The following is a 57,671-nucleotide window of genomic DNA, read 5'->3' as shown; positions in this document are numbered from 1 at the left end:
GGAAGAAACCGTTGATGGTGAGTACCAGAATTGTAAGGCTAAAGGTGGTGCTTATACTCGTGAACATTTCTTCGGCAAAGATCCTAAGCTAAAAGAAATGGTCGCGAATATGTCAGATGAAGATATCTGGCGTCTAAACCGTGGTGGCCATGATCCACACAAAGTCTATGCGGCTTACCACAGAGCTGTTAATACCGAAGGCCAGCCGACAGTTATTTTAGCGAAAACTGTTAAAGGCTACGGCATGGGTAGCTCTGGCGAAGGTAAGAACGCAGCGCACCAGGTTAAGAATATGAATCTGGAAGCGTTGAAACACTTCCGTGATCGTTTCAATGTACCGATTCCTGACGAAAAGTTAGAAGATGTACCGCTTTATCACCCAGGTGAAGATAGTGAAGAAATTAAGTATCTAAAGGAGCGTCGTGAAAAACTTAGTGGTTACCTACCGTCACGTCGTGTCGAGTGCGAAAGCCTTGATATTCCGTCATTAGATGCTTTTGAACCTTTATTGAAGTCGAGTGGCGATCGTGAGATCTCTACCACTATGGCGTTCGTACGCTTCTTGAACATCTTGTTGAAAAACAAAGCGTTGAAAGACCGAATCGTCCCTATCATCCCTGATGAAGCGCGTACTTTCGGTATGGAAGGCCTATTCCGCCAAATCGGAATTTATTCCTCAGTCGGTCAGCTATATGATCCGGTCGACTCCGATCAAATCATGTATTACCGCGAAGACAAGAAAGGTCAAATCTTAGAAGAAGGTATCAACGAAGCAGGCGCAATGTCTTCGTGGATGGCTGCGGCGACCAGTTATTCGAGCAATAACTTGCCGATGATTCCTTTCTACGTCTATTACTCGATGTTTGGTTTCCAACGTATTGGTGACCTAGCATGGGCCGCTGGCGATATGCAGGCGCGTGGTTTCATGATTGGTGCAACCTCAGGTCGTACAACATTAAATGGTGAAGGCTTGCAACACCAGGATGGCCATAACCACTTGATCTCAGCGACGATTCCAAACTGTATCAGCTATGATCCAACATACGCATACGAGTTGGCAGTTATTCTGCGTGAAGGTATGCGTCGTATGTATAAAGAACAAGAAAACGTGTTCTATTACATCTCTACCTTGAATGAAAACTACGTACACCCTGAAATGCCAGAAGGTGCTGAAGAAGGCATTCTTAAAGGTATGTATCAGCTCAAGGCCAACAAGTCGCGTAAGAAAGCACCTCGCGTACAATTGATGGGTTGTGGTTCTATCTTGCGTGAAGTTGAGCATGCTGCAGAATTACTCGAAGAAGACTTTGGTGTCTTGTCCGACATTTGGTCGGTACCGAGTTTCACAGAGCTGCGTCGCGAAGGTTTGGCGATTGAGCGTGAAAACATGGTTAATCCTGATAAGAAGCCTAAGAAATCTTACGTTGAGAAATGCTTAGAGAAGCAAAAAGGACCGGCTATTGCCGCAACTGATCATATGAAATCTTATGCTGATCAGATTCGTCCTTTCGTTCCAATGAATTACAAAGTTCTTGGTACTGATGGTTTCGGTCGCTCAGACAGCCGCGAAAACTTGCGTCGCTTCTTCGAAGTGGATCGTTATTACATCGTCGTAGCAGCGCTTAAAGCGCTAGCGGAAGATGGCGACATCGACGTTAAAGAAGTTACTAAAGCAATCAAGCGTTATAACATCGACGCTGATAAAGCTGACCCAGCAACCCTATAATTGGAGGAGGTTCCCTTGGCAAATTTAACTGAGGTAAAAGTCCCCGATATTGGCGATGCCAGTGGGGTTGATGTGATTGAAGTCCTAGTTAACGTTGGTGATGAAATCAGCGTTGATGATGGATTAATCGTCTTAGAGACTGACAAGGCCACGATGGAAGTTCCGTCGAGTGATGCTGGAATTGTAAAGTCGGTTGAAATAAAAGTTGGTGATAAGGTCTCTGAGGGTGACTTGATCTTAAAGATCGAAGCGGCCAGCGAGGATTCTTCTGAGTCTGAGCAAGAAGACAGCTCAACTGAAGCTAGCGACGACTCTAAAGAAGAGCAAGGTACTGAGACTGCGGAGTCGAAAGAGCAAAGCCAAGAAAAACCTAAGTCATCTGGGGCGTCACGTTCTGAGTCGATCACTATTCCCGATATTGGTGATTCCGAAGGCGTGGATGTCATCGAAATTAGCGTTAAGCCGGGTGATGAAGTAGAACAAGACGATAGTCTCATCGTCTTAGAAACTGAAAAAGCAACGATGGAAGTACCATCGCCATTTGCTGGTACTGTTGAGTCAATCAGCGTCAAAGTTGGTGATAAAGTCAGTCAAGGCGATGAAATCGGGACTATGAAAGTTGTTGATGAATCTTCTGATGCTGATAGCGACTCTAGTCAAGACAAAGCGCCAGAGCCACAGCCTGAGCAAGAGAAGAGCATCAAAGATGAACCGATGCCGAAGTCTGATTACAAGCAGGCTCCTGTTGCTGTTGCGCCATTTGAACGTCGCGAAGGTGAAGTGATTCATGCTAGCCCAGCAGTTCGTCGCTTAGCACGTGAGTTTGGTGCCGACTTATCAAAGGTTAAAGGATCTGGACGTAAGAACAGAATCCTGAAAGAAGATGTTCAGTCTTACATCAAGTTTGAACTGTCACGTCCAAAGGCTACAGCAAATACGGGCTCTGTAGCGGCGGCTGATTTACCTGAAATTGACTTCACAAAGTTTGGTGAAGTTGAGGAAAAATCACTGTCACGTATTCAGAAAATCAGTAGTGTAACTCTGCAGCGTAACTGGAATTTAATTCCTCACGTTACCCAGCATGATGAAGCTGATATTACTGAATTAGACAAATTCCGTAAGGCGATGAAGGACGAAGCGGCTAAAGAAGGTGTGCGTTTGACACCATTAGCCTTCATCATGAAAGCGTTGGTAGCGAGCTTGAAGGAATTTCCAACCTTCAACTCTTCGTTAGCACCGGACGGTGAAACTCTGATATTGAAGAAGTACTACAATATTGGTGTTGCGGTTGATACGCCGGATGGCTTAGTAGTTCCAGTGATTCGTGATGTTGATAGTAAATCCGTTTATCAGCTGGCGAATGAGCTAGGCGAAATGTCGGAAAAAGCACGCGATAAGAAGCTAACGGCCAAAGACATGCAGGGTAGTTCCATGACTATCTCATCGCTTGGTGGCATTGGTGGAACATCGTTCACACCAATCGTTAACTGGCCTGACGTAGCGATTCTTGGCTTATCTAGAAACCAAATGAAACCTGTTTGGAATGGTAAAGAGTTTGAGCCACGCATGATGCTACCAATGTCGTTATCTTATGACCACCGTGTTATTGATGGCGCGGTTGCGGCTAGGTTTATCGTACATCTTGGTAAGATGTTGGCGGATATTCGTCGCACGATTCTTTAACGCAAAATACGAACTGACGTCATTGCGAGGCCGTAAGAGCATAGCAATCTTTAAAGAGATTACTTTATCGCACAAGCTCCTCGTAATGACGAACGTAGGATATGGCGAATTGTTTGATGATTTTTCAGTCAAATTAGGTAAAATACGCGCCATCAGACCCTATATTTAAGAGTTAAAACTCTAAATTCAGATAGAAAAGAGGAACTCATGAGTAACTTACACGCTCAAGTTGTTGTTTTAGGTAGTGGCCCTGGCGGCTACAATGCCGCATTCCGTGCCGCAGATCTTGGCATGGACGTCATATTAATAGAGAAATACGCTACCTTAGGTGGTGTTTGTTTGAACGTGGGTTGTATTCCATCGAAAGCACTTTTGCACACAGCTAAAGTTATCGATGAAGCAGCCGAAATCTCTGCTCACGGTGTTGATTTTGGTAAACCAAAATTCGATATCGACAAGATTCGTGGCTATAAAGATGGTGTCATCAAGCAATTGACTGGCGGCTTAGCGGGTATGGCTAAAGGCCGTAAAGTTAAAGTTGTTCAAGGCTACGGTAAATTTACTGGTGCTAACGAAATTGAAGTTGAGCACGAGGGTGAGAAGCAAAAAGTCACTTTTGATAACGCTATTATCGCTGCTGGTTCGCGTGTTGTTGATCTACCGTTCTTACCAGAAGACGACCGTATCGTAGATTCAACAGGCGCTTTAGAGTTACGCGATGTGCCTGACCACATGCTAGTTATCGGTGGTGGTATCATCGGTCTAGAAATGGCAACGGTTTATCGTGCGTTAGGCGCTAAAATTACTGTGGTTGAGATGGCTGATCAGCTAATCCCAGCAGCAGACAAAGACGTGGTTAAAGTTCTTGAGAAGTTCATCAAAGGTAAATACGAAAATATCTTGATGGAAACTAGCGTGACTAAAGTTGAAGCTAAGAAAGATGGCTTATACGTTACTTTTGAAGGTAAAAACGCTCCAGAGAAACCACAAAAGTTCGACATGATTTTATCAGCAGTGGGTCGTCGTCCAAACGGTGACTTGATTGACGCTGAAAAAGCAGGCGTTGAAGTGACTGAGCGTGGCTTTATCAACACTGATAAGCAGATGCGTACTAATGTTCCGCACATTTATGCAATCGGCGACATCGTAGGCCAACCAATGCTAGCTCACAAAGCAACTGCCGAGTCGCACGTAGCTGCAGAAGTTATTGCTGGTAAGAAGCACTACTTCGATCCATTAACAATTCCTTCAGTAGCATACACAGACCCAGAAGTTTCATGGGTTGGTTTAACTGAAAAAGAAGCGAAAGAGCAAGGCATCGACTATGGCGTGGGTAAATTCCCATGGGCTGCTTCAGGCCGTGCTATCGGTGTAGACCGCAAAGAAGGTTTCACTAAGCTATTGTTTGATAAGAAAAACAATCGCGTAATCGGTGGCGCTATCGTTGGTGTTAATGCTGGTGAGTTGATTGCTGAAGTTGGTTTAGCAATTGAAATGGGTTGTGACGCGGAAGATATCGGTTTAACGATTCATGCGCACCCAACGCTTTCTGAGTCTGTCAGCTTTGCTGCAGAAGTTTATGAGGGTGTTTGTACTGATTTACCTCCTCAGCGTAAGAAGAAATAAGAAATTACCTTTTTTGCCCTAAGCTATATGCCACGCTCAGGACAAAAAATATTAATTTCGAGCTAGTTACGTCGAGATATTGACTGACTCTAAAAAGCCTCCTTCGGGAGGCTTTTTTGTTGCCGTTAAAGTTCGATGTAGAAAAATTATAAAAATCTGTATGTGATTCGAGTATAGTAACGTTTCCTTCGGGAAACATGATACTAATGAATAAGAAAAACACAGGGAGAAATTATGAAAAATATCGTTCTATCTTTATTAGTTATGGGTTTGCTTACGGCTTGTAATACCAGTCGTCCTTTAACCAACCTCAATAATCACAATATCGAGTATTTGGTTAGTGGTGAGAAAACCGTTGAGGATGTGAAGCTAAGTATTATCCAAGCAGGGCAAGTATTAGGCTGGCAAATGCAGCCAATAGCACCCGGCGTAATTCGTGGAACACTAAATATACGCGCGCACCAAGCTGTGGTTGATATTCCTTATAATACTAAAAGCTACAGCATTATTTATGTAAGCAGCGTTAACTTAGACTACGATGGGCAGACAATCCATCGCAGCTATCCGCGTTGGGTTAATAACCTTAAAGCAAAAATTGATGATTTTATCGTAACTAAGTAAGGCTTAGTTGGTAAGAAAAGGCTTCCATTTGGAAGCCTTTTTTGTAAAGAAAAAATAATGATTTATGGCGATGGTGACTGTTTGATGATTTTAGATTTTTTGTTGCCGGCGACAGCTGTGGTCGCTGAACCAAGAACAACCATCACGGAGCCAACAATACTTAAAGCATTCATTGGCTCATCCGGTAAATGATCAGGGAAGAAGTAAGCTACGATCTTCATCGACATAATAGTTACTAATGGCGTTAGGGCTAAAATAGCGCTGACCCGAGAAGCTTCCCAGTGTGCCAGGGCTTCTGCAAAGGCACCATAAGCAACAATGGTATTCAAACAGCAGAATATAAGCAGCAGACAGCCGATAGAGCTTAGAGAGGCCACTTGGGTCGGTTCGCTCCAAGGAATCAAAATCAGTGTGCTTGTGATGTAAATAATGAACATGATTTGATTGGAGGTGAATGTATTGAGCAACTGCTTTTGTGCTAACGCATAAGCTGCCCAAGTGACTGCTGCTAGTAGCATCCAAAACAAACCTACGGTATAAGCGCCTTGCCAGTTACTGAGAATTTCGCTGAAGCGCATATTGAAAAACAGCACCAAGCCAATGACAAAAGAACCGAAGCCCATCCATTGCCACTTATTAAAGCTTTCTTTAAACACTAACAATCCACCAAGCAACATAAACATTGGGGCTGTCTGAATCATAACTTGTGCGCTACTTGGCGTGATTTTTTCAACCCCAAATAAATAGAATACATAGTTAGCGCATAAGCCAAAGATAGCAATTAACATTAAAATGCCAATAATGCCTTTAAGCGCTTTAAAATTAGGGATTCTTTTTCGAACAGCCATATAAATAAACACAAAAATAGCTGCTACGGCGAAGCGGTACCAAGTGACGGTAACCGGGTCCATTTCTAGTAATACACCCTTTAACGCGATAGGTAATAACCCCCAAAGGATGACGGTGGTTAGAGATAGTGCAAGGCCTAATTGCCAGCGACCGGAAACAATATGCATAGGGACTCTCGAACTGACATGTTGCGTCACATTATCCATGAATTTAAAGACAGTGACTAGCCATTATTAACAGCCAAAGGGAGAAATTCTAAAGCGTCATCATTGATTGTTTAAGCCTTAGATTCTATGATGCTTTAACGAAAAATTACGGGGAAATATAGGTTATGAACTCGATTAAGTCCTTATTGGGTGGTGCGGCCCTAATTTTGACAGGAGCAGCTACTATGACAATGGCAAATGCAGCTGAAGACGAGGCGTCTGGTAAATTGACGGTTGAGCGTATCTACGCCGATCCTTCGCTTACTGGCCCTGCGCCACGTTCTGTGAAGTTATCGCCAGATGGCAAGCGTGTGACTTTCTTGAAAGGTAAAGAAGACGAACAAGAACGCTTGGATTTGTGGGAATATAACTTAGCCGATAAGCAGTCTCGGATGTTAGTCGACTCTGCTGACTTGATGCCAGGCGAAGAGAACCTTTCCGACGAAGAGAAAGCACGCCGTGAACGTATGCGCCTTTTCGCGAAAGGAATCATCAGCTACTACTGGGGGGATGATGGCGAAACTCTATTGTTCCCGCTCGGTGGCGATATTTTTGTTTATGACTTAACGAAGGATGCTGATGAAGCAACTAAGCAACTAACCAAAACCGATGCTTACGAAACCGACGTAAAACTTTCGCCAGACGGCAAAAGTGTCTCTTTTATTCGCGATCAAGATATCTTCATCGTTGATATCGAAAGTGGTAAAGAGCGTCAGCTAACGTTTGATGGCGAAGGCGCTATTAAAAACGGTATGGCGGAGTTTGTGGCTCAAGAAGAAATGAGTCGTCTGACTGGTTATTGGTGGTCACCGAATAGCAAGAAAATGGCGTACCTTAAAGTTGATGAGTCGCCGGTTAATATTGAAAAGCGTTATGAAATTAACGCCGAAGATTTTGAGGTATTCGAGCAACGCTACCCAAGTACTGGTACAAATAATGTATTAATTAAGCTTGGAGTTTTAGACCTTGAAAGCGGTAAAACTACGTGGGTTGACACTAAGACACAAGAAACTGCTGAAGAAAAGGATATTTATATTCCAAGGGTAAAGTGGCTCAGAGATTCAAGACGTTTATCGTACCAATGGCAAAGCCGCGATCAGCAAACGTTGAAGCTGATGTTCGCAGACGTGGAAACGGGCAAGTCGAACGTGATCCTCACTGAAAAGTCAGATACTTGGATTAATTTAACCAAAGATTTGTACTTCTTAAAGCGTCATAATGCATTCGTTTGGAGCTCTGAGCGCAGTGGTTATCGCCATTTGTATCTGTATGATTTAAAAGGCAATCTTATTAATCAGTTGACCAGCGGTGATTGGGTGGTTGATAAATTGTATGGCGTCGACGAAGACAAGGGCTTGGTTTATTTTGATGCCAACAAAGAAACGCCTTTAGAGCAACATTTATACTCGGTGCCAATGAATGGCCTGGGTGAAATTAAAAAGATTACGCAACAAGCGGGTGTTCACACAGCCAGTTTCGCAAAGAATATGGAACTGTTTGTCGATTACTTCTCATCAGTAAAACAGCCGCCACAGGTTAGTTTGCGTAAAGCTGACGGTAGTTTGGTGACCTGGCTAGAGAAAAATGAACTTAACGAAGATCACCCTTACTTTGAGTATTACCAAAAAGCAGCGAAGCCAGAGTTCGGTACGATCGAAGCCGAAGACGGCCAAGCCATGTACTACCGCCTATATAAACCAACCAATATGGAGAAGGGGAAGCAATACCCTGTCATTGTTGATGTTTATGGCGGTCCTCATGCACAACGTGTAACCAACACCTGGGGAGCACGTAATACGTATTGGCACCACATGATGGCAGATCGTGGTTTTGTTGTATTTTCTCTAGACAACCGTGGCTCGTGGAATCGTGGTAAGAAGTTTGAAGATCCGATTTATCGCAAGTTAGGTGATGTCGAAGTCAAAGATCAGGTTAAAGGCGTTGAGTTCCTAAAATCACTTCCATTTGTCGACCCAGAACGAATTGGGATGTTTGGCTGGTCTTACGGCGGTTACATGACCATCATGAGTATGTTCAAAGAACCAGACGTTTTTAAAGCCGGTGTTTCGGTCGCTCCAGTTACCGACTGGTACTTGTATGATACACATTACACAGAGCGTTATTTAGGGCATCCAACAACTAACAAAGCGGGTTATGAGCAGAGTAATGTTTTCCCTTATTTAGACGGTTTAAAGGGTGATTTAATGATTATCCACGGCATGGCAGATGATAATGTGTTATTCACTAACAGCACTAAGTTGTTTAAGGCATTACAAGACGCCAACAAGCCGTTCGATATGATGAACTATCCAGGTAGTAAACATTCGATTTGGGGCCAGAAAACACGTACACACGTCTTTAATACGATTACTGACTACTTTGAAGAGCACTTGAAGTAGAAAGTTCTAAAGAGTGTTTATGATTATAAAAGCGGCCTTCGGGTCGCTTTTTAGTTTTAACGCTAATGATTTTTGGAGAGCGCGATTTGCTATTTAGAGGTCTCAGCCTTTATTCTATATAAACTTTTTGATAGACGGAGTTGAGTCATGAAAATTGCTGTTGCTTTAAGCCTATTGTTTGCTAGTGCGCTGCAAGCTGCTGTGGTGCCAGAGAATTTTTCAATCGAGGTCTTCGCGCCAGAGGTTGAAGGAGCTCGTCAGATGGCTTTGTCAGATGCTGGAATTGTCTATGCTGGCTCGCGCAAAGCTGGGAAAGTTTACGCGGTGGTGGATAACGACGGCGACTTTAAAGCCGATGAAGTTCATGTCATTGCTGAAGACTTATACATGCCGAGTGGTGTGGCTTACCGTGAGGGTGACTTGTATGTGGCTGAGGTTGATAAGATCTTACGCTTTAGCGATATCGATAAACATTATAAAAAGCCACAAGAGCCAGAAGTAATTTATGACGATTTGCCCGACGACAGCCACCACGGTTGGAAGTACATAAAGTTTGGACCAGACGGTAAGCTTTATATCCCAATTGGTGTGCCTTGTAACGTTTGCGATGACGAAGGCTATGGCGTCATTATTCGAATTGACATCGAGACTAAGGAAAGAGAGCTAGTTGCCACCGGTGTGAGAAATAGTGTGGGTTTCGACTGGCATCCTGAAACTAAAGAGCTATGGTTTACTGATAATGGTCGTGACTGGTTAGGCGATGATGAGCCAGCTTGTGAGTTGAATCGCGTGACCGAGTTAGGTGAATTCTTCGGTTTCCCTTATGTGCATGGAGAAGACTTCTTAGATCCTGCCTTTGGTAAAAAGCTTGGTGATCGAGAGTTCACAAAGCCGGCATGGGAATTTCAGGCACATGTAGCACCATTAGGGATGCTCTACTACACTGGTGATATGTTCCCAAAAGAATACAAAAACACCATGCTAGTAACGCAGCACGGCTCTTGGAATAGAAGTAGCAGGGTAGGTTATAAGGTGGTGCATTTAACATTAGATGGGAATGAAGTTGAAGCGCAAAATGACTTTGTCAAAGGCTGGCTAGTTGATGAAGAAATTAAGGGAAGGCCTAATGATGTGATTCAGTTAGAGGATGGCTCGGTTCTGATTTCAGACGATGGCTTCGGTAAAATCTATCGAGTGAGTTATTCTAAGTAATTTATCCAAATTAGCTTTTCTCAAGTAGCTTATTTCAAGCGACCTTTTTCAAGTGGCTTTTTTTAAGTGCCCTCTATCAAAAGATTGTCTTGAACAATAAAAAAGCCAGAGCAGTAGCTCTGGCTTTTTCGTAACTATGTACTACTGATAGCAAATCCTTACCAGATTTTTACACGCTCTTCAGGTGCTAAGTACATTTCATCAGTTGGTTTTACGTTAAAGGCTTCGTAGAACTCTGGCATGTTACGAACGGTACCGTTCGCACGGAATTCGCTTGGCGAATGTGGATCCGTGTCGATACGTTTGCGTAATTCTGCATCACGATACTTACGACGCCATACTTGTGCCCAGCCGTAGAATACTCGTTGATCGCCAGTCATGCCGTCAATAACTGGAGCTTCTTTACCGTCTTTAGAGATTTGGTAAGCTTTATAAGCAATGGTTAATCCGCCTAAGTCACCAATGTTTTCGCCTTGAGTGAATTCACCGTTAATGTGAACACCGTCAAGCACTGTGAACTCGTTGTATTGAGCAACAAGTTTATCGGTGCGCTTACTGAATTCTTCAAGATCGCTTTCAGTCCACCAGTTACGTAATTTACCGTCACCGTCGTATTGAGCGCCCGAATCATCAAAGCCGTGGCCCATTTCATGACCAATTACAGCGCCAATACCGCCATAGTTGACTGCGTCGTCAGCTTCCATATTAAAGAACGGTGGCTGTAAGATTGCTGCTGGGAATACGATTTCGTTCATTACAGGGTTGTAATAAGCGTTAACCGTTTGTGGCGTCATAAACCATTCGGTGCGATCGATTGGCTGGCCTAGCTTCTCACGGTTCTTTTTAACCTGTGCTAAAGCCGCGCGTTTCATGTTGCCGAATAGATCGTCAGCTTTAATGACTAAGTCAGAATAATCTTTCCACTTATCTGGGTAACCAATTTTTGGAGTGAACTTGTGGAGCTTATCAAGCGCTTGTTTCTTGGTGTCTTCGCTCATCCACTCAAGTTCTTTAATCCCTTCGCCATAAGCTTGGCGTAGGTTCTCAACCAACTCGACCATGCGCTCTTTAGCTTCAGGTTTGAAGTGCTTTTCGACATAAATTTTGCCAACCACTTCGCCAAGAGTGCCGTTAATCACGCTAACGCCACGCTTCCAGCGAGGTTCTTGCTCTTCAACACCACTTAAAACACCTTGATAGAAGCGGAAGTTTTCTTGATCCATAGCGGCATTAAGGAAGCTTGCGCTGTTCGTAATCATGTGCCACTTGAAATAAGTCTTCCAGTCTTCCAGAGGAATCGTTTTCAACATATCGTTAAGAGCCGCGAAGTAATCCGGCTGACCAACGATAACGTTATCAACGCCTTCTAGCATGGAGTTCTTTTGCCAACGATCCCAGTCTAGGTTAGACATAGTCTTCTGCAAGTCTGCAAAAGTCATTTTGTTGTATCGCGCTACAGGGTTACGAAGTTTCTCTTTAGCCCAGTGCTTTTGGGCGATAGCAGTTTCTAAGCCCATCACAACTGCAGCTTTTTCTTCGCCATTTTCGATGCCCGCGAGTTCAAACATTTTAGCGATATGCTCAACGTATTGATCGCGAACTTTCTGACTCTTTTCGCCTTCTTTTAAGTAAGATTCACGACTTGGCAGGCCAAGACCACTTTGGTTCATCTGTGTGATGTAAGTGTCAGGCTCTTTGGCGTCAATGTAGACGTATGTGCTGAAAGGCGAGGTAGAGACCATTTGTGCATAAGCAATGTATTCTGATAAATCAGATAGGTTCTCTATTGAGTCGATTTTCTCAAGTTCAGGCTGAAGTGGCTTAGTGCCTAGCTCTTCAAGCTTGTCTGTGTTCATGTAGCTTTCAAACAGATCGCCCACTTGTTGCTCTTCAGTGCCTTCTTCGGCCTTAGTTTGCGCCGCTTCTTCGATGATATTGCGAACATCTTTGCGCGCTTGCTCTGCCAGTTTAGTGAAAGAGCCATAATTTGATTTGTCAGCTGGAATTTCAAACTCTTTCAGCCACTTACCGTTGACGTGGCGGAATAGGTCGTCTTGTGGACGGACTGAACGGTCGATATATTTGGTTTCTACCCCCGAAATCAGCTTTTCTTCTTGTGCTTTATCCGTTTGAGTTGTTTTTTGGTCATTCGACTGTGCTTTGACGGTTTCAGCTTGTGACTTTTTATCCTGAGCATCGTCAGAATTACAAGCCGCTAAAACAGCTAAACACACAGAGCTAATTAGTAGCTTTTTCATAGTGATACCTGTGTTGTTTTCATTGGATAGCTCAACATACTACCAGAAATCATTGTCAGTGGAAGTTATGAGTTACAGCTAAACGTTACAGAGTATTACGAAATATGAGGAGAGGTAACGACGGTTGAAAGGCTAGTAGCTTCCGGTGGTTGGAAGCTACTGATGATGCGTATGCGGTTTGAGGCTTACTTAAGCTCTGGTTGTAGCTTAAGGATTTTATCCAGCATCTCGCCTTCAACGGCTACTTTTTGGTTGGTGCGGTAGTCAATCATGACGATTTTACAGTGACCAAGTGTGGTTACAGTTTGTTGCTTCTCACTAAAAGCTTGGTATTCCATAATAAAGCCAAACTCATGTAACTCACTGATTTTTGTACCAACATGTAGCGTATCAGGGTAAGTCACCGGGCGGCGGTATCGGCAATATACATCGCCTAAAATCGGTCCCACGGGTGAAACTTTAATGTCGGCTTCCATCTTCATCGCTTCCATATAGGCAATACGCGCGCTTTCAAAATAACGGATATAACTCACGTTATTGACGTGTTGGAACGCATCCATTTCGCCCCAAGCGACACGAATAGGAAGGATGACAGGGAAGTCTTGTTTGAATTGTTCGAGAGTTGTTGCTGGATTTGCTTTCATAATCACTTGTTAAGATGGTTTGTTACTGATCCGACCATCTTAACAAGGATTTTATTAGAATTCTTCACTCAATCTTTTTTATATGACGAGTTTTGGATCTGCTTAGCCAATATTGACGAATTGAATCGATTTTGACTGTTGTGATTCATCGCTGTCGTCTTCGTCGTCGTCAGTATCAAATTCAGGAAGGTTAAACTGTGGCGTATCAAACAAAGTATCGCCACCAGCTTTGCTAGCCACATCTTGCGATAATCCTTTAAAGTCATAAATCTCGTTATCGGCAAGGTGCGATGGAGCGACGTTCGTCATGGCCTTGAAAATAGTCTCAATACGGCCAGGGTACTTACGATCCCAGTCTTGCAGCATCATTTTGATGTTTTGGCGCTGTAAATTTTCTTGCGAGCCACATAGGTTACAAGGAATGATTGGGTAGTTTTTCGCTTTAGCATACTTAGCAATGTCTCTTTCTTTGCAATAGGCCAGTGGGCGGATCACGATATGTTTACCGTCGTCGCTTTTCAGCTTAGGAGGCATGGATTTCATCGAGCCGCCAAAGAACATGTTTAAAAACAGAGTTTCAATCATGTCGTCTCGATGATGTCCTAATGCAATCTTAGTAATTCCGTGGCGCTCTGCCCAGCCATAAATGACCCCTCGACGTAAGCGTGAGCAGAGACCACAAGTGGTTTTACCCTCTGGAATCACACGCTTAACGACACTATAAGTATCTTCTTCAATGATTTCGAAAGGAATATCTAACGTTGAAAGATAGTTTGGAAGTACCGTCTCTGGAAACCCTGGCTGTTTCTGATCAAGGTTCACCGCGATAAGCTCAAATTTTACCGGCGCACTTTTTTGCAGGTTCATCAGAATGTCGAGCAGAGTATAGGAATCTTTGCCACCCGATAAACAAACCATAATCTTGTCGCCATCTTCAATCATGGAGAAATCCATAATTGCTTTGCCAACATTTCGACGAAGTCGCTTTTGCAGTTTGTTAAATTCAAGTTTTGATCGTTTATCGGTCATTTTAGACTGCCATTTCTTTCTCACCCACGTTAAGGCGGCGGATTATAGCTAAAAATATTTTCACTGTATATTTATTCACCAAACTTTCACGCATGAATATTTAACATTATATTACAATATAAATATTGTTTGTTGTGGACAAATCTCTAAAATAACGGACTAATGGCTTAGTATTGTTAATGATTTTACATTTGGTTAATGCAGGTTTGCATTGATGGCGTTTGTTTTTACTGCAAGCTTGAAGTTTCTTGAGATTAGATTTACTAATGAATGTTGCGTCGGGGGGAGAATGGTAAGACACAGAGGTTTAGTTAAGTTAGTGGCGGTATCGCTGCTACTTGTGGTGACAAGTTTTGCACAGGCAGCAACAGTAGAGTTGGTAGTTAATTGGCCTGCATGGGCACAGGACAATAAAGTAGAATTCTGGAATGTTGCTGTTGATGCGGCAGATAGGGATAGTGATGGAAATAATACTGAAATTATAAACAGTAATCTTGTTACCACTCGCTATGGTGGAGAAAATGCGATATGCGTACCTGGATTTTGTAATTTGCCAGCTGTGCTTGATAATTCACTCTCTCAAACCTACACCTTTAATAATGTACCACCAGGCGACTATCGTTTAGTTTTGTATGATTCGGTTTCTGATGGTTGGGATGGAAATGCTTCAGTGTTTATTGTAGTAAATGGAGCGACTATTGCAGGCTATACATTACCGGCAGGCATAGCTAGCGGTGTGACTCCTATATTTACAATAGATGATACTCTTGCAACTAACACCACTCAAACTTGTTCGGATGTTAACCTTACCAGTACATGGTCTAATTTGGGAACTTCACCTCAGTCAACTTCAGGCGCAATCCCTGTAACAATCAATACTACGACCACAGGTCCTGCTAACTGGATTTTTAGCTCAGAATCGATGAACACGATTAATGCTTGGAGCTCTCCAGCTGTTCAAGGTAGGCAGTCACTAGGTTTTGTATTCGAGTGGGACCCCACCCCCGGCCCGAATGGTTTCGAACCTGTTTATCAAGCGGTTAATACCGATGGCACAGCGAATGATGCAGACCCCGGTGGTAGCGGTACCTTAGAAATAAGTTTTGGTGGTCGTACGGTTGAAAACGCCATTATTCATGTCGACCGTGTTGGTGGTGTCGGAGCCGGTGTTTCAAACTCAGCTAGGTGGAACGTTAACACTCCAAGCGTAACGCTAGGAAGGTTAGCAGGAGTTGGTCATTTTGCGACTTACGCCAATAATACGGTTTTAAGAGATATGTTAGTAGTTTCGACAGGAGCGGAATCTTCAACCAATACCGCCACGGGTACAGCCGCAGGATCGGTGGTCTACCAGGGAAGCTATTCTAACTTGAGCTTGGGCTTTGATGGTATCGGTTTAGAAGGCGGCGGTGGAGACGGTATGTTGTTGGTGGTTTGTGTGCCACAGGCAGACTTATCCTTAACTAAAACGGTTAACAATGCAGCTCCGAATGTCGGTGAAAATGTAACATTCACTTTAACGGTTACTAATAGTGGACCGGATGCAGCCAGTAATATTCAAGTGCGGGATCTGTTACCTGCGGAGTTAGACTTCGTTTCCTCCACACCAAGCCAAGGTAGCTTTGCTTCAGGCTCTGGTATATGGGACGTGGGAACGCTAGCAAATGGCGGCTCGGCGTCTTTAGAAATTGTAGCTAGTCCTAACACTGCTGGAGTGATTACAAACCAAGCTGAGATTATTAATTCCGATAGGATTGATCCAGACTCAGAATTTCGCAGTGGTTTTGGTGTCGATGACCTAAGCGATGGAATCGCAGATGACGATGAAGCTTCTGTCGATCTTAGTGCTGGTGTGGTGGATATCTCGGTTACAAAAAGCTCGTTGAACGACTTTGTTCCTGGCGGTAATGATACTTACACTATTGTAGTGACTAACGCTGGCCCTGCAGAAGCAAATAACCTAGCGGTAAGTGATAACTTTCCTGATGGCGTGACCCTGAACGGTAACTGGACTTGTACAGCCACAGCGGGCTCAAGTTGTAATAGTGGTAGCGGTGGTGCGAGTGGCGATAGCAGTATATCCCTAAACGTCAGTGTGATTGCTGGTGGTCAGGCAACGATTACAGTGCCAGTGGTGTACAGTACCGCCCCTTCGGACTTTTAATTGAATCGCTCAATGCGTTAGATTTAGGTGAATTATGTTTAAGAAGACAGTAATTAAGACAGCAATATTTTTTTCGTTTATATCTATTTTGAGTATGCCTCTAATGGCGGCTCAGTTGCAGGTATTAGAGCCAGAAAAGCAAGCCACTAAGCTAGTTTTAATCAAAGACACTGACAAGAAAGGCGCTTCAGAAAGCTTGAAACTTAAAAAGCAGATTGAACGACAGCTCAACGTTAAACTTAAGTTAGAGACAAATATGTCACGCAAAGGCATTACTAGGTTTATGGCTGACCGAGAGATTACAGTTAACGAGCAGAATAGCTTCTTGAGTAGCCTAGCACCGGAGCAAAAAGACCGGGTAATATTTGTGTATGGGCAACCCAGTAACTTTGATAAGAGCAAGTTTAAATCAAAGATGAAAACAAAGAGTACTAAGTCTTTGAAGTGAATGGTGTAACAGGTTTTTAAAAGGCATCTCAATTGAGGTGCCTTTTTCGTATCTGCTGAATAATCCCCGAGCGTTAAATTTACAGGCCTTAAATTTTTGGGTAAGTTAGTCATAACAATAATTCAATGACACTTATATGCTAAACCTGATCTGGTTACTTTTCTTTGTTATCGCCTTTGCTTTGTCGCTGTTTGACTGGATCTTTGGTGGTAATCAAGCAGCTTTTCCAGACTTAGTAAAGGCTTTGTTCGATATGGCAAAGCTGAGCGTGACCATCTCTATCGGCTTGATCGGTATTCTGGCGTTCTGGCTCGGTTTGTTAAAGATTGCTCAGCAGAGTGGTTTGGTCAATAAGTTGGCTAGGTTGTTAGCGCCACTCTTCAGAAAACTGATGCCCGAAGTTCCAGATGGTCACCCAGCATTAGGTAGTATCAGCATGAATATGGCGGCGAATATGTTGGGGCTTGATAACGCCGCCACGCCAATGGGGATTCGTGCTATGGAGCAGTTGCAGGAATTAAACCCGGTAAAAAATACAGCCTCAAATGCGCAAATTCTGTTTCTTGTCTTAAACACCTCTGCAGTCACAATCATCCCCATTACGGTAATGCTCTATCGCGCACAAATGGGCGCCGCCGATCCGGCGGCAATTTTCTTGCCAATTCTTCTCGCCACTTGTGCTTCGACATTTGTCGGGCTAGTGGCGGTCTCTATTGTGCAAAAACTGTCTATTTTTAATCGAGTAATTGGGCTCTATTTCTTAGCGTTTGCATCGATTATAGGGACTTTAGTGTGGGCATTGATGACCTTGCCGCCCGATGACATGTCTGCCATGAGCTCTGCGCTCGGAAACTTTCTACTGATGCTCGCGATAGTTGTCATTTTGTTGCATGGTTGGAAGCGCAAGATTGCAGTGTATGAAGAGTTTGTGGAAGGGGCCAAAGAAGGTTTTAAAGTTGCTGTAACCATTATTCCGTATCTTGTTGCTATGTTAACGGCGATAGGCGCGCTAAGAGCCTCTGGGGTGCTTGATGCATTCGCCTCAGGCTTAAGTTGGCTGTTTGGTTCGTTAGGTCTTGATACACGTTTCGTCGAAGCTATTCCTACGGCCCTGATGAAGCCATTTAGTGGCAGTGGTGCTAGAGCAATGATGTTAGAAACCATGGAGTCACAAGGCGTCGATTCTCTGGCGGGTTATATGGTGGCGACGATTCAAGGCAGCACAGAAACAACCTTTTATGTTTTAACCGTGTATTTTGGTGCGGTAGGGATTAAGCGTATTCGACATGCCTTGTCTTGTGGACTATTAGCTGATCTAGCTGGGATTATTGCGGCTATTTGCCTGAGCTATTGGTTTTTTGCATAAACTGAAGCGCTTAACTTATTGAATTATCCTAGAAGGGTGTTCCAATTTTGCCCGACTCGATTTTGCTCGTAATTTGGACATTAGAAAACAATATTGTCGACTCTGTCACATAAACTAAAGAGCTGACCGTAAGTGAACGCTTACCTGTGAAAAAGATTCAAAAATGACTTGCTTTTTTGTCATATAGGTAAGCAGAGAACCCTTCTTGAGAACAAAGAAATCCACAATCTCAAGCAAACCCTTATTTTATAAGGGGTTGACCCTGTTTAGAGTTTAAACAAGCAGCTTTTAGCCTATTGGTATCAAGTTAAGTTGTTGATTTTAAAGTAAAAAGCTTGTTTTTGGTTAAAAAGTAAACAATTTAAGGCGGAGCACCTTATTTTGTGGGCTATGAGCATGTGTCAGCAATTTACCCCCAAAGTTATCCACAGGAACTGTGTAAACTTTTGTATCATTTTTTTACAGTGGTTACTCTGTTCATAAAGTAACCACTACTGTAATCATTACTCTTCTTTAATGGCGCTAGCGACGGTATAGGCCGGTCCTTGCTTGTGTTTTTTGTAATTTCCAAAAACTTCCTTAAAAGCGCGTTTCATAAAGTCTCTCAAGCCAGTTATGGTTACCACATAGAAACGACCGCCTGGGGCAAGACGCTCGTAAGCGTCATTAAGGAATATATACAGAAGTTCGTTGCCGACTTTGGCAGGGATATTGGAGACGATGACGTTAAACCCTTTTTCAGGCACATCGCTAAAACCGTTACTAAGACGAGCGCTAGCGTGAGGGGTTTTGTTTTTCTTGGCGTTACGATTAGCGTAATCCACGGCAACGTAGTCTTTATCGACCATTAAGACCTCACCCTGAGGTGCCATTTTAGCCATCGTTAGCCCTAATACACCGTAACCACAGCCCAGATCGAGACACTTATCCGTTGGCTCAACTTCAAGATACTTTAAAAGCATGATGGAACCGACATCGATTGAGCGCGGTGAAAAGATGCCCCAGGTGGTATCAAAGGCCATAGGGAAGCCATTAAGAGTATCTTCTACTTGGAGATCTTTTTTCAGTTCAGCGATTTGAGATTTGGTGTAATGGGCCATATCGGTCAGCAACTATCATGTTTAGGGTTAAAAGTGGCGCTATTTTAGCACTGGCCTGGGCAAAACCCTAATCAAAGCGAGTGTCTCATGTTAGAATCTGCCTATCTTAATACCACTTCGTATTGACACTATATGCAACAAGCTCCTTTTGTTTTTTTCTGTCGCCCAGGCTTTGAATCAGACTGCGCCGCGGAAGTCCAAGCTATCGCCAATACCTATGAGTTAGCCGGGTATGCCAATGCGCAGACTGATACTGGATATGTGCGTTTTTATTTGTTTGATGACGCAACCAGTGAGCGCTTTTTTGAAGTTTTAGACTTAGAAGACATTATCTTTGCGCGTCAATGGTTTTGGGCTAAGGCTGAGCTTGAAGACTTGCCACTGGATGATCGTATCACCCCAATTATTGAGGTGGGTCAAGAAATTGCTGTAGGCAAATCATTGCTAGTGGAACATCTCGATAGTGACGAAGGGCGCGAGCTTTCTAAGTTTTGCAAAAAGTTCACCACGCCGATGACTATAGCCATGGAAAAACAAGGTTTGATAAGCGAGGACAGTGAATACCGACTTCATGTCTTATTCCTAGAGACTGATCATTGTTTAGTTGGCTACTCACCATTAGAGCGTTCGAGTCATTTAAAAGGCGGCATCTTGCGCCTAAAAGCACCAAAAAACGCGCCAAGCCGTTCCAGCTTAAAGTTAGACGAGGCTATTCAGGTTCTAATGTCGCGTTCGCAACAGCGAGAAGCTTTAAGACTTGGTAATACAGGAGCCGATCTAGGCGCTGCGCCAGGTGGCTGGACTTTTCAGCTCGTCGAGCGAGGATTGCAGGTCACTGCGGTTGATAATGGTCCGATGGACAAAAAGTTGATGGCGACCGATCAGGTGGAGCACTTAAAGGAAAATGCTTTCACATGGTTGCCAAAAAAGCCCGTCAATGTGTTGGTTTGCGACATGGTGGAAAAGCCATCGCTAGTCGCTGATCTCATGGCAAAGTGGCTTGAAAGCGCTCATACGCAACATGCGATATTTAACCTCAAGTTACCAATGAAGAAACGCTTCCAGGAAGTCGCGGATTGTATCGACTTAATTTGCGATCGGTTAGAAGATGCTGACTTGACCTACTATTGGCAAGCTAAGCATCTTTACCACGATCGCGAGGAAGTGACCGTTTACTTTCGGTTGACGTCTAAGATTAACAGTTAACTTTCCGGGTCAGCTTGTTGTTTTAGAGTAAAGAAGTGGATGTACTCTTCTTTACTGAGTTTTCCATCTTTATTCACATCTGCTAAAGTGAAGTCTTCTGAAGAAATGATTCCTTTTGCTTCATCTTTTGTGACTGAATTACTTTGATTTTGGTCTAATTCTAAAAAAGCATTTTCAATTAATGACATACTAGTGTTTGCTTTTTCTTCGGCTAAAACTCCTATTGGACTCAATAATAAACCAACGGCTAGTAATACTAGTTTTTGCATACAAACCTCAATAATTAATCAAACATGTAGCATAAAGATACCACAGTTTTATAGGATATTCCGCAAATAACACATATAATGAGCATTGGTTAATATTATTCTAAATAAGAATGAGCAGTAGATTAAACCCTTTAGGCAAAGATGTTGCTTACCCTGATACATATGATGCAGGCCTACTGTTTCCTGTAGCACGTCAGCTGAAACGCGACGAGTTAGGGTTAGCCAATGGGCTACCATTTCATGGTGGTGACTTTTGGAATGCCTACGAGATGTCATGGTTAAATGCCAAAGGTAAGCCACAAGTGGCCATCGGTGTGTTTGAGTTTGCTCACGATAGCGTCAACATTATTGAGTCGAAATCGTTTAAGCTCTATTTAAACTCCTTTAACCAGACTCGATTTGAGAGTTGGGAGAAGGTTTCAAGTGTTCTTCGTACTGATTTAGAAGCGGCCGCAGAAGGCGCCGTCAGTGTTAAATTATTCACTCTAAAAGAGTATCACCAGCAAACTCCTATTATTCAGCCAGAAGCGATATTGATCGACGAGCTCGATGTTGAAATCACAGACTATGATTACGCCCCAAGCTTGCTTCGTGTTGACGAGGGCTCAGGTAGTGGTGTGGTTAAAGAGAGCTTACAGAGTGATTTATTAAAGAGTAATTGCTTAATCACTTCGCAGCCAGACTGGGCGACTATCTTGATCGACTATAAAGGCCCGCGTATTTGTCATGAAGCGCTACTTAAGTATTTGATTTCTTTTAGGAATCACAATGAATTCCATGAGCAGTGTGTAGAGCGAGTTTTTGTCGATATTATGCAATATTGCCAACCAAAAGAGTTGACCGTCTATGCGCGTTATACCCGCCGTGGGGGGCTGGACATTAATCCTTGGCGCAGTAACGTAATGAGCTCTTTCCTCCGCAACCAAAGGTTCTCCAGACAGTAATCCTGCTACTTAAAGCTACAAAAAAACCAGCCCGAAGGCTGGTTTTTTGTTTCTTACTAGTTGCTACTGTGATTAATCAGCGCCTTCCATTAACTTCTTAATTAATGGTGAGATGATTAACATACCCACAGCGATACACATCGCAACGATACCAACGTTTGTATAAACATCTGCATAAGTTGCTTTTGCTGCAGCCACATCGGTTAACTGACCACCGATAGTTTCTGCACCTGTACCTTTAGCGATAGCGCCTGCTAAGTAGTTAGAGAAGCCACTGTAAAGGAACCAAGCGCCCATAGTCATACCGACCGCTTGAGCTGGAGCTAGTTTGGTTACAGCAGATAAGCCTACTGGAGAAACCATTAACTCACCCAAGGTGTGGATCAAGTAGATTAGGAAGATGAAGTAAACCGCAGTTAAGCCTGCTTCGCCCGAAGCTTCAATACCGCCAACTAACGCCAAGAAACCGAAGCCACACAGGAAAACACCCATGGCAAACTTCACTGGCGTTGGTGGGTTCAACTTACGTTTTGCTAAGAAACTCCATAACCATGCCAAGATTGGTGCAAAGATAATGATATAAGCCGCGTTTAATGACTGGAACACTGGCGCTGGAACTACCCAACCCATCATGCTGCGGTCGACTAAACGGTCGGTGAATAAGTTCAACGACGAACCTGCTTGCTCAAACAATGCCCAGAATGGGATTTGCGCTAAGACGAAGTAGATTGCCGCGAACATACGGTGACGCTCATCACCTTCAAGCTTAATCATGGCGTATGAAACCAAGATTAGGAACATTACAGCGGCTAGGACGAATAGAATGTCGCCCATGATCTCTGCGTTCATCACGAAGAACATAGAAATTGCAATGATGCCAACACCGATTAGGTAGCACATCCACTCATAGTTAATGAAAGCAAAAACTTTTTCTTTTAACTTCGCAGGGTTTGGTGGCTCAGCCTTGCCTTCAAGCCAATCACTCTTCCAGATGAAGATGATTAAGCCGAAAATCATACCGATACCAGCTAAACCGAAACCATATGCCCAGCCCCAAACGATACCAATAATACCGCACGAGAGTGCTGATAGTAGTGAGCCAAGGTTAATACCCATGTAGAACAGGGTGAAGCCTGAATCACGACGGGTATCGCCAAAGCCATATAGCGAGCCAACGATTGTCGAAATGTTTGCCTTAAGGAAACCAACACCCGCAATAATAAGGGCTAGCGACAAGTACAAGATATTTACGTACAAGTCTTGTTGCACAATACGGTTTTGGTATTTATCACCTTCGATAATAGCTGGTAAACCAAGTTCTTCAGCAGATGAAATCTTCAGATCATGTGGTGCTTTGATTTCAACTTCAGACTCGCCCTCGGCACCTTTCAATAGGTAGTTAGCATCTTCGCCGTTACCTGTTTTAGTTAAAGTGTACTCTTTACCCTGGTATTTAATCTTACGAACAACAGTATCGCCATTGGTTTGAGTATCGAGAACTTCAAACTCGAAGCCACCGACCTTATTCGGGAAGCTTGGTCCTAAACGATAAGAAGTAGCTAGGTAAAGCGTTGGATTTGTACCAAACGTCATTGAGCGGTGCGCGCTCATATCGACAGTACCTTTTACATCACCTTTCTCAAGAGTGGTAACTTTCTCATCGCCTTTACCTTGCGTCACGAGGTGGTATTCGGTGTCGTTATAGGTCAAGATTTTAACGCTTTTATTCTTGCCTTGAAGCTTTTCATCAGCGTTTTCTACGCTATATTCAAAGCCACCAAGTCGGCTAGGCAAACCTAATGCCGCGGCATTATTAATTTCCAGTACTTGGTTACCGAACTTGATATAGCTTTGGCCATCTTCAGTTTTGATGATCTGGCGAGCATCGCCACCACGGCCATCAAGAGTGATTTGATGCTCTTTGCCCGAGTAGGTCATCAGCTCTTTCGAACCACTACCTTCAAAGGCCATACCAATATGCCCCATGACCAGCAGGATGGCACCGAAAGTAACGGCTTTTCGGGTTCCTAAGTATCTATCGGCCAGTGAACCACCGATAATGGTCATTACGTATACAAGGGCTGTGTAAGCACCGTATAGAATGGTAGACTTTTCGTCCGAGAATAAGAAATGCTGGGTTAAGTAAATAATTAATAAGCCGCGCATTCCGTAATAAGAAAAGCGCTCCCACATCTCTGTGAAGAATAGAATGATTAAGCCCCTCGGGTGTCCGAGAATCGTTTTTTCATCCTTAGGGGTTGTCGTGTTACTTTGAGCCGTCATCGTCGGCAGACTCCTATAGAATTAGTGAATTAATGCTAATATTGTGAATCTATTTTTAGTAGTTATAGGGCTTTGAGAACCGCTTTCGCGCCATTTCGTCTCAAAACTAACCCGATTAGTTTAGCGATGAGACCGCTGAAAGCAAGAAAAATCGGTGATTTTCGGGCTGTGTAGATTGATATTTGTACAGTTTGGGGCATGACGGCAACATTAAAGTGAGTAACCTATGCAGCAATTTGATTTATGCTTAACTTCCGAGAAGGAGCATATTGAGCTTGGTAATGATGTTGACGATAGTCTTGATAAGGCTAGATTGTTGTTTCAGCCGAGTTTTATTGCTCAGAACGATGCGACTATGCTTTATGTGGCCCTGGAGCACAAAATACAATGGGCTGAGGAAAGTCTCTGGATCGCTGGCAAAAAGCGTAAAGTACCGCGACTAGTGGCTTGGTATGGTGATTCAGGGACTCCATACCGCTATTCAGGAAAATTGCATGAGCCTTTGCCGTGGATTGATGAGCTGTATCAGATTAAGCAAAACTTAGAAGCCGAGCTGGGCACGCCTTTTAATAGTGTCTTATGTAACCTTTACCGTAATGGTCAGGACAGTATGGGCTGGCATGCTGATGATGAGAAAGAATTAGGTGACGAGCCAGTTATCGCTTCGCTCAGTCTTGGTCAGCCCCGAGCATTTCATTTAAAACATAAAACAAACCCCAGTTTGAGACACAAAATGACGCTCAACTCTGGTAGTCTATTGGTCATGAAAGGTGCTATGCAACAACATTGGTTGCATCAAGTTCCTAAAGAACCCAAGATTACACAACCTAGAATCAATCTGACCTTTAGAAACATTCTTGTTTAGGATTGCTGTATAGAGTTATTGAATTGGTAGAATGACAAGTTAGGTTGAGTAATATTAATAAAAAAGGAGTCAAAGTGTCTTTTTTAGCCTGTCGAGTATTTAAAGAAGCCGAAATCAAACACCAACTAGTTCAGATGGAGACTGATGAATTAAGTGCTGGTGATACCTTAATTAAAGTGGATTATTCGAGCATTAACTATAAAGATGCGTTAGCGGCGAGTGGTCGTGGCGCCATTTTGAAATCCTTTCCATTAAATGCAGGAATAGATTTAGCCGGCACGGTCGTTGAGTCTTCGAGTGAAAAACTAAATGTAGGCGACGCCGTTTTAGTTAATGGTTGTGGCCTTGGTGAAAGCTTTGATGGCGGCCTAGCCGAATATGCGCGTGTCGATAGCGGGTTTGTGATGAAGCAGCCTGAGCATTATTCTGGTCGCGAGTCGATGATTATAGGCACCGCAGGCTTTACCGCGGCACTTGCTATTCATCGCATGGAAGTTAATGGTCAGACGCCAGATAAAGGCCCAATTGTAGTGACCGGGGCGAGTGGTGGTGTCGGTAGTTTTGCGATTAATTTGCTGAGCAAAAAGGGCTACGAGACCATAGCGGTTACCAGCCAACAGTCAATGCACGACTATTTAAAAGACTTGGGCGCTACTGAGGTGAAAACTTTAAGTGAGATGGAGTTGAGCGATAAGCCTATGGCTAAAGGGCTTTATGGCGGTTTGATTGATAATATTGGTGGCGAAACATTAAGTAAGTTGATGGCTAATATCGATCTATGGGGAAATATTGCCTGTATTGGTTTAGCGCAAAGCCCGAAGCTGAATGCCACCGTGATTCCTTTAATTTTAAGGGGGGTCAGTCTGCTTGGCGTTAGCTCGACTAATTGCCCCATGGAGCTTAGAGAAAAGCTTTGGAATCAATTCGGTAACGAGTCGCCTTTACCAGACTTCGAGAAAATCTTGAGTAAAGAAATCGCGCTAAAAGATGTGTCGCCTTATTTCGACGAGCTTATCGATAATAAGCATCGAGGGCGCTTACTGGTCAATTGCCAATAATAATAAAGAAAAATTAAGGAATATCATGGATTTCAGCTCGATTGACGCAGAGCAGTCATTAATTATTACAGCGAGTAGACGACAGTCGCGCTATTTGCGTGACGAATATGCGGCGCAACAGATTGCCCAAGGTCGCGACGTTTGGCCAAGCCTTAAGATCATGCCGTGGAATGCTTTTATTAATTATTGCTGGGAGTTAGCTCAGGAATCTGGACTTGATACGCCGATCCGGCTGAGCGCCAATCAGGGGCGACACCTGTGGCAACAAATGGTGGCTAAGTCCGACGTCGTTGAGCCCTTATTAAATCGTAAACAAACGCAGAATTTAAGCTTTGATGCATGGCGCGTGTGCCAACAGTGGCAAATTGAAAATCTCGAAGCAATGCCTGGAGACCAAGATCAGGAATCCTTTGCCGAGTGGTTTTCGACGTTTACTAAAGACTTACAAAGCCACGGATGGATTGAAGCTCATCAACAAGCGAACTATCTTGCAAAAACACTAACATCATTCATTGAACAGCTACCTAACACTATTATTACGTACGGCTTCCAGCAGCCAACGCCGCAGCAGACTGCGCTAATCGGGCAATTAAAAACTTCAAAGAACGTTCTCGACTGGGCGCTTGAAACATCTACCGAGCAAGGGCATGTGGAATTATGTTCTCTTCCTGATCCTTCACAAGAATTAATCGCAGCGGTGCGCTGGGCCAAACAGAAGCTGCTCGAAAACTCGAATCAGGCCATCGCTATTGTCGTTCCTGAGCTTGAGCAGAAGAAGCCTTATATTGAGCGTCTGATTTATCGTGAATTCTACGCTGGCGATTTAGCCGAGGGGAAAGAGCTGACGCAGCCGCTACATGATTTCTCGATTGACGAATCGCTGCTTAACCAACCGCTCGTAGCTGTGGTCGCTGACTGGCTAGCATTAAGCCACCAAAGCCTGAGTAAAAAGCAGTTGCAGCATTTATTGCTATCGCCTTATTTATACAAAGAGCAGGAGCTACACTGGCAGGCGACACAGTTTGAGCTGGTTATTAGAAAGTCCACCAAGGCTTACTACTCCATAGAGGAATTATTAAAGCTAAGCCGTCACCATCAAGTAAAACTCCCTTGGCTCACCTTTATCGACGAATGGCGAAAAGAAAACACAGAGACGTTGTCCGCAAAACAAGATTTCAAGTCACATATTGCTGTAGTTCTGAGCCTGTTAGCAGAAGTTCATTGGACAGGGTATCATTCGATCTCAAGTCGCGAATATCAAGTTCAACAAACCTTTATCGAAGCCATTAAATCGGCGCAGAGTTTGCAAAAAGTATTGGCCGGAAAGATTACCTTTGCTAAAGCGATAAGTCTCCTAAAAGAACATTTAGAGCAGCAAACTTTCCACCAGCAACAACCTAAAGCACCGTTGCAAATCATGGGGATGCTCGAAGCCATTGGCATTACCTTTGATGCGGTGTGGTTGGTTGGAGCAACCGATCAAGTATTGCCACAAAAAGCCACGCCAAACCCTTTTATCTCGAAAGCTATACACCGAAAGTTTGACTTACCAGGTTCATCGCATAACCGAGAAGTTGAATACGCACATTCACTGATTCAGTCCTTGTTGGCAAATCCTGAGTTGGTGATCAGTTTTGCAGAATACGATGGTGAGCAAGAGCAAATAATGAGTCCTTTGCTGAAAACACTATTGCCCAATCATTCTGTTCATAAACAAACACTTGAGTCACAGTTGCCCACTACGTTAAACGAATGGCCAACTAGCGATGCTCTTGAGTATTATCGGGATGACAAAGGACTAACCGTAGGCGAGCATTATGCCGTAAAAGGCGGAACTGGTTTGCTGCGGATGCAGGCTGCGTCACCTTTCGATGCCTATTTACGATACCGACTTGAACTACAGGCCTTTGAAGAAGATGGACTCGGGGTTTCATTTATGGATCGCGGTAACTTATTCCATAAAGCGATGCAGATCATTTGGACGCGCTTAGAAACCCAAAGTGCACTACTTGAGTTATCTGGTAACGCGCTAGAGGGCTTGGTCAAACAAACTACTCAATTTGTGCTGGGGGAAGCTGCCAAACATATTTTCTTATTGCAGAACACGGCGTTTATGGATGTGGAAGCGAAGCGCTTAGAGGCATTAGTCATCGAGTCGTTAGAGTTAGATAAAAAGCGCGAGCCTTTCACGGTTATAGGCACCGAGGTACCTCGTGAAGTCGAGCTCGCAGGCCTTAAATTTAGAATCATTATCGACCGAATTGATAAGCTCAGTGATGGTCGCTTATTGATTATTGATTATAAAACAGGGCAACCAACCTTGATGTCATTACTGCGCGATCCCATCGGCGAACCGCAGTTATTGCTTTACGCCATTTCGGAGCAGGCAGCTGTTCAAGATTCTGACTCAGGTAATAGTAACGAGCTTAAGGAAGTAGCGGGAATCGTCTTTATGCAAGCGCATCTAAAAGCGTGTAAATACATTGGTATTACCTCAGAAAACGATATGTTAGATGGTGTAAAAGCATTGCACGATATTAAAGCTAACCCTTATTCAGATGATTTTGCTGATGCTATCAAAGAGTGGAAACAAATACTCGAAGATATCGCTGAGAGCTTTAAACATGGGCACGCAGACATTACGGAATACAGCGGTGACTTTTCAGATCATTTAGCGATAAGTCGTTGGTCAGAGCGTGGTGAAAGTTTAGAAGCCTTGATTAACGGAGGTAAGGACCATGAGTAATCTATTGCCTCCAGATCAGGCTGTCAGAAGCCAGGCCATAAAAGCTGACGAATCTTTTATTGTGCAGGCGCCGGCAGGTGCGGGTAAAACCAGTTTATTGACTCAGCGGATTCTGAATCTGTTGACCACGGTTGAAAACCCTGAAGAAGTTATCGCGATTACCTTTACGCGCAAAGCTGCCGCAGAAATGCGACACCGACTGGTTGAGTCGCTACTTTTTGCGCAAGGCGAAGAGCCACAGCAAGCCCACGAAAAAGTGACTTGGCAACTCGCGCGTCAAGTTTTAGAAAGAGATGCGGAGCATGAATGGCACCTACTGCAGAATAGCCATCGTCTGCGTATTACCACTATTGACTCTTTATCGAGCATGATTGCGAATCAGATGCCGGTGCTGAGTAGTCTTGGTGGCTCGCTGTCGATCACCAATTATTCGCAAGAGTCCTATCAAAGAGCCGCAGAGTCGATTTTAAATTATCTCGATGATAAGGATTACGGGCCACATATTTTAAAGCTGCTCGCTCACCTCGATAATCAGGTCGAGAAATTAATTGGACTGTTAGCGCAAATGCTCGGTAAGCGAGATCAGTGGCTGCGTTTATTGGGTGCGGGCGAGCTTGATATAGACATTCTTGAAGATGGTATCAACCAAATTGCCCAGATGCGTCTAGAGCGTTTATCGAACTTTCAATCAAAACTCGAAAACAGTTCCTTACTCAGTGCCATTCACTTCGCCTCAGGATTTTTAGATGCTGATCACGAGCTGGCACCTTTGAAGGAGGTTCAGCAGTTACCAAGTTTGGATTATCAGAATTTAGAGCAGTGGAAAGCCATTGCCTCTTTCTGTTTAACCAAATCAGGGACTTTTAAAAAGCAACTCAATAAAAAAATCGGTCTCGTAGCAGATGGTGATTTAGAGGGCGAAGACAAAAAAGTCGGTAAAGCGCTGAAAGCGGAACTTAAAGAACTGTTTGCCGATTGGGCTGAAGTCCCTGATTTTGCAGAGTCATTGGTTGATGTCATGTCGCTTCCAAAAGCGGTGTATAGCCACGAACAACAGGAAATTCTTTATTCTTTATTGCACTTACTACGCTTAGTGTCGGTTGAGTTAACGGTTGATTTCCAGTCGAACGCCGAAGCTGACTTCATCGAAATTGCCTTAGCGGCCGACAGAGCACTGGGGTATTTTGATGAGCCGAGTGAACTTGCGTTAAAACTAGATTACCAGATATCTCATCTTTTAGTGGACGAGTTCCAAGATACCTCTTTTACTCAGTACCAGTTGCTGAGTAAGTTGATTGCAGGCTGGCAACCCGATGAAGGTCGAACATTATTTTTAGTCGGCGATCCGATGCAGTCTATTTATCGATTCCGTGAAGCCAATGTGGGCTTATTCATTAAAACTCAGCAGGAAGGTATTAACGGTTTCCCCGTGACGCCATTGCAGTTAACGGCTAACTTCCGCTCTTCACCTTCTATTATTGATTGGGTCAACCGACGTTTCGATAAAATATTTCCTGCTAATGATGATGCTTTGTTAGGAGCCGTGAGTTATAGCAAAGCCGAAGCCATGAAGCCAGATCACGATGATCACTTCGTTAAGTTCTTGACCAACTTCGATCAGGCAGAACAAAACGAAGCTGAAAAGTTAGCACAAGAAATATTCCAAATCACGCGCAAGCATCCCGATGAGTCTATCGCAGTTTTAGTCAGAGGGCGAAGCCATGCCCAAGAGCTCATGTCTGAGCTAAGAGCTTCTGGCATAAGCTATTACGCAAAAGACATGGAGTATTTGACCCACAAATCTTGTGTTAATGACTTGATGTTGTTGTGTCGATTATTGCTGCATCCGCAGGACTCGATTGCTTGGGTAGGCTTCTTTAAATCGCCATTGGTGGGGCTTGAGCTATCCGATCTAACACATTTACACCAAGCATTCGGTCACCAATTCTGGACTTGGCTTGAACAGTTTAGTTCTGTCGAAGCTTTGAGTGCAGAAGCCAAAACTCGACTAGGGCTCGTCAGTGAAGTCATCACACCAGCTATCGCTAATAGCGGCCGTAAGCCACTCAGCCAACTCCTTGAGTCAGTGTGGCTTGCCTTAGGTGGCCCGAGTAGCTTGCTAGAACAGTCTGAGCTTAGAGATGTTTACGCCGTGTTTGAGTTACTCTTGGAGTTAGAGCAACAAGAATGGCCTTTGACGGTTGAGCGAATTGGTACAGCGGTGAGTGAATTGTTTGCTGATCAGCAAGCGGATTCAGCACAGGTCGAAATAATGACCATGCACAAATCGAAAGGGCTAGAATTCGATACAGTGATACTGCCGTCGTTGCAAAGACAAAAGAGGGCCGATGACCACCAATTACTATTGTGGGAAGAGTTTACCGCAGAGGATAGAACGGGCTATCTATTAGCGCCAATTCAAGCCGCCGAGCAGAAAGAACCGATTTATCAATTGGCCCGGGATATTCAAAGTAAAAAAGCAGTTTTCGAAGATGCTCGACTATTATATGTGGCAGCGACCCGAGCCAAGAAACGATTAATTCTTAGTTGTGAACTTAAATTAAAATTTGATGAAGAAAAGTCTGAGTGGTCATATAGCTCGATCGACAAGCGTTCATTGCTGCACTATTTAAAGCCGCATTATGAAAATGTCATCGAAAGAGAGTTCAATTCGGTTATCGAAACCCTTGAGACAAGCTCACAAAGCGATAAGTCGCAGACACTTGATACGGGTTGGTATCGCTTAAAGACTAATCAGCAGTTACCCAAGATTGAAAATCAATTATCAAGAATCCAGCTAGAGACTTTAGCGCAAGAGTCTTCTGAACAAGAATCACTAGTGCAAGAAAATCTAGACTTTGATTGGGCGAGTGATACAGCGCGTGTGGTTGGTCTTGTCGTGCACAAGCAGCTAGAGCTTATCGCATTAGAGCGTACTAGCTTTGAACGCCTTATTGAGACTAACTTCCAAACTGTTAAACATCAGCTTACAGAGCTACTGGATTCAGAAGAGGAAATTACACTTGGGTTTAACAAAGCTAAGCAGGCTTTACTTAATGTGCAGACAGATGACAAAGGACAGTGGTTACTCAAGCAACACCAAGACGCAAAGTGTGAGTGGGAGCTGACTGGAGCTGTCACAGACTTGGCTGGAAAGACATCGGTGCGAAACTTTATCATCGATCGTAGTTTTGTCGATGAGCAGGGAACTCGCTGGATTGTTGATTATAAAACGGGTGACCATCAGGGCTCAGATCTGGAGCAATTTATTCAAGCTGAGATTGAGCGCTATAGTCCGCAGCTAAAACAATACCAACAGCTAGTGCAGAAAGTTGATGCTAGACCCATAAGAACGGCATTATACTTCCCTTTGTTAAAGCAATTTGTCGAAATATCAGGATAGCGCTCAATGAAAGAAACTATTGATACAGCAAGATTGCTGTTAAGGCCACTTAAAGAAAGTGACTTTGAGGATTATTGCGAGTACGCCATGGACCTTAACGTCATGCAATATATTATGCCTGTATCCAATCGAAAGGATGCACATGAGGTTTTCATGAATCACTTCGGTGACTGGACTGGCGAAGAAGGGCGCTGGATGGGCGCTGCTGTAGTACTAAAGTCTGAGCAAAAGCTTATTGGAGATATCGGTTTTCGTTATCGAGATAAGCGCCATGGTCATATCGAAATTGGTTACAAGTTTAACCGCGATTATCATGGTCAAGGCTACGGGACTGAAGCAGTAAGAGAACTGCTTAGGATTATTGTACGTGATTGGCCGTGTCATAAAATTATAGCGTATTGTGAGCCAAGAAATATTGCTTCTTGGAAACTAATGGAGCACTTTGGTATGACCCGTGAGGCTTATTTTAAAGAGCACTTCAAGTTTGAAGACCGCTGGCAGGATGAAGTGGCTTACGGTTGTCTGGTTAGAAATTTAAAGAACTTATAGAGCTGTAGAACTTTATAAAAAGGAGCCAAAAGGCTCCTTTTCAAGTTTCTAAATTTGAAGAACTCAGCACTTACGAACTCAGTTTTGAATCAATCCACTCGCGGATTTTAGATTTCAAAACTGGCATAGGCAAAGCGCCATCAATTAACACTTGGGTATGAAATTCACGAATATCAAATTTATTACCAAGCTTCTCTTCGGCTTCTGCGCGTAAACGGCTAATTTCGCGCTGACCGACCTTGTAAGACACTGCTTGACCTGGCCATGCGATATAACGCTCAACCTCAGAAATTACGTCGGTATCGGCCATCGAGGAGTTCGCCATCATGTAATCGATTGCTTTTTGGCGCGACCAGCCTTTGGCGTGAAGGCCAGTATCTACCACTAAGCGCATCGCGCGTAACATTTCATCACTTAAACGGCCGTAATATTGCATTGGATCGGTAAACATCCCCATCTCTTTACCAATCGATTCTGCGTACAGTGCCCAGCCCTCTGAGAATACGCTTAAGCCACCAAAGCGACGAAACATTGGCAACCCTTCAACTTCTTGCTGTAACGAAATTTGGAAATGGTGGCCAGGTGCTGCTTCATGAATCGACAAGGTTTCCATGCCGTATTTAGGTTGGCCTTTTAGATTAAATGTATTCACGTAAAACACGCCAGGACGCGAGCCATCAGGGCTTCCTGGCATATAAGATGCGCCAGCTGACGACTCTGCACGGAAGGCTTCAACTGCTCGAACTTCATAATCAGACTTAGGCTGAATATTAAACATTTTCGGCAACAGCTTGTTTACTTTAGCTTGCAGGTCTCGGTAGCCTTGTAGCAGATCTTCTTCGTTATCGTAATAGAACTCAGGGTTGCTTTGTACATACCCGAACCAGTCTTCCAAAGAGCCCTCAAACTCAACATCCTTCATCACCTGCTCCATTTCAGAACGAATACGAGCAACTTCATTCAGACCAAACTGGTGAATCTCATCAGCCGTTAAGTCGGTGGTGGTGTAGGTTTTTAGTTGATAGTCGTACCAAGCTTTACCATTCGGCTGTTCACTTAAGCCAAAGGTATCGCGAGCGTGCTTTAAGTAATCATCCTTAATGTAATCATGCAGTTTTTTATAGGTTGGAATAATGTTTTGAGTGATTGCTTTTTCGTACTCAGCAGTAATTCGTGCCTTGTTTTCCTCGCTAAAACTTTCGGGCATGTTAGCAACGGGCTGATAAAAAACACTGTCTTTCGGGTTGTCGACCAGATGTGCTGCTAGCTGTGGAATTACTTTTTCCATTAAAGCCTTTGGTTGCACCACATTGTTTTCGATGCCCTGATTCATGTTAATGATGCTTTGCTCAATGATCGCCTGACCACCTTCAACACGCTTTAACCAATTATCATAATCCTCAACCGTATTAAAAGGCTGTAAGCTTTGTCCTGAGCCCAGCTGTGCAAAGAAGTTAGCGATATTGCTCGACTGATTAATTGGAATCAAATGTCCTGGGAACTCTTCGCCCTCAAGTGCCATCTCGGATTGATAAATAAATACGTCATAGCTCAGTCGATCTTGACCAGTTAATAAGTCACGATCGATTTCTTTTACTTTTTCCAACCACTTAACAGTGAAATCATGGGACTTTTTGCGGAATTCTGGCGATAGGAAATTTGGCAGCTGATCATTAAAGCGACTATCGCCAATAGCTGTGGCTTGGATGGGGTTTAGGGCTAAGCTTTCCTCGAAGTTCTGAGCGAATAGCTCGTTTAACTTTTTAGAAGCCTGTTCTGCCGTCATATTAGCTGATTCAGACTCACTAGCCTTAGACTCGCTAGTGCTGGCCTGTTGTTCAGTCGCTTTAGCTACATTAGTTTTTGTTTCATCATTATCCGAGCACCCGCTTAGCGCTAATGCGATGCTCAGGCTTAAGATTGTTATTTTGGTCATCTGATTTCCCACTATCCAAAGAGACTTATGTCTGTATTTTTAGGTAAAACTAACATTACCACAAAAAATACCGGCAAAATCACTCTGAAATATCTTTTTACACATAATCTGAGTTGTGCCATGATTGTCTGGTCAGTCCAGTTTTGCAGCCACATTGATGTGGTTATTGAAAAGGTTAGAGGTTCAAAAGAAAATCATGAGTAGTGATAATCGGTTAGCGCGTTTAGTCAAGAAAATACAAGGGTATCCGGCCTTTTTAAGAAAGCCACTTTTAAACTTTGCCCTAAGGAAAACCGTAAAGCTCGTAGGAACGGCTAAAGTTGAAGTTTTGGAGCTCAACAAGCAACGCTCAGAATTCCGCTTGAAAAACCGCAAAAAGGTGCAAAACCATATTGGTACTATACATGCTGCAGGCATGGCTCTAATCGCCGAAACAGCGACAGGAATGGTGGTTGGGATGAATGTTCCAGATGATAAAGTACCTGTAATAAAAACGCTTAAAGTAGACTTTTTAAAGCGCGCCAAGGGTGACTTGGTAGCGAAAGCTCATCTTACTGAAGGGCAGATAAAAGATATCCTGACTTTAGAGAAAGGCGAAGTTGAAGTCGCGGTTACGGTTACGGATAGTGAGGGAAAAGAGCCGATTGGGTGCGGAATGCTGTGGGCTTGGACACCTAAACGTCGTTAAAACCTATATCCGTTACTTAGGCGGTGTTAAATCAAAAATTCTTTCAAGTCATTTACTAAAGTAAACTCCTTTCCCGAATTTATGATTTGCCTAGCCTAAGTTTAGTCTATAGCTTTTAATTTCGGGAGTTTACGATCAGTTTGGCTCAGTTTTTTCCTGTAATGCAATTTTAGTAAACTCCATCCTTAAAATTTCAATTTGCCGCCTAAGCACTTAGCTAATGAGCTTTATCTAAGTTGTGGGCAAGAAGGTCCCTTGCTGGCGTTGTTACCGTGTCTTAGCTAAATATCCAAGCCTAGGACTTATCCTTTAAATTCCATTATTTCCACCTTACGTCTAATATTTATTGTGATTTTAGTTATATGATTTGGTTTATGGCTATGCAGTACCGCTGTGATTGGTTAAAATATGCCCCTTTTGCATAGAAATGGCGCGAAAATGCCACGAATTAATGCTTTTGGGGATTTATGTTAGAAGTTAATCCAATTAGAGAACACCTTAAAGATATGTCTGAGCGTGTGGTTACGCTTAGGGGGTATCTTTGACTTTGATGCTAAGCAAGAGCGTCTAGAAGAAGTCACGAAAGAATTAGAGCAACCTGACGTTTGGAACGATCAGGAGCGAGCCCAAGCGTTGGGTCAAGAGCGCGCTAAATTAGAATCGGTGGTCAATACCATCATCAAGCTAGAGCAGGGCATTGCCGATAATTCAGATTTACTCGAAATTGCGGCAGAAGAAGACGACACCGATAGTGTCGAAATGCTTGAAGAAGAAGTCGATGGCTTAGAGAAAATGCTGGCCAAACTAGAGTTCAGACGTATGTTCTCTGGCGAGATGGATGAAAACAACGCTTATGTTGATATCCAGGCAGGTTCCGGTGGCACCGAAGCACAAGACTGGGCAAGTATTTTATTACGTATGTACCTTCGCTGGGCAGAAAGTCGAGGCTTCAAAGTCGAAGTCACCGAAGAGTCTGACGGCGATGTGGCTGGTATTAAAAGTGCCACTATTAAGGTCGAAGGCGAATATGCCTACGGTTGGTTGCGCACCGAAACCGGCGTTCATCGTTTAGTCCGAAAGTCGCCATTCGACTCAGGTAATCGTCGCCATACATCCTTTGCATCTGTCTTCGCTTATCCAGAAGTTGATGATGATCTCGATATTGAAGTTAATCCGGCGGACTTACGTGTGGACACTTATCGCGCCAGTGGTGCCGGTGGTCAGCACGTCAACAAAACGGATTCAGCGATTCGCCTGACTCACATTCCAACCGGAATTGTGGTTCAATGTCAGAACGACCGCTCACAGCACAAAAATCGTGCTGAAGCGATGAAAATGATGAAAGCCAAGCTCTATGAGCTAGAGATGCAAAAGCAGCGTGAAGAGCAGCAGGCGCTAGAAGACTCCAAGTCAGATATCGGATGGGGAAGCCAGATTCGATCCTATGTCTTGGATCAGTCGAGAATTAAAGATTTGCGTACCGGCTACGAGTCGAGTAGTACGCAGTCTGTATTGGACGGTGATTTGGATGGCTTTATTGAGGCATCCTTAAAGGCCGGCGTATAACCTACTGCGCTTGCAAATACTGCGTTATATTGTAGCTGCAAATGCTCACTTACCTACATGGTAAGCTCCGCTTTTCGCTTACAATATGCCTTGTCTTTGCTTCGCTCGTGACGGTTATATTGAGTAAAAGAATATATATTCACAGAAAATGATGTGAGTTTTCGTACCGTGAAAAGGTACTTGTTTTAATAAAGAAAGTAATTAACTTGAGGTGTAGAGAAAAAATGAGCAATCAAGAAACCCCAGTGGTCGACGTCAACGAACAAATTACATTACGTAAAGAGAAGTTGGCGGAGAAACGAAAACAGGGGGTTGCCTTTCCGAACGACTTTCGTCGTGATTCCCTAGCAGCGAATATTGCCGAAGAATTTGGCGATAAGGAAAAACCTGAGCTAGAGGAAATCGGGAAGAAGGTTAAGGTTGCTGGTCGCATCATGTTATTCCGTAACATGGGTAAAGCGAGCTTTATCACCATTCAAGATATGTCTGGCCGTATTCAGTCTTACGTGCGCAAAGACCAAGTGGGCGAAGACGTTTATAACGACTTCAAAACTTGGGATATTGGCGATATCGTAGGTATCGAGGGTACGGTTTTTAAAACCAATAAAGGCGAATTGTCGGTCAAAGCATCAGACATTCGCTTATTAACCAAGTCATTGCGTCCGCTTCCTGATAAGTGGGGCGGTTTGTCCGACCAAGAAACTCGCTATCGTCAGCGTTATGTTGACTTAATCGTTAACCAAGAGTCGCGTGCAACTTTTGTCGCTCGTTCGAAAGTGGTTAAAGCAATTCGTGAATTTTTAGAAGCGCGTGACTTCTTAGAAGTTGAAACGCCAATGATGCACGTTATTCCAGGCGGCGCTACGGCGAAGCCATTTGAAACGCATCACAATGCTTTGGATATGCCTTTGTTCTTGCGCGTTGCTCCTGAGCTTTACTTGAAGCGCCTAGTGGTTGGCGGCTTCGAAAAAGTGTTCGAGATTAACCGTAACTTCCGAAACGAAGGTTTATCGACTCGCCACAACCCAGAGTTCACAATGCTTGAGTTCTATTGGGGCTACGCCGATTACAATGATCTTATGGATTTAACTGAAGAAATGTTGCGTTTCACGGTTGAGTCAGTGCTTGGTAAGACGGTTTTCGAAAGTGGCGAAACGACTTATGATTTCGGCAAGCCTTTCGAGCGTATGACCGTATTAGAAGCTATTGTTAAGTATTTACCAGAAGTGACTATCGAGCAGTTGAATGATTTGGAGTCTGCTAAGAAGGTTGCTAAAGCATGTAATGTTAAAGTTGAAGACTCATGGGGCTTAGGTAAAATTCAGATCGAAATATTTGAAGAAGTCGCTGAACACAAATTAATTCAGCCGACCTTTATTACCGCTTACCCTGCAGAAGTATCGCCTTTGGCTCGCCGTAATGATGATAATCCTTTTGTTACTGATCGCTTTGAGTTCTTTGCCGGTGGTCGTGAGTTAGCGAATGGTTTCTCTGAGTTAAACGATGCAGAAGATCAAGCTGAGCGCTTCAAAGCACAGGTTGAAGCGAAAGATGCCGGAGACGACGAAGCAATGCACTTCGATGCGGATTATATACGCGCATTAGAGTATGGTTTACCGCCAACAGCAGGTGAGGGTATTGGTATTGACCGTTTGGTGATGTTGTTGACTGACTCACCAAGTATTAGAGACGTTCTTCTTTTCCCGCATATGCGTCCAGAGTAAAAATCTTAGTTTTTCCCTTCATTGGTAAAGAAAGTTCAAAGCCCGCACCGTTGCGGGCTTTTTTGTATCTATTGTTTAAACTTTTCGTTAGGATAATTATAAATAGTTTTAAGGAGTGGTTATGTCTTCTGAAATTGATATTCGAATGGCTTTGCGGGCCTATCAGAAAGTGGTTGAGTTAGGTGAAAAACGTGGGAATAAACATTACTACAAAGGGATTAATGCTTACTCAGACCTGGATGGTTACAACGTTGAGTTGACCGATGATAAAGTAACGTTAAGTATTAATTTCCATAGTAAATATAACTTGGATTATAAGAGTGCTCACGATAAAGACGAGTTTATGGAGAAGCTGAAAAAAATCGATAATATAAAAAACAAGAAATAACAAAAAGCCCGCGATTGCGGGCTTTTTACTGTGTAAGCGTTATGCCTATTGGCTTAGCTTGACAGGTTTCTAACCAAACCTAAACCTTTTCAAATACTAGAGAGCAGTTAGTGCCACCAAAGCCGAAGCTGTTGGATAGGAAGCTTTTGATCTCTGTGTTGTCCATGCGCTGACGCACAATCGGTAAACCCTCGGCTTTTTCGTCTAGTTCATTAATGTTGGCTGAGGCCGCGATGAAGTTGTTCTCCATCATGATTAATGAGTAGATTGCTTCGTGAACGCCAGTTGCTCCTAATGAGTGCCCCGCGAGAGACTTAGTCGAGCCAATATAAGGTACTTTTTCTGGGAACACTTCAGTGATAGCCGATAATTCGGCAGTATCGCCAACCGGAGTACTGGTGCCATGGGTATTTACATAGTCAACTGGCTGTTTAGCTGTGGCTAAAGCTTGCTGCATACAACGTACAGCGCCTTCGCCAGATGGGGCTACCATGTCGTAACCGTCAGAAGTCGCACCGTAACCGGTTATCTCAGCGTAAATTTTCGCACCACGTGCTTTGGCGTGTTCATATTCCTCTAAAACCAAGCAACCGCCGCCTGATGAAATAACAAAGCCATCACGAGTCGCGTCGTAAGGACGAGAAGCAGTTTCAGGTGTATCGTTATATTTGCTTGAAAGGGCACCCATGGCGTCGAAAAGTACCGTTAAGCGCCAATCTTCTTCTTCGCCACCGCCGGCGAACATTATGTCCTGTTTACCTAACTGAATTTGTTCAAGCGCGTTTCCAATACAGTGAGCGCTAGTGGCACAAGCTGATGAGATACTGTAGTTAACGCCTTTTATTTTAAAAGGGGTCGCTAAGCAAGCGGAAGTGGTACTACCCATGGTTTTCGGTACGGCGTAAGGGCCTATGCGCTTTGGGCCGCGCTCTTTGGCGATATCAATAGATTCTACTTGCGCTTTTTGTGAAGCGCCACCAGAGCCCATAATAATACCAGTGCGGTAATTCGAAACTAATTCTTCCGTGAGATTGGCATCAGCGATGGCTTGTTCCATAGCGATATAGGAGTAAGCTGCGGCGTCACCCATAAACCTGAGCTTCTTGCGATCGATATGCTCTGAAACATCGATGTCCGGTTTGCCAGCTAAATGACTACGTAGGCCATGCTCTTCATAAGCGTCAATTTTCTTGATGCCTGACTTACCATCGATCAAAGATTGTTTAACGCTTTCTACTGTATTTCCAAGGCAGGAAACAATGCCCATACCTGTAACTACGACTCTTTTCACAATCACACTCACTTAATTCTTGCTAAGTTATCTAAACTATTCTAACGCGTTCTACTAGAAGTTGTCTGTAGATTCGAACAAGCCTACACGTAAATCTTTCGTCGAGTAGATTTCTTTGTTATCGACTAACATCTTGCCATCGGCGATCACGAGTTTTAATTTTCGCGTAATAACACGTTTAATGTCGATGATGTAAGTCACGAGCTTAGAAGTTGGTAGAACTTGTCCGGTAAACTTAATTTCCCCAGAACCTAGGGCACGCCCTTTGCCTGGAAGACCTTTCCAAGGCAAGAAGAAACCTGTTAATTGCCACAAAGCATCCACGCCTAAACAGCCCGGCATAACGGGATCTGACTCGAAGTGGCAATCAAAAAACCAAAGGTCAGGAGCAATATCAAGTTCCGCTACAATTTGCCCTTTATTATATGCACCGCCTTCTTCACTGATATGGGTAATTCGGTCCATCATGAGCATCGGCGGCAATGGTAGGCGCGCGTTGCCTTCACCAAAGAGTTTGCCATGACCACAATCCAACAGGTCTTGCTTACTGTAGGATGATTTTTGCATATTGAGAAAACCTTGTGTGTTGAATAACACGTTTATAGAATTTAAAAGGTGCATTATGCCAGATATAAACTGCCTATCTGGTATGGACAGTGGGAGAGTTAGTCCTTAGTCATCCATTATTGATAACTGGGTATTATTCTGCCTTAACTGACGTACAGAGCGCTGTAAATTCAAGGCTTTAAGTAGGAAAGGATGCTCAGCGATAGTGTCTGAGTTCTCTATTAAACTTTTTACAATAAGTTCAAGTGGTGCTTCAGGCGCCTGCTCAATCAATATAGCGATTGCGGCAGCCACCAAAGCCACGGAGTACGAGGTGCCATTGACGATTTGATAGCTATCTCTGTTAAACGGATGGGCAACCAGTAGCTCGGTGCCAATAGTGCTGATGGTAGGAGAGACTACTCCATTCCCACATAAATTATCACCATAGGAAGAGTCGGCATAGGGCTTAAAATCAGCCGTAGTGGCGCCTACCGAGATAAGGGGAACGTCATCAAAAAGTTTAAAGTTGACTGGATCACGACTGGTTAGCTCATATTTGCCAAAGTTACCTGCGGAAAACACGGGGATGGTATTAGCTAGCCATAGCGCCCTCAAGGAGTAAAGCAGTTCATCATTGCACTGTAACTCCGGCTGTAACCATGAGTTTATAGCGATATCGACACGGGGTTGTTGCAACAACCAGTCGTAGCAGGCGACAACCCATATATAATGATATCGTCCTGAAGGAAGGCCGTTGCAGGAAAGGTAGTTTGCCTTGGGGAGTACCGAGATACTGCGTTGAAATTGGTTCGAGGACGCAAGCAAGCTAAGCACTCCTGTGCCATGGCCAAATCCTGTGTCTTTTTGCTCGTAAGAATTATCTTTAGGGTTATATTGCTTCAAGTGGCCTAGGTGATGAAGTTCCTGATGTTGGGTGCTAACTCCTGAGTCGATTAAAGCAATGGTGACATCCATAGACGCTTTTTGTTGAGCTAGTTTATCAAAAACTAGTTGACTGAAAGCCTTGCTATTGTCTTTAAGCGACGCAGCGTTTTTCTTAGCCTTCTGTTGACTACTTTGGAGGCTACTTTGGGTTGCTAATGGGGCGGTTTTTTCTATGATTTTAGATTTGTTTATATGATCAGCATTCGAAGAGTCGACGATCCTCAAGACTTGTTCATAGTTACTTGGCTCGAGTTCAAGCAAAACAGAGTTATTGATAACCAAAGGCTGCACTCTACCGATAAGTTCTCTTTTAGTTAGTTCAGAAAGCGTTGGCTGAAAATGCTTAAGAGATTTTTGGTTAAGGGTGCTCAAAAACATTTTTAGTAATTGGCGCTGTTGTCTTTTTGGTGTCTCGCTTTGATTAAAATAGTCTCTAATTTTTTCTAAATTAAGTGCTTGTTCGAATTCGATTAGTAGAAATTTTTGCTGATAGTGATAAATCTTTTGAGGACGGATTTCTAAAGACTGTTCCAAAAGCGGACACTCTTGTAAAGGACCCTGACAGTTGATTTCTATACGTTTTTGCATCAATTGGCTTGACGCTATTGCCACATTTGCATTGACGCAAATCACAAAAAAAACAAATAAGGTGAGCGAGTTCACAGACTTGGTTTGTGTGTATTTTTTCATTTGATCTGTCCCTGAGTTTATGACCAATATTGTGCTGCTTTTTTTGTTGGAGACAATTTCATAACAAGCATCTAACAGGGAGCATCATGGCATAGTTGTTTCTAAAAAAACAATTATCAAATCACAATGGGTAATACTTATTAGTATAATTATGGAGGTCAGGAATGACTAAATTTTTTCCCACTCTACTAATCTCATCTGTAGCATTTATTGGTGTCGGCTGTGGCTATTCCGACTATACAGGACATCCTGCACACAAAACTCAAAAAGAGGCCCACTTAAACAGCCTCAGTACGGTGATTTCGGGTTACGGCGACGAATATGACGGTACTTATGTTTATACCGCTCGTTACAACAACCTTGGTTGGCAACGACCGAATTTTTCCTTCAAAAACGTCATTCAAACCTATCGCAACGAAGTGAATAATTCTTATCCGACTCGTCCGGGTGTGTTTGTCGATGGTGATAAATTCAAAAATGCACGTGGCTTTTCTGGTGGCACTTTTAAGAAATATTGGAAAGCGGTAGACACCGATCCAGATAATGTCGGTGGTTTAGCTAACTTCGATACTTCCTTCCCGCTTGATGATGAAGGTAACTGGATCGAGCCTGGTTTGATCTTCTCGATTAGTGCAGGCGATACAGAAATTGATGCTTTCAATGTTGATCTTCAGTCTACGATTAAAAACTCATCAGATTTATTATCTAAGCTAGTGGCCAATGGCGGCAGTTTAGAGCAAGTCAAAATGTCGATCACAGGCCTTGAGTTTGATGGCCGAGAAGTGAGTGTTGAGCCTTATTCGTTTGATATGAATGTGTCAGGCTTTAGTAATGTCGAGTTCCATATTAAAAATCAAAAGAACTCAAAGGCATTGTTAAATACCATTATTAACAACACGCAGCACTTAAAACCGGTAGATATCAGTATTAAGTTTGATAATGGAATGGAATTTGAGATCCCTGAGAAATTCCAGCTGATGTTTAACCATAACGTGTTGTCAAAATTGGCAAAGTCATAATTCATATTCAAGCAAAGAGGTAATTATTATGTATCAAGGATTTACTAAAAAGTTAACTGCCAGCTTGATTGTCGCAACCTTGAGTGGTGCTGCATTTAGTGCTCATGCTGAGCAGGAATTCGATGTTATTGTAAAACTGAAGAATCAAAACTCTCCGTTTAGTTTGAGCGCCGCCAAGCAGCTCAACATGAAGGCCAGTTCGAACCCTGTGGCTTATCACAAAGCGCAAGCTAATGTGCGCAAAAGTAAGGTTAACAAGTTTGTTAATCAAATGAGAATCCAGCCAAAATTCGTTTACGCGAATGCTTACTATGGCTTCTCGGCAACGGTTAATGAAAAGCAGATGGCGGCCTTACAAAATAACCCAAATGTAGAAGCTGTTTATCGTGATGTTGAGTATCAACTGCTTGATGCGCAAAAAACAGCCTTTAGCAAAAATTACAACAGTTATAAGAAGCGTCGTAAGCTCGTAGAATGGCCTCAATCTGTGCCACAAGCTCCTGCTGATACAGGGTCGCTTAATTCTTCATACAAAGGCACCGGGCAGCACGTTTATGTTATAGACAGTGGTATTGACGCCGATCACAAAGATATTGCAGCAAACATGGGGCTATCCTATGCGCCTGAGTTCTGCTTCAGACCTGGTGATTCTGAGTTATGCCCATACCCATATTCAGATGATAATGGGCACGGTACTCACGTCGCCGGTACTATCGGTGCTTTGGATAACGATATCGATTCATTAGGTGTAGCTCCGGAAGCGACAATTCATGCTGTCAAAGTTTGCACAGCAGCGGGCTCATGCCCGGGTTCAGCAATCCTAGCAGGGCTTAACTGGTCAGTGTTCGATATGTTAGGACACGGGCAACCAGCTGTCGCAAATCTAAGTTTAGGTGGTGGCGATGAAGTCGACGCAGGAACTTGTACTGCAGATGGCTATGTCGGCTCTCACTTTGTAGCAGAAGCTTATTGCAATGCGGCACACCAAGGCATGGTTATTGTGGTGGCTGCGGGGAACTCATCATCCGATGCCGCAGAATTCAGCCCTGCAAAGTTCGACTCAACAATTGCGGTCAGTTCTTATGTTAGTTATGACGACTCCACAGGAGAGGCGGTCTTTAACGAATTTAGTAACTGGGGCGATGGCGCCAACGATTGGAGCTCATTACCATCGGGTGCTATTACCATAGGTGCGCCAGGTAACGCTATTGAGTCACTTAACCGTACTCACGGCAACATTAAGCTAAGCGGTACCTCAATGGCTTCTCCAGCGGTAGCGGGCGGGGCGGCTTTGGTCTTAGAGAAATATCCACAAGCAATGGACTATTCTGCTCTGCAAAATGTTCGTCAGATTTTAGTGGATAACGCAACAATCCCTTCGTCAGTGGTACTTGATAGTGATCCAGATTCTGGCACTTCAATTTACCCGCATGCTGAAGGTTTGTTAAATCTAGAGTTCTTAGACCTATAACTCCTAGATCTATAACTCTTAGGTCTCTAAGAAGCCGTGTACAAGTAGCCCCTCAGTTGAGGGGCATTTTTTGTTTTATAAAGACCAAAATATGCAATATTTTGTTACTAGTTGCTTTTGTTTTGAATGGTAGCAAGGGTTATAGTGGTTTCCGTTTAGATAAATTACCCTACGAATACGAAAAAACTTATTATTAAATGTTCGTATTGAGATGAGTTTACAAGAGGAGTCCCTATGAAGTCTTTCAAGTTTCAACTGTCGGCTGTGGCTTTAGCTATTGCGCTAACGGCTTGTGGCGATGACGCATCAAAAGAAAATACCAACAAAGCGGCAAAGGCAACAACGTCGGCTGAGCAAGTTGTAAATACAGAGCAGGCCGCTAGCGAAGAGCAAGCATTAAGCGAAGCAGAAAAAACGAAAAAGATTTATCAGTCTTACTGGGAAGAAAATCTAAAGATGAACCCATTGAATGCAACTTTTATGGGCGATCATCGCTATAACGACAGACTTGGCGACTTTGGAACCGAAAAAGGGCGCGCAGAAGCCTTAGCTTTTCATAAGAAATACCTTAGTGAAATCAATCAAATTGATGAGTCACAACTGGAAGGCCAAGATCTTCTAAGTTATCAGATTTTTAAAAACGAACGACAGGCGGCGATTGAAGGAACTGAATATCCTGACTATATGCAGCCAATCCAGCAGTTTTATAATCCTTTCAACTTTTTCGCCATGCTTGGTTCAGGCAAAAGCGCCCAGCCGTTCAACACGGTTGAAGATTATGAAAACTGGTTAAGCCGATTAAATCAGGCTTATGACAGCGTTGATGTCATAATCAAAAATATGCGAACGGGTATGGAAAATGGCGTAGTGCAGCCTAAAGCTCTGATGGTGAAAGTATTGCCACAGCTTAAGGCGCATATCGTTGATGATGTTGAGCAAAGCTTGTTTTATACACCTATCAAGAATATGCCAGAAAGTTTCTCACCAGAAGATAAGCAGCGTCTTACCAAAGAGTATGTGAATACGATTAAAACCATGGTAGTGCCAATGTATAGCCGTATGCATGACTTTATTCAGGATGAATATCTTCCTGCAACGCGCGAGACTGCGGGTATGGTAGCTCTACCTAACGGCAAAGAGTGGTATGCGTTTAAAGTGAAGCAAACCACTAGCACCGATTTAACACCTGATGAAATACATCAAATTGGCCTTGATGAAGTGGCTCGTATTCATGGTGAAATGAAGGGCGTTATGGAGCAGGTGGGCTTTGAAGGTTCGCTACAGGAATTCTTCGAGTTTACCAAAAACGACCCTCAGTTTATTTTCGATTCGAAAGAAGATATGTTGCAGGCTTACGAGGACTTACGCGAAACTCTGGATAAAACTGCTCCAGACCTATTCAAAGTCATTCCAGAAGCGCAGTTTGAAATTCGTGCGGTCGAAGCTTTCCGTGAGCAATCTTCATCTTCCGCATCCTATCAGCGTCCAGCACCAGACGGTTCACGTCCTGGTATTTTCTATGTGAATACTTACGACTTAAGCGCACGTCCGACTTGGACTGTGGAGTCCTTATACTTGCACGAAGCTGTGCCAGGTCACCACTTCCAGATTTCGACGCAGCAAGAACTGAAAGATATTCCAGACTTCCGCCGATTCGGTGGTACCACTGCCTTTATTGAGGGCTGGGGCTTGTATTCTGAGTCGCTTGGTAAAGAGATGGGCGTCTATACCGATCCTTACCAATATTACGGTGCTTTGAGTGCAGAGCTTTGGCGCGCGATCCGCTTGGTGGTCGATACCGGCTTACACGCAAAAGGTTGGACGCGTGAAGAAGTCTTAGAATATATGGAAAAGAACTCAGCTGCCGCTGAAGCTCGTCGTGTCTCAGAAGCTGAGCGTTTCATGGCAATCCCGAGTCAGGCTCTAGCTTATAAAATCGGTCAGTTGAAAATTCGCGAACTGCGCACACTGGCAGAGACTGAGCTTGGCGATAATTTCGATGTTCGAGAGTTCCATTATCAGGTTCTTAAAGATGGTGCGCTACCTTTGAACATTTTGGAAACTAAGATTAAACGCTGGATCGATAGCCAGAAATCATAATCTCAGTAAGATTAAAAAAGCAAAAAAGCGGCTCTCGAGTCGCTTTTTTGTGTTTCGGCTGTAACAAACTAAGCACATAATTCTCTTATGACTACGACTAAATATTAATACTAAGGCAGTTATGAAACGAATATTACAGTTAACCTTTTTTATCTTGCTCGCTAGTCTTTCAATCGGCGCTATAGCTTTAGACAGAACTCAGGTGGTGGATGATCCGAATCATGTGTCACCACTACTGATTGGGCAAAATGCGCCGGAAATGACGCTTTTTTCAAGCGATGGTACGCCTTTCAGTCTGCGTCAAAAGCTAGCTCAAAAACCAACCATCCTACTTTTTTATCGAGGCGGCTGGTGTCCGTTCTGTAATGCGCAATTAAGCCAGATTCAAGAAATTGAAGAAGATATTGTGGCAATGGACTATCAGCTACTAGCGATTAGTCCAGATACTCCAAGCGCTTTACAGAAAACGAGTAAGGATAGAAAGCTTGGTTATGAGTTAGTTTCTGATTATCAGTTGAAGGCCACGCGTCAGTTCGGTTTGGCGTTTCATATTTCTGATGAATATAACCAAAAAGTAAAATCGATTGGTGGCAAAACTGCCCGTTTGGCAGGTGATGATAAAAGCACTTTACCAGTACCTGCAGTTTTTATCTTGGATACTGATGGCGTGGTTCAATTTCAGTATGTAAACCCAAACTATAAGGTCCGTATTAAACCTGAGTTATTGCTGACAGCGGCTAAATTAGCGCTTGAGGACAAAGAGGTTGAGGGCAAGTAGATTAAAGCTAAGTAGCAAAGTTGAAGATACTAAAAAGGCGCTTAATAAAGCGCCTTTTTGTTTTTATCGCATCAGCTATATCAATCGAGAATCTTTGTTGGATGCTTATCTTCGCCAATGAATATTGATGACTCTAGAGCCTGTTCTTTAAGGCTAATAAGGCAATAGGTTTTGCCATCGAAAATAGCTGAACGTATTAATTCACCAACGTTTTTGTCGTCTTCGTTATACACCTTGCTGAGCTCATCTAAGGCAACATCAGCATCTATATACGACAATACAGCGTGGGTTTTTAGTTTGCCACGATAGTGCATTCGAGCCACGATTTCTTGTCCGGTATAGCATCCTTTGGTGAAGCTGACCGCACCGACCTGATGTAAGCCAACATTATGAGGCAGGTGGTGCTCTATAGCCGCCTGGCCGAACATCGGTATATGTGCTTGTAGCTCAATATAATCCCAAGCATTTTTATCGGCGAGAGTAGTACCAGCTAACATATTCACCAGCTCGCTAGCGCGCTCTTTACGGCTGATTAAAATCGAGGCGTTGAAGAGGCTGTTGAGGTGAACATCATAGATGCCATCTAAGTTACTGACGGTTAGGACTTCCTGTTCGCTAGAGTGGTTGCCCGGTGCTTTTTGCGTATGCCCCCACAGCTCATAATCCTTACTAGCATCGATGAGCTCGGTTTGGAAGAAGGCGGCATATTTTGATAGGGTTTCAAGCACATGCTGTAAATTATCTTTTGGCAGGATCATTAAATAATTCTGTTCAAATTTCATCATGTAAAAAACACTGTGTAAGCGTCCTTTTACGCTACAAAAACCACCCAGACTCGCCTGCTCATCCGTAACCAAGTCCATATCGCAAGTTAGCTGACCTTGTAACAACTTGTGGCTGTCTTCACCTGAAATCTGAATCACGCCAAAACCGCCAAGTTCACAGGCAATGTTTTGTAATTGTGGAATATGCTGAATCGCATCTTGATTTGTAAAGTTCATAACACCCTGACTCTTTAAGGTCGTATGGTTAGTACGATATCTATGTGTTTCGATGCCGATTTTACTGCAAACCAAATGATTTTGCAGTCCTATTTCCAAAAGCATTCACTATAAGGCTATAATTGTCCCCAAGAGAGTTCTAACAATAGAGTTTTAACGTGACCGAGCAACAATATAAAAAGCTTCAGTGGGCTAGCAGACGTGGCATGCTGGAGCTAGATGTGGTGTTATTGCCGTATCTTGAGCAACATTCTAAAGACTTCAGCGATAGTGATGTTCATCATTATCAGGAGTTCTTAGAAGAAACCGATCCTGATTTATACGCTTGGATCATGGGCTTTGAGACGCCAAAGCCTAAATTCGCCGAAATAGTGGCCACGATTCGAGAATTTGTCGATAAGCAAATTAAATGACCCACCACTAAATAGTCCCTTATCAGTCTGTGATATGAATTTACGTATAGCGCTGAAAACGCCAAAAGTTAGCCGTCAGGTTTTTGCTATCCTGTGGTCCGCTTTTGTTGTCTTGTTTATAGTCGCGGGGTGGCTTCAGGAGCGCTGGACATTCGCGCTCATCGGCGTGCCAGTGACTATTTTGCTGGGCTGGTGGCAGCTTGTGATGCTGAATCGACTGTATGAGCATATTACTGAACTGGTATTTTTTGAAGGGCAGTGGTTTATCATCGAAAAAGACCTCAAAGTCGCGATTGAGGTTAAAAAAGATACCGTCACTTGGCCTTTATGGGTAACTCTAAAATACCGAGAGCTCGATCCTTCAAGCCCACAAAGCGTTCGACAACTTATTCTTTTTCGCGACTCTATGAAAGAGTCTGAATTTCGGGACTTATCGCGAACCTTGAAGTTTTATAAGGCGAGCTAGGGTTTAAGAATCCGCAGGAGTCAAAACTGAATCTACCGCTTTCTCTGCGAGTTGCGGATAATCTAGCGTAGAATGCAAGCCACGACTTTCTTTTCGCTGCATCGCGCACTTCACAATTAATTCCGCCACCAGCACTAAGTTCCTAAGTTCGATCAGATCGTTACTCACTTTAAAGTTCGAATAATACTCGTGGATTTCCTGTTGCAATAACTCGATGCGTCTAAGCGCTCGCTGTAGTCGCTTATCGGTACGCACTATGCCAACATAATCCCACATCAACTGGCGCAGTTCGTGCCAATTGTGGGTTAGAACAATCTCTTCGTCTGAGTCGGCAACTTGGCTCTCATCCCAAGGTGGTAACTCAGCTGGAATGCTCGTGTTATCCCATGAATCTTCGATGTCCTGAGCGGCCGACTGGGCGTAAACCAAGCACTCAAGCAGTGAATTGCTGGCCATACGGTTAGCGCCGTGTAAGCCAGTGAAAGCAACCTCACCAACGGCGTACAAGCCCTCGATATCGGTGCGACTATTCGTATCTACGCGAACACCGCCACAGGTGTAATGAGCGGCAGGGACCACTGGGATCGGATCGGTGGTGATATCAATGCCAAATTCTAAACACCGCTTATAAATAGTGGGGAAATGACTTTTGATAAATTCGGGCTCTTTATGCGCAATATCCAAATAAACACATTCAAAACCGTACTTCTTCACTTCGTGATCAATAGTGCGTGCGACAACATCGCGTGGCGCCAATTCAGCTCGTTCGTCGTATTCCGGCATAAAGCGTTCGCCGTTAGGGCGTCGTAAAATGGCGCCTTCGCCGCGTAGGGCTTCTGTAATGAGGAAGCTGCGAGCCTGCGGATGGTACAAGCAGGTCGGGTGAAACTGGTTAAACTCAAGATTGGCCACACTACAGCCAGCGCGCCATGCCATAGCTATTCCATCGCCACTAGCGACATCTGGGTTAGATGTATAAAGATAGACTTTACTGGCGCCACCTGTGGCTAAAACCACAAATCTAGCTTGAATGGTTTCAACGCGATCTTCTTTAAGGTTTAAAACATAAGCGCCCTGACAGCGCTTATCTGCTAAGCCGATTTTATCGCCCGTGATTAAATCGACCGCGATATAATTTTCCAGAATATTTATGTTTGGCTCTGCTTGAACAGCGGCGACAAGGGTTGTCGACACGGCTTTGCCAGTTGCGTCGTCAGAATGGATAATGCGCCGCTTACTATGACCACCTTCGCGGGTTAGATGATAATGCTCGTCCTCTTTACTAAAAGCGACGCCACGCTCGATTAACCACTCGATAGCTTCGCGCGAGTGCTCGACCGTAAAGCGAACCGCGTCTTCATGGCATAAGCCGGCGCCCGCAATTAGAGTGTCTTCGACGTGCGAATCAATAGAGTCGCTTTCATCAAGCACCGCAGCGATGCCGCCTTGGGCGTAGAAGGTAGAACCTTCGGTGACTTCAGCTTTGCTGAGCACGGTAACTTTGCCTTTGTGGGCTAAGCGTAGTGCCACTGAAAGTCCTGCTGCGCCGCTACCAATGACCAAAACATCGGTGGAATGTATGAGATCTTGATGAGTCTGAGACATGAAAATTTATACCGTGATGGAACTTTTCTTATGTTAACTGGGTCTTTCTTTTCTACGAGCGGGTGGAAAGGAAAGTGTTTTCCAAGCAAAATATATCTGGTCGATAAGCTTTCATAAAAACACAGGTACTGATACTTTATACACAGAGTGGTGTTTTTACGAAGGTTTAACCGCACCTAATCTAATGCGGACTTTACCACAGTCGCTTATTATCAGTTAGTTTTTTCTAGCGAATAAGTAGCGAATAAGTGGCTGTAAAAAGCATTGAAAAACTATAAATAGATCTTATTTGCCCTGCAAATACAACAATAACGGGAATACTCGATGAGAAGTGGACAGCTAAGTAGAGGACACCATGTCTGAGGCTGATGTTGATTCAGAGCTAGTAAAGCGAGTCCAAAAAGGCGACAAGAAAGCTTTCGATATGCTGGTGGTGAAATACCAGCAACGGATTATGAACCTAATTTCACGATTTGTGCGAGACAAAGATGAAGTTATGGACATATCGCAGGAAGCTTTTATTAAGGCCTACCGCGCTTTGCCAAACTTTCGTGGTGATAGCGCGTTTTACACTTGGCTTTACCGAATAGCGATAAATACGGCGAAAAACTTTTTGGTTTCACAAGGGCGTAGGCCGCCGGGCAGCGATATTGATTCCAGCGATGCTGAGCAGTATGACGGTGGCGACGCACTGCGCGATACAGGAAGCCCAGAGCGCTTAATGTTTCGTGATGAAATTAAAGAGATGATATTTAAAACCATCGATGAGCTGCCTGAAGATTTACGCACAGCGATTCTATTGCGTGAAATCGAGGGTTTGAGTTATGAGGAAATTGCAGACTCCATGGACTGTCCTGTGGGGACGGTGAGATCCCGTATTTTCAGGGCTCGCGATGCAATTGACCAAAAAATTGCACCATTATTGGAGCAGGGCTGGCGATCCTAGAATTCGCTAAAAAATGACTTAAAGCAAAGAATTGGCTGAAAATTTGCTGAACAGACAAACTTTTTTACAAAAAGTGTGAACTTTTTACAGCAACCCCAGTCAATTGGTATAAGAAGTTTAAAGCAAGTTTACATAAGTAACGCCCAAAATATGACATTTTGTGGCTTCCGAGTTATGGTTTGCGAGGTTTTAGTTTCCCTTAGGGTTTAGGCTAAAGGTACGAAAAAGTCTAAACACGATTGATAGGTGCTAAAGCATGATAAAGGTAAAAGGTAATTGGTAATGAGCGATACAAAGCGTTTGGATAAAGAGATTTTATCTGCCTGGGTGGATGGTCGCGTGGAAAGCGACGACCAGCAAGAAAGCCTAGAGCAGGGTAGCGAATCGATGGCTGTTTGGTCGCGTTATCAATTAATCGGCCAAGTCATGCGCAACGAAGTTAAGCCTGTTGAGATGGATATTTCCTCAAAAGTCAGTTCAGCCATAGCTTCTGAAGAAACCTATCATTCAGCCACAGACGAGCAATCGCCTTCAAGCAACGTCATACCATTCCCCAACCGAATTTGGAAACAAGCGGGCGGTTTCGCTATCGCAGCGTCGGTTGCTATTGTTGCTTTATTCAGCGTTGCTAATACGCAACCGGGCGTAAACCAGTCGTCTCAGCAGTTAGCCGCGACCAGCAATACAACGATTCAAGCGACTGATGGCACACTTGAAGTGATAGCTTCTAATGTCGATCGTCAGGAGCTTCAAACAATGCACGATATGTTTTTAAAGCATGAAGCATTAACTCGCCAAATCACCGGTATGAGCAGTTTGCCTACAGTCCGTGTGGTGAGTAACCAAAAAGTAATCCCGGTTCAAGTTCCGATGCGCGTTGAGGACGAACTAAAAGCCTCACAGCAAAGTGAGCAGGGTAAAGCGGATAATAAAACCAATAAGTAATCACCATCGTTGAAGTAGCTTGCGAATTGAATTTGCCCTCTGAGCGTAGGTAAATCTTCAGTGATACGTTAGAATAACCCATCGAATGATGGGTTTTTTTATGGCCGAATTCCTAGCAAAAGGTTTTTAAGAGCGATGTTTACAGAAGTTGGGCAAGTAATAGCAGCGGAAGATGATACGGTTTGGGTGCAAACTCAATCTAAAACCGGCTGCTCGAGCTGTAAGGTCAGCTCAACCTGCGGCAGTGGCATCGTGAATAAGGCTTTCTCCCATAAAGTTTATGTCACACCTTTAAAAAATACCCTGAATGCCCATATTAATGATGAGGTAGAAGTGGGTATCCCTGAAGATTTAGTGCTGAAAGCATCTTTGGTTGTGTATTTACTGCCTTTGCTTTGCCTAATGTTGGCACTATTAATATCTTCTTTAGCCCTACCTAACCTTTCTGAGTTAGGCTCCATTTTTACTGCCTTCATAGGCTTACTCGTTGGTTTTGCTGGAGTTAGCTGGTTTTCTCGTCGCAAAGCACAGCAACACAAAATGGAACCTATTTTGTTGAAAATTGTAAAGAGACCTATTGAAGTGACACAAATCGTAACATCACCTGACTAAATGTAGGCGAAGCTACGGGAACTGTCTCTGTAGGGTATTCTCTAACGAGGTATCTACTTTCAATAAGTTATAAAACTTATGGTTTAAACAAAATTTGCGGAGAAGGCTTAACATGTTGAAACGTTTCTTATCAATAACTCTAGTGACGTGGCTGGTGGTATTATCGGGCTGCGCAGAAGCTAATTCATTCCCTGATTTTACCAAGCTGGTTGAAAAGGTTCAGCCAAGCGTAGTGAGCATTAAAGTCGAAGTTAAGCGCTGGGGGCGGGTCGTTGGCCGTGGCGGTGGTTCTGGCTTTATTGTTGATGATAAAGGTTACATCCTGACTAACCACCATGTTATCGACGGTGCCGAGACGCCTGTGGTAAAGCTCTATAACGGACGCGAGTTTAAAGCTGAGGTTGTGGGTAGCGACGCTAACACAGACGTTGCATTGTTAAAGATAGATTCAGGCGATTTAGAGCTCGAAGCACTTGAAATCGGCACCACAAAAGATTTAAGAGTGGGGCAATGGGTGTTGGCTTTTGGAGCGCCGTTTAATTTGGAGCACACAGTTACAGCTGGAATTGTTAGCGCCAAGGGGCGTGGCGAAGTAGGATCGCAATATGTGCCTTTCATCCAAACAGACGTGGCCATTAACCGCGGAAACTCAGGCGGCCCATTGATTAACCTAGACGGGGAAGTCGTGGGTATTAACTCCATGATTTTTAACCCGATGATCAGTAGCGGTTTATCTTTTTCTATCCCTATCGATCTTGCGGATAATGTGCGTGAGCAGCTATTAAAAGACGGTAGAGTCAATCGTGGGTTCTTAGGGGTTATGTTTGGACCGATTGATCAGGATAAAGCGGATGCTTTTGGCTTGGATAGCGTTGGCGGTGCTTTAGTAACCCGAGTAATGCCGAACATGGCTGCCGATAAAGCAGGTATCAAGGTTGGCGATGTAGTGATTGAGGTGGATGGTAAGCCAGTGCGTAAAGCGCAAGATTTACCGTTTTACATTGGCCAAATGCCAGCTGGTGAAGAGGTGGAGTTAACCATTGTGCGTAATGGTGACGAGGAATCCATTGATGTCACTCTAAGCGATGCCAATGGGCAGTTTGCAGTAACCTCAAACACGGGTAAGCAAGAGCTTGGAATAGCGGTTTCGGCGCTGACTCCTGACCTCAAAGAAGCGACAGGTATTGAGCAGGGCGTCATCATTCGTGATGTTGAGCGTGATAGTCCAGCGGCAAGAGCGGGTCTGCGCCAGGGCGATATCATTCAAAAACTGCACCGAACAGTGATTAGAAGCCCTGAGGACTTCCAGCAAGCGGTTGCTTCTTTGCCTAAAGAAGGCAAGGTGGCAGTATTGATTGTACGTCAAGGCGTCGGTAGCGACTTCCTTGTGATAGAACTGAAGTAAGTTGTTACTCATTTAGACCTTACCAAGGCCAGCTTAAGTCCAACTTAACTGGCCTTTTCTATGAATTTAGCTAAAATAGGCCGCTTACTTTTAAATTATTTTCAAAACAGTCACTTATCAATTAACACTTAATCGTGATTTTGCAGAAGAAACAACAATAAACTCTTCAAATTCAAAAGGTTAGTCGCTTAAGCGTTAATGAAACAAGAAGGTTTTAGCGGAACATATATGGCATATACCGATTATATTCGTAACTTTTCTATCATTGCTCATATCGATCATGGTAAATCAACCTTGTCGGATCGTTTAATTCAGCAATGTGGAGGCCTTACTGAGCGTGAAATGGCCGAGCAGGTTTTGGATTCGATGGATCTAGAGCGTGAGCGTGGTATTACCATTAAAGCTCAGAGTGTGACGCTGAACTATGAAGCTAAAGATGGCCACACCTATCAGTTGAACTTTATTGACACCCCTGGACACGTTGATTTCTCATACGAGGTTTCGCGCTCATTGGCGGCGTGTGAGGGTGCTTTGCTAGTGGTTGATGCTGCCCAAGGGGTAGAGGCACAGACTCTGGCTAACTGTTACACCGCTATCGAGCAAGATCTTGAAGTCGTGCCTGTGTTGAACAAAATTGATTTACCAGCGGCCGATCCTCTGCGCGTAATGCAGGAAATCGAAGACATCGTCGGTATCGAGGCGATGGATGCGGTGCAGTGTAGTGCAAAAACTGGTGTTGGTATTGATGAACTGTTGGAAGCGATTGTGCGCGATATCCCGCCAGCTTCGGGCGATCCTGATGCGCCGCTACAGGCTTTGATTGTGGATTCGTGGTTCGATAACTATTTAGGCGTTGTCTCGCTGGTTCGTGTTATGCAAGGAACCATTAGAAAAGGCGATAAAATGCAAATTATGACCACGGGCAAATCACACCTGGTGGATCATGTAGGCATTTTCACTCCTAAGCGACACGACACTGACGTCTTGCGAGCGGGCGAAGTAGGCTTCGTTATTGCAGGAATTAAGGATATTCAGGGCGCTCCTGTGGGTGACACTATCACCTTAGCAAAAGATCCTTCTGAAGATCCGTTGCCGGGTTTCCAAACGGTCACACCTCAGGTTTACGCTGGCCTTTTCCCTGTTAGCTCTGATGACTATGAGTCGTTCCGTGATGCCTTATCAAAATTAAGCCTGAATGATGCGTCTTTATTCTTCGAGCCTGAAAACTCAACCGCACTAGGTTTTGGTTTCCGCTGTGGCTTCTTAGGAATGCTGCACATGGAAATTATTCAGGAGCGACTAGAGCGTGAGTACAACCTTGATCTCATCACTACTGCGCCAACAGTAATTTATGAAGTTGTAAACACGGATGATGAAGTGATTTACGTCGATAATCCTTCAAAATTACCGCCGGTATCAAACATTGCCGAAATTCGTGAGCCAATCTGTGAGGCTAATATTTTAGTACCACAGGAGCACTTAGGCTCAGTAATCACGCTGTGTGTAGAAAAGCGTGGCGTGCAAACTAAGATGCAATATGCGGGAACGCAAGTCGCATTGACCTATGAAATGCCGATGAACGAAGTGGTGCTCGACTTCTTCGATAGGCTAAAGTCTGTAAGCCGTGGTTATGCCTCTTTGGATTATAACTTTAAGCGTTATCAGCAGGACGAATTAGTTCGATTGGATATTCTTATTAATGGCGACAGAGTTGACGCACTGGCGTTAATCGTACACAAAGACCAAGCCCAATATCGTGGGCGCGAGTTGGTTGAGGCGATGAAAGAGATTATTCCTCGCCAGATGTTCGAAGTGGCGATTCAAGCGGCGATTGGCAACCATGTTATCGCGCGCTCAACAGTTAAAGCGTTACGTAAAAACGTACTGGCCAAGTGTTATGGTGGTGACGTGTCGCGTAAGCGTAAGTTGCTAGAAAAACAAAAAGCGGGTAAGAAGCGCATGAAGCAGGTGGGTAAAGTTGAAATCCCGCAGGAAGCGTTCCTTGCTGTACTAAACGTAGGTAAGGACAAGTAATGCCAACAATTTATTACGATTTTGGATTTTATTTAGGGCTTGCTGCGCTAATAACTGGCGTGGTGACTTTGCTCGATAAGTTTTGGTGGCAGAAAAAACGCATCGAAGCCGGTGGTGTCGAATATGACGAAAAAGGTCGCGAAAAGTATCCTGCGTTTATTGATGTTTGTCGCTCTTTCTTTCCGATAATCTTTGCCGTATTGGTATTGCGCTCTTTCCTTTTTGAGCCCTATAGAATTCCATCAGGCAGTATGAATCCTGGTCTTTATGACGGTGACTTTATTCTAGTCAATAAATTTGCTTACGGAGTTCGTCTGCCAGCATTTAATACAAAGATTATTGATGTAGCGGATCCGCAGCGTGGAGATGTTGTGGTGTTTCACCCGCCTCACGAACCACAGCAAGCCTATATCAAGCGCCTAATTGGTGTTCCTGGAGATCGTCT

At 43.8% G+C, this 57,671-nt stretch carries 45 protein-coding genes (2 of these 45 cut by a window edge); 32 read left to right on the top strand and 13 right to left on the bottom strand.

What is annotated here, in order from left to right:
* From aceE to DL796_RS07465, 4 genes are all read left to right on the top strand, one after another.
* On the top strand, positions 1–1,726 hold the 3' portion of the coding sequence (gene aceE / locus DL796_RS07480) for a pyruvate dehydrogenase (acetyl-transferring), homodimeric type (RefSeq protein ID WP_110201084.1). It extends 968 nt beyond the left edge of the window; the window shows 1,726 of its 2,694 coding nt (coding positions 969–2,694); the start codon falls outside the window, past its left edge; its stop codon occupies positions 1,724–1,726.
* Positions 1,727–1,741: 15 nt separating this feature from the next.
* The gene (gene aceF, locus DL796_RS07475) at positions 1,742–3,409 is read left to right on the top strand and encodes a dihydrolipoyllysine-residue acetyltransferase (protein WP_110201083.1); all 1,668 of its coding nucleotides are present in this window, start codon (positions 1,742–1,744) and stop codon (positions 3,407–3,409) included.
* A 207-nt stretch (positions 3,410–3,616) separates the two neighbouring features.
* Complete coding sequence (lpdA, locus tag DL796_RS07470) at positions 3,617–5,035, top strand: dihydrolipoyl dehydrogenase (RefSeq protein ID WP_110201082.1); 1,419 nt, start codon at positions 3,617–3,619, stop codon at positions 5,033–5,035.
* A 234-nt stretch (positions 5,036–5,269) separates the two neighbouring features.
* The gene (locus DL796_RS07465) at positions 5,270–5,656 is read left to right on the top strand and encodes a hypothetical protein (RefSeq protein ID WP_110201081.1); all 387 of its coding nucleotides are present in this window, start codon (positions 5,270–5,272) and stop codon (positions 5,654–5,656) included.
* Between the two features lie 62 nt (positions 5,657–5,718).
* Here DL796_RS07465 and DL796_RS07460 read toward each other — a convergent pair whose 3' ends face one another.
* Positions 5,719–6,672: a DMT family transporter gene (locus DL796_RS07460; protein ID WP_110201080.1), complete on the bottom strand. Its 954-nt coding sequence runs from the start codon at positions 6,670–6,672 to the stop codon at positions 5,719–5,721.
* A gap of 224 nt (positions 6,673–6,896) precedes the next feature.
* Between DL796_RS07460 and DL796_RS07455 the strand changes: the two genes are divergently transcribed.
* On the top strand, positions 6,897–9,110 hold the full coding sequence (locus tag DL796_RS07455; RefSeq protein WP_110201353.1) for a S9 family peptidase: 2,214 nt from the start codon (positions 6,897–6,899) through the stop codon (positions 9,108–9,110).
* 147 nt (positions 9,111–9,257) lie between these two features.
* A complete protein-coding gene (locus DL796_RS07450) occupies positions 9,258–10,322 on the top strand; it encodes a PQQ-dependent sugar dehydrogenase (protein WP_110201079.1) in 1,065 nt (354 codons plus the stop codon).
* A 158-nt stretch (positions 10,323–10,480) separates the two neighbouring features.
* On the opposite strand, the gene DL796_RS07445 is transcribed toward DL796_RS07450, so the two are convergent.
* The 3 genes from DL796_RS07445 to ttcA all read right to left on the bottom strand — a co-directional run bounded on the left by DL796_RS07445 (position 10,481) and on the right by ttcA (position 14,253).
* Positions 10,481–12,580 (bottom strand): M13 family metallopeptidase, encoded by a 2,100-nt coding sequence (locus DL796_RS07445; RefSeq protein ID WP_110201078.1) that lies wholly within the window; start codon positions 12,578–12,580, stop codon positions 10,481–10,483.
* Positions 12,581–12,765: 185 nt separating this feature from the next.
* Entirely contained in the window at positions 12,766–13,224 is a 459-nt protein-coding gene (locus tag DL796_RS07440; RefSeq protein ID WP_110201077.1) for an acyl-CoA thioesterase, read from the bottom strand.
* Between the two features lie 102 nt (positions 13,225–13,326).
* Positions 13,327–14,253 carry a tRNA 2-thiocytidine(32) synthetase TtcA gene (ttcA, locus tag DL796_RS07435; protein ID WP_110201076.1) on the bottom strand — a complete coding sequence of 309 codons (927 nt, stop codon included), beginning with the start codon at positions 14,251–14,253 and terminating at the stop codon, positions 13,327–13,329.
* 289 nt (positions 14,254–14,542) lie between these two features.
* On the opposite strand from ttcA, the gene DL796_RS07430 reads away from it, so the two are divergent.
* The 3 genes from DL796_RS07430 to DL796_RS07420 all read left to right on the top strand — a co-directional run bounded on the left by DL796_RS07430 (position 14,543) and on the right by DL796_RS07420 (position 18,231).
* The gene (locus tag DL796_RS07430) at positions 14,543–16,417 is read left to right on the top strand and encodes a DUF11 domain-containing protein (protein WP_170114233.1); all 1,875 of its coding nucleotides are present in this window, start codon (positions 14,543–14,545) and stop codon (positions 16,415–16,417) included.
* Between the two features lie 34 nt (positions 16,418–16,451).
* Complete coding sequence (locus DL796_RS07425; RefSeq protein WP_110201074.1) at positions 16,452–16,865, top strand: hypothetical protein; 414 nt, start codon at positions 16,452–16,454, stop codon at positions 16,863–16,865.
* A 136-nt stretch (positions 16,866–17,001) separates the two neighbouring features.
* Positions 17,002–18,231 (top strand): nucleoside recognition domain-containing protein, encoded by a 1,230-nt coding sequence (locus tag DL796_RS07420; RefSeq protein ID WP_110201073.1) that lies wholly within the window; start codon positions 17,002–17,004, stop codon positions 18,229–18,231.
* A gap of 503 nt (positions 18,232–18,734) precedes the next feature.
* On the opposite strand, the gene DL796_RS07415 is transcribed toward DL796_RS07420, so the two are convergent.
* The gene (locus DL796_RS07415; RefSeq protein WP_110201072.1) at positions 18,735–19,331 is read right to left on the bottom strand and encodes a class I SAM-dependent methyltransferase; all 597 of its coding nucleotides are present in this window, start codon (positions 19,329–19,331) and stop codon (positions 18,735–18,737) included.
* Positions 19,332–19,463: 132 nt separating this feature from the next.
* Between DL796_RS07415 and rlmM the strand changes: the two genes are divergently transcribed.
* The gene (gene rlmM, locus DL796_RS07410) at positions 19,464–20,537 is read left to right on the top strand and encodes a 23S rRNA (cytidine(2498)-2'-O)-methyltransferase RlmM (protein WP_110201071.1); all 1,074 of its coding nucleotides are present in this window, start codon (positions 19,464–19,466) and stop codon (positions 20,535–20,537) included.
* On the opposite strand, the gene DL796_RS07405 is transcribed toward rlmM, so the two are convergent.
* Positions 20,534–20,806 carry an EF-hand domain-containing protein gene (locus DL796_RS07405; protein WP_110201070.1) on the bottom strand — a complete coding sequence of 91 codons (273 nt, stop codon included), beginning with the start codon at positions 20,804–20,806 and terminating at the stop codon, positions 20,534–20,536. The genes rlmM and DL796_RS07405 overlap by 4 nt on opposite strands.
* Before the next feature lie 110 nt (positions 20,807–20,916).
* Between DL796_RS07405 and queF the strand changes: the two genes are divergently transcribed.
* Entirely contained in the window at positions 20,917–21,750 is an 834-nt protein-coding gene (gene queF / locus DL796_RS07400; protein ID WP_110201069.1) for an NADPH-dependent 7-cyano-7-deazaguanine reductase QueF, read from the top strand.
* A 72-nt stretch (positions 21,751–21,822) separates the two neighbouring features.
* Here queF and DL796_RS07395 read toward each other — a convergent pair whose 3' ends face one another.
* Entirely contained in the window at positions 21,823–24,033 is a 2,211-nt protein-coding gene (locus tag DL796_RS07395) for an oligopeptide:H+ symporter (protein WP_110201068.1), read from the bottom strand.
* Between the two features lie 226 nt (positions 24,034–24,259).
* Between DL796_RS07395 and DL796_RS07390 the strand changes: the two genes are divergently transcribed.
* The 5 genes from DL796_RS07390 (at position 24,260) to DL796_RS07370 (ending at position 32,654) form a co-directional block, all read left to right on the top strand.
* Positions 24,260–24,898, top strand: coding sequence for an alpha-ketoglutarate-dependent dioxygenase AlkB family protein (locus DL796_RS07390; RefSeq protein ID WP_110201067.1), 639 nt, complete (start codon positions 24,260–24,262; stop codon positions 24,896–24,898).
* A 74-nt stretch (positions 24,899–24,972) separates the two neighbouring features.
* Entirely contained in the window at positions 24,973–25,956 is a 984-nt protein-coding gene (locus DL796_RS07385) for a YhdH/YhfP family quinone oxidoreductase (protein ID WP_110201066.1), read from the top strand.
* A gap of 25 nt (positions 25,957–25,981) precedes the next feature.
* On the top strand, positions 25,982–28,702 hold the full coding sequence (locus tag DL796_RS07380; protein WP_170114232.1) for a PD-(D/E)XK nuclease family protein: 2,721 nt from the start codon (positions 25,982–25,984) through the stop codon (positions 28,700–28,702).
* Positions 28,695–32,105: a UvrD-helicase domain-containing protein gene (locus DL796_RS07375; RefSeq protein WP_110201064.1), complete on the top strand. Its 3,411-nt coding sequence runs from the start codon at positions 28,695–28,697 to the stop codon at positions 32,103–32,105. The genes DL796_RS07380 and DL796_RS07375 overlap by 8 nt, the downstream gene beginning before the upstream one ends.
* 6 nt (positions 32,106–32,111) lie before the next feature.
* Entirely contained in the window at positions 32,112–32,654 is a 543-nt protein-coding gene (locus DL796_RS07370) for a GNAT family N-acetyltransferase (protein ID WP_110201063.1), read from the top strand.
* Positions 32,655–32,724: 70 nt separating this feature from the next.
* On the opposite strand, the gene DL796_RS07365 is transcribed toward DL796_RS07370, so the two are convergent.
* A complete protein-coding gene (locus DL796_RS07365) occupies positions 32,725–34,590 on the bottom strand; it encodes a DUF885 domain-containing protein (protein ID WP_110201062.1) in 1,866 nt (621 codons plus the stop codon).
* A 196-nt stretch (positions 34,591–34,786) separates the two neighbouring features.
* Here DL796_RS07365 and DL796_RS07360 point away from each other — a divergent pair, with 196 nt between their 5' ends.
* From DL796_RS07360 to DL796_RS07345, 4 genes are all read left to right on the top strand, one after another.
* The gene (locus DL796_RS07360; RefSeq protein ID WP_110201061.1) at positions 34,787–35,278 is read left to right on the top strand and encodes a DUF4442 domain-containing protein; all 492 of its coding nucleotides are present in this window, start codon (positions 34,787–34,789) and stop codon (positions 35,276–35,278) included.
* A 467-nt stretch (positions 35,279–35,745) separates the two neighbouring features.
* A protein-coding gene (gene prfB / locus DL796_RS07355; protein WP_110201060.1) for a peptide chain release factor 2 occupies positions 35,746–36,844 on the top strand; the annotation gives its coding sequence in 2 pieces (ribosomal slippage) (positions 35,746–35,820 and positions 35,822–36,844; 1,098 coding nt in all).
* Positions 36,845–37,068: 224 nt separating this feature from the next.
* Positions 37,069–38,568, top strand: coding sequence for a lysine--tRNA ligase (gene lysS / locus DL796_RS07350; RefSeq protein ID WP_110201059.1), 1,500 nt, complete (start codon positions 37,069–37,071; stop codon positions 38,566–38,568).
* Between the two features lie 121 nt (positions 38,569–38,689).
* Positions 38,690–38,956 carry a DUF3081 family protein gene (locus tag DL796_RS07345; protein ID WP_110201058.1) on the top strand — a complete coding sequence of 89 codons (267 nt, stop codon included), beginning with the start codon at positions 38,690–38,692 and terminating at the stop codon, positions 38,954–38,956.
* Positions 38,957–39,035: 79 nt separating this feature from the next.
* On the opposite strand, the gene fabB is transcribed toward DL796_RS07345, so the two are convergent.
* From fabB to DL796_RS07330, 3 genes are all read right to left on the bottom strand, one after another.
* On the bottom strand, positions 39,036–40,247 hold the full coding sequence (gene fabB / locus DL796_RS07340; RefSeq protein ID WP_110201352.1) for a beta-ketoacyl-ACP synthase I: 1,212 nt from the start codon (positions 40,245–40,247) through the stop codon (positions 39,036–39,038).
* Between the two features lie 54 nt (positions 40,248–40,301).
* Positions 40,302–40,814 carry a bifunctional 3-hydroxydecanoyl-ACP dehydratase/trans-2-decenoyl-ACP isomerase gene (fabA, locus tag DL796_RS07335; protein ID WP_110201057.1) on the bottom strand — a complete coding sequence of 171 codons (513 nt, stop codon included), beginning with the start codon at positions 40,812–40,814 and terminating at the stop codon, positions 40,302–40,304.
* 105 nt (positions 40,815–40,919) lie between these two features.
* Positions 40,920–42,329: a S8 family peptidase gene (locus DL796_RS07330; protein WP_170114231.1), complete on the bottom strand. Its 1,410-nt coding sequence runs from the start codon at positions 42,327–42,329 to the stop codon at positions 40,920–40,922.
* A gap of 266 nt (positions 42,330–42,595) precedes the next feature.
* Here DL796_RS07330 and DL796_RS07325 point away from each other — a divergent pair, with 266 nt between their 5' ends.
* The 4 genes from DL796_RS07325 (at position 42,596) to DL796_RS07310 (ending at position 47,799) form a co-directional block, all read left to right on the top strand.
* Positions 42,596–43,450: a hypothetical protein gene (locus DL796_RS07325; RefSeq protein ID WP_110201055.1), complete on the top strand. Its 855-nt coding sequence runs from the start codon at positions 42,596–42,598 to the stop codon at positions 43,448–43,450.
* A 28-nt stretch (positions 43,451–43,478) separates the two neighbouring features.
* Positions 43,479–44,921, top strand: a complete 1,443-nt coding sequence (locus tag DL796_RS07320) for a S8 family serine peptidase (protein WP_110201054.1) — start codon at positions 43,479–43,481, stop codon at positions 44,919–44,921.
* Positions 44,922–45,155: 234 nt separating this feature from the next.
* Positions 45,156–47,021: a DUF885 domain-containing protein gene (locus DL796_RS07315; RefSeq protein ID WP_110201053.1), complete on the top strand. Its 1,866-nt coding sequence runs from the start codon at positions 45,156–45,158 to the stop codon at positions 47,019–47,021.
* Positions 47,022–47,142: 121 nt separating this feature from the next.
* Positions 47,143–47,799 carry a peroxiredoxin-like family protein gene (locus DL796_RS07310; protein ID WP_110201052.1) on the top strand — a complete coding sequence of 219 codons (657 nt, stop codon included), beginning with the start codon at positions 47,143–47,145 and terminating at the stop codon, positions 47,797–47,799.
* Between the two features lie 80 nt (positions 47,800–47,879).
* Here DL796_RS07310 and ygfZ read toward each other — a convergent pair whose 3' ends face one another.
* Positions 47,880–48,800, bottom strand: coding sequence for a CAF17-like 4Fe-4S cluster assembly/insertion protein YgfZ (gene ygfZ / locus DL796_RS07305; RefSeq protein WP_110201051.1), 921 nt, complete (start codon positions 48,798–48,800; stop codon positions 47,880–47,882).
* A 158-nt stretch (positions 48,801–48,958) separates the two neighbouring features.
* On the opposite strand from ygfZ, the gene DL796_RS07300 reads away from it, so the two are divergent.
* Complete coding sequence (locus tag DL796_RS07300) at positions 48,959–49,213, top strand: FAD assembly factor SdhE (protein ID WP_110201050.1); 255 nt, start codon at positions 48,959–48,961, stop codon at positions 49,211–49,213.
* Between the two features lie 34 nt (positions 49,214–49,247).
* The gene (locus DL796_RS07295; RefSeq protein ID WP_110201049.1) at positions 49,248–49,679 is read left to right on the top strand and encodes a protein YgfX; all 432 of its coding nucleotides are present in this window, start codon (positions 49,248–49,250) and stop codon (positions 49,677–49,679) included.
* A gap of 3 nt (positions 49,680–49,682) precedes the next feature.
* Here the strand turns inward: DL796_RS07295 and nadB are convergent, their stop codons facing one another.
* Positions 49,683–51,284 carry an L-aspartate oxidase gene (gene nadB, locus DL796_RS07290; RefSeq protein WP_110201048.1) on the bottom strand — a complete coding sequence of 534 codons (1,602 nt, stop codon included), beginning with the start codon at positions 51,282–51,284 and terminating at the stop codon, positions 49,683–49,685.
* A 355-nt stretch (positions 51,285–51,639) separates the two neighbouring features.
* Here nadB and rpoE point away from each other — a divergent pair, with 355 nt between their 5' ends.
* From rpoE to lepB, 6 genes are all read left to right on the top strand, one after another.
* Positions 51,640–52,230, top strand: a complete 591-nt coding sequence (gene rpoE, locus DL796_RS07285; protein ID WP_110201047.1) for an RNA polymerase sigma factor RpoE — start codon at positions 51,640–51,642, stop codon at positions 52,228–52,230.
* A gap of 282 nt (positions 52,231–52,512) precedes the next feature.
* Entirely contained in the window at positions 52,513–53,175 is a 663-nt protein-coding gene (locus DL796_RS07280) for a sigma-E factor negative regulatory protein (protein WP_110201046.1), read from the top strand.
* 135 nt (positions 53,176–53,310) lie between these two features.
* A complete protein-coding gene (locus DL796_RS07275; protein ID WP_110201045.1) occupies positions 53,311–53,787 on the top strand; it encodes a SoxR reducing system RseC family protein in 477 nt (158 codons plus the stop codon).
* Between the two features lie 112 nt (positions 53,788–53,899).
* Positions 53,900–55,192, top strand: a complete 1,293-nt coding sequence (locus DL796_RS07270) for a Do family serine endopeptidase (protein ID WP_110201044.1) — start codon at positions 53,900–53,902, stop codon at positions 55,190–55,192.
* Positions 55,193–55,420: 228 nt separating this feature from the next.
* Positions 55,421–57,226 carry a translation elongation factor 4 gene (lepA, locus tag DL796_RS07265; protein ID WP_110201351.1) on the top strand — a complete coding sequence of 602 codons (1,806 nt, stop codon included), beginning with the start codon at positions 55,421–55,423 and terminating at the stop codon, positions 57,224–57,226.
* Positions 57,226–57,671: the beginning of a signal peptidase I gene (gene lepB, locus DL796_RS07260; protein WP_110201043.1), read on the top strand. 457 nt of this gene lie beyond the right edge of the window; the window shows 446 of its 903 coding nt (coding positions 1–446); its start codon is at positions 57,226–57,228; its stop codon lies beyond the right edge, outside the window. Before lepA ends, lepB begins: the two co-directional genes overlap by 1 nt.

Origin of the sequence: Kangiella spongicola, from assembly GCF_003194565.2 — a bacterium.
Lineage (GTDB): Bacteria > Pseudomonadota > Gammaproteobacteria > Enterobacterales > Kangiellaceae > Kangiella > Kangiella spongicola.
This window is presented reverse-complemented; position numbering and strand designations above follow the sequence as displayed.

What these genes read in the sequence shown, in the direction of transcription:
- lpdA (WP_110201082.1), top strand. Translation starts at nt 3,617, where the DNA reads ATGAGTAACTTACACGCTCAAGTTGTTGTTTTAGGTAGTGGCCCTGGC.
- DL796_RS07465 (WP_110201081.1), top strand. Translation starts at nt 5,270, where the DNA reads ATGAAAAATATCGTTCTATCTTTATTAGTTATGGGTTTGCTTACGGCT.
- DL796_RS07460 (WP_110201080.1), bottom strand. Translation starts at nt 6,672, where the DNA reads ATGCATATTGTTTCCGGTCGCTGGCAATTAGGCCTTGCACTATCTCTA.
- DL796_RS07455 (WP_110201353.1), top strand. Translation starts at nt 6,897, where the DNA reads ATGACAATGGCAAATGCAGCTGAAGACGAGGCGTCTGGTAAATTGACG.
- DL796_RS07450 (WP_110201079.1), top strand. Translation starts at nt 9,258, where the DNA reads ATGAAAATTGCTGTTGCTTTAAGCCTATTGTTTGCTAGTGCGCTGCAA.
- DL796_RS07445 (WP_110201078.1), bottom strand. Translation starts at nt 12,580, where the DNA reads ATGAAAAAGCTACTAATTAGCTCTGTGTGTTTAGCTGTTTTAGCGGCT.
- DL796_RS07440 (WP_110201077.1), bottom strand. Translation starts at nt 13,224, where the DNA reads ATGAAAGCAAATCCAGCAACAACTCTCGAACAATTCAAACAAGACTTC.
- ttcA (WP_110201076.1), bottom strand. Translation starts at nt 14,253, where the DNA reads ATGACCGATAAACGATCAAAACTTGAATTTAACAAACTGCAAAAGCGA.
- DL796_RS07430 (WP_170114233.1), top strand. Translation starts at nt 14,543, where the DNA reads ATGGTAAGACACAGAGGTTTAGTTAAGTTAGTGGCGGTATCGCTGCTA.
- DL796_RS07425 (WP_110201074.1), top strand. Translation starts at nt 16,452, where the DNA reads ATGTTTAAGAAGACAGTAATTAAGACAGCAATATTTTTTTCGTTTATA.
- DL796_RS07420 (WP_110201073.1), top strand. Translation starts at nt 17,002, where the DNA reads ATGCTAAACCTGATCTGGTTACTTTTCTTTGTTATCGCCTTTGCTTTG.
- DL796_RS07415 (WP_110201072.1), bottom strand. Translation starts at nt 19,331, where the DNA reads ATGGCCCATTACACCAAATCTCAAATCGCTGAACTGAAAAAAGATCTC.
- rlmM (WP_110201071.1), top strand. Translation starts at nt 19,464, where the DNA reads ATGCAACAAGCTCCTTTTGTTTTTTTCTGTCGCCCAGGCTTTGAATCA.
- DL796_RS07405 (WP_110201070.1), bottom strand. Translation starts at nt 20,806, where the DNA reads ATGCAAAAACTAGTATTACTAGCCGTTGGTTTATTATTGAGTCCAATA.
- queF (WP_110201069.1), top strand. Translation starts at nt 20,917, where the DNA reads ATGAGCAGTAGATTAAACCCTTTAGGCAAAGATGTTGCTTACCCTGAT.
- DL796_RS07395 (WP_110201068.1), bottom strand. Translation starts at nt 24,033, where the DNA reads ATGACGGCTCAAAGTAACACGACAACCCCTAAGGATGAAAAAACGATT.
- DL796_RS07390 (WP_110201067.1), top strand. Translation starts at nt 24,260, where the DNA reads ATGCAGCAATTTGATTTATGCTTAACTTCCGAGAAGGAGCATATTGAG.
- DL796_RS07380 (WP_170114232.1), top strand. Translation starts at nt 25,982, where the DNA reads ATGGATTTCAGCTCGATTGACGCAGAGCAGTCATTAATTATTACAGCG.
- DL796_RS07375 (WP_110201064.1), top strand. Translation starts at nt 28,695, where the DNA reads ATGAGTAATCTATTGCCTCCAGATCAGGCTGTCAGAAGCCAGGCCATA.
- DL796_RS07370 (WP_110201063.1), top strand. Translation starts at nt 32,112, where the DNA reads ATGAAAGAAACTATTGATACAGCAAGATTGCTGTTAAGGCCACTTAAA.
- DL796_RS07365 (WP_110201062.1), bottom strand. Translation starts at nt 34,590, where the DNA reads ATGACCAAAATAACAATCTTAAGCCTGAGCATCGCATTAGCGCTAAGC.
- DL796_RS07360 (WP_110201061.1), top strand. Translation starts at nt 34,787, where the DNA reads ATGAGTAGTGATAATCGGTTAGCGCGTTTAGTCAAGAAAATACAAGGG.
- lysS (WP_110201059.1), top strand. Translation starts at nt 37,069, where the DNA reads ATGAGCAATCAAGAAACCCCAGTGGTCGACGTCAACGAACAAATTACA.
- DL796_RS07345 (WP_110201058.1), top strand. Translation starts at nt 38,690, where the DNA reads ATGTCTTCTGAAATTGATATTCGAATGGCTTTGCGGGCCTATCAGAAA.
- fabA (WP_110201057.1), bottom strand. Translation starts at nt 40,814, where the DNA reads ATGCAAAAATCATCCTACAGTAAGCAAGACCTGTTGGATTGTGGTCAT.
- DL796_RS07330 (WP_170114231.1), bottom strand. Translation starts at nt 42,329, where the DNA reads ATGCAAAAACGTATAGAAATCAACTGTCAGGGTCCTTTACAAGAGTGT.
- DL796_RS07325 (WP_110201055.1), top strand. Translation starts at nt 42,596, where the DNA reads ATGACTAAATTTTTTCCCACTCTACTAATCTCATCTGTAGCATTTATT.
- DL796_RS07320 (WP_110201054.1), top strand. Translation starts at nt 43,479, where the DNA reads ATGTATCAAGGATTTACTAAAAAGTTAACTGCCAGCTTGATTGTCGCA.
- DL796_RS07315 (WP_110201053.1), top strand. Translation starts at nt 45,156, where the DNA reads ATGAAGTCTTTCAAGTTTCAACTGTCGGCTGTGGCTTTAGCTATTGCG.
- DL796_RS07310 (WP_110201052.1), top strand. Translation starts at nt 47,143, where the DNA reads ATGAAACGAATATTACAGTTAACCTTTTTTATCTTGCTCGCTAGTCTT.
- ygfZ (WP_110201051.1), bottom strand. Translation starts at nt 48,800, where the DNA reads ATGAACTTTACAAATCAAGATGCGATTCAGCATATTCCACAATTACAA.
- DL796_RS07295 (WP_110201049.1), top strand. Translation starts at nt 49,248, where the DNA reads ATGAATTTACGTATAGCGCTGAAAACGCCAAAAGTTAGCCGTCAGGTT.
- nadB (WP_110201048.1), bottom strand. Translation starts at nt 51,284, where the DNA reads ATGTCTCAGACTCATCAAGATCTCATACATTCCACCGATGTTTTGGTC.
- rpoE (WP_110201047.1), top strand. Translation starts at nt 51,640, where the DNA reads ATGTCTGAGGCTGATGTTGATTCAGAGCTAGTAAAGCGAGTCCAAAAA.
- DL796_RS07280 (WP_110201046.1), top strand. Translation starts at nt 52,513, where the DNA reads ATGAGCGATACAAAGCGTTTGGATAAAGAGATTTTATCTGCCTGGGTG.
- DL796_RS07275 (WP_110201045.1), top strand. Translation starts at nt 53,311, where the DNA reads ATGTTTACAGAAGTTGGGCAAGTAATAGCAGCGGAAGATGATACGGTT.
- DL796_RS07270 (WP_110201044.1), top strand. Translation starts at nt 53,900, where the DNA reads ATGTTGAAACGTTTCTTATCAATAACTCTAGTGACGTGGCTGGTGGTA.
- lepA (WP_110201351.1), top strand. Translation starts at nt 55,421, where the DNA reads ATGGCATATACCGATTATATTCGTAACTTTTCTATCATTGCTCATATC.